Raw genomic sequence first — 57,671 nt, 5'->3', positions numbered from 1 at the left:
AATAAGAACCAATGATATTAAATATCGCCATTGGTATGGCATATTGATATAAAATATGGCCTGTAGAACTGAAGTAAATAATTGCTGCCAAGTTGGTGGCAATGTTTACAACCTTGGCGTGTGCACTGGCGTGGATAAAATCAAATCCAAGTACAGCAATAAAAACCAAGATAAGGAATGAGCCTGTTCCTGGACCTATTAATCCATCATAAAAACCAATGATTAAACCAAAGAAAGCAGCCAACAAAACTTGTTTTTTAACAGAATGCTCTTTGTGCTGATGAATACCAAATTGTTTATTGAAATAGGTATAAATCGCTACTAAAATAAGTACAATTAAAATAACTGGTTTAATTACCGCATTGTTAATCATACTTACCGAATAAGCACCTAAAAGTGAGGCACAGAAAGCGGCAATAACACAAGCAATCAAAACTTTATAATTGAATTTTACTTGTTTAGCATATTTAAAAGCAGCAACGCTTGTACCAAAAAGAGAAGGAATTTTAACTGTTCCGAAGATACTTGCCACAGGGTAATGTGGTAAAATAAGTAAGGTTGCAGGTGTTTGTAATAAACCTCCGCCGCCTACAATGGCATCAATAAAACCCGCTGCAAAAGCAGCTAAACAAAGAAGGATGAGTTCTTGAAGCATTTTTATTGCTTAATAATCAAGTTGTCAAGTTCCCACTCACCTTTTAAGCAATGTTGAAAACCTATCTCACTTCCACTCAGCACCTTTAAAGGCATTTTATAAACTAATTTTTGGTTAACCTTTACAAGTAATAAATCGTTCTCTTGTATAATTTCAAACTTGCTAAACTTGCCTCTTTCTAGTTGAAAAGGACTAAGTGAATCATCCATTAATTCATCAGACCATTTGAAATATAGCCAGTTTTTTGGTCTATCAAGTTGTGCTAATCTCACTTTATTCATTGAGAACTCCAATTGATATATAGAAGTTTTTCTTACGCCATCAAACTCCTGCAATTTACCCCATTGAACATCAAATGCTCGATTAAATTCAGAGCTAATACTATTTGCATCAAAGGAAATGATAAAGTTTTTATCGGTATAAAAATTATTTATTGTCTTTTTATACCATAAGCAACCATTCATTACTTTATTTAGATTAGCCTTACTAAAAGCTAATTTCCCCTCCTCTTGCTTTACTTTAAATTCTTTATTATTAACTAGCCTCCAATCATTATCATAACCTTCAAAATCTTCTTTAAAGACTGTTTTTTGCTGTGCTAAGGTTATTGAACAGGATATAAAAACAAATAAAAAAACTAAGCTTACATTTCTCATTAATAATAAATTATTTACCTCCAAAATAAGGCATCTGTAAAGGAATTTTACTTTCAAACTTTGCCCAATGAACTAATGAACAATTGAGACCAATGAACCAATTACATTCTCTCAGGTACATTGATACCCAAAATCTTTGTTCCACTTTTTAGAACATCAGCAGTAAGCTTACAAATATTTAAGCGATGTTGTTTTAAAGCTTCACTTTCTTCTTTTACAATTGGTGGTACTTCATGATAAAACTTATTGAACAACTTAGCTAGCTCATATAAATAGTTTGCTAAAAATGCTGGACTATACGCTTTTGCCGCTGTAGAAATTTCAGTAGGATATTTAGCCAAAAGCATAATCATTTCTAATTCAGTTTCTGAAAGTGCGCCAAAAGCCAAACTCTTAACGCCTACCTTATAATTTGCTTTTAATAGTAATGATTTAATCCTTGCGTGAGTGTACTGTATAAACGGGCCTGTATGTCCTTGGAAATCGATAGATTCTGAAGGGTCGAATAACAAACGTTTTTTAGGTTCAACTTTTAACAAGAAATATTTTAAAGCACCAAGTCCGATGTTATAGTACAATTCCTCTTTTTCATCATCAGAAAAATCGTTTATTTTACCTAGAGCTTCTGTTTTCTGACGAGCTGTGTCAATCATTTCTGCCACTAAATCATCTGCATCAACCACTGTTCCTTCCCTACTTTTCATTTTTCCGCTAGGTAAATCTACCATCCCGTAACTTAAGTGATGTAGACCTTTTGCCCAACTTTTACCGAGCTTCTCTAAGATTAAGAACAATACCTTAAAGTGATAATCTTGCTCATTACCAACCACATAAATAGATTGGTCCATCTCAAAATCATCATATTTCATTTGAGCAGTCCCTAAATCTTGTGTAATGTAAACTGAAGTTCCATCAGCACGCAAAACTAGTTTTTGGTCTAAACCATCCGCTGTTAAATCAATCCACACCGAGCCATCCTCCTTTTTAAAGAAAACGCCTTTCTCTAAACCTTCATCAACTGTATCTTTTCCTAATAAATAGGTATTACTTTCGTAGTAATATTTATCAAAATCTACACCTAAGTTTTTATAGCTAATATCAAAACCGGTATAAACCCAGCCATTCATCTTTTTCCAAAGATTAATTACTTCTTCGTCTCCTGCTTCCCAAGCCAACAGCATTTGTTGTGCTTCCTTAATTAAAGGAGCATTCTTTTTGGCTTCATCTTCAGTCTGCCCTTCAGCTTTTAAAGCTTCAATCTCTTTTTTATATTCTTTATCAAAAATAACATAATACTTCCCTACTAAATGATCGCCTTTTAAGCCCGAACTATCAGGAGTTTCACTATTGCCCCATTTCTCCCAAGCCAACATCGATTTGCAGATGTGAATTCCCCTATCGTTAACCAAATTAACTTTAAAAACTTCGTAGCCATCTGCTTTTAACAACTCTGCAACGGCATATCCCAATAAGTTGTTACGAACGTGACCTAAGTGTAAAGGCTTGTTAGTGTTTGGCGATGAATATTCTACCATCACTTTTTGGCCGTTTGCTTTTACTTTGCCAAAGTCATCGCTTAAAAGCTCATTATTCAATAAATTAATCCAATAACTTTCGGCTATGCTTAAGTTTAAAAAACCTTTAACCACATTAAATGCAGTAATATCTTCTACATTTTCTACTAAATATTCGCCTATGGCTTTTGCAGTTTCCTCTGGAGATTTTTTAGAGATTTTGGTAAAAGGAAAAACAACAATCGTTACCTGTCCTTCAAATTCCTTACGAGTTTCTTGTATATTGATTACACTCTCCGCAATTTCTTCATTGTAGATTTGTTTAATTGCATTAAGTGTGGCAGTGATAATAAAATTCATACTGCAAAAATATATAAAAAAGGTGGAAGGCGGAAGGTTTTAAGGTAGAAGGTCTTATCTTGCTACTTGATACTTGCTACTTGATACTATTCTAAAATTAAATAGCTTTGTGCAACAACATACCAAATATATGAGTAAACAACAACAGGATTTTAAAGTTAATGTAAATACAGAAATAGGGCGATTGAGGAAATTATTAATTCATAGTCCAGATAGTGGATTAGGAAAAGTAGTTCCTTCAAAGGCACAAGATTGGCTTTTTGAGGATATTGTTCATTTAGACACCATCCGTAAAGGCGAATACGATTACTATTTAAAATTGTTGATGTACTTTCTAGACCCTGAAAAAATTAAAGGCAAATTAGCTGCTATTGATTCGGAAGAGGCTAACCGTAATTTCTATAAACCTGGACACAAGGAATTTCACAATTCTAACTCAGTTTTAGAAATCCAGCAACTGTTGATTGAGATGTTGGAAAGTGAATCAATCAAGAAGAAATTAGTTTCTGCAGTTTGTGCTATTGAAGGATGTACTTATAAATTACAACTTCAATTGGCAGAAATGGATCCAAAAGAATTAGCAGAATTATGCATTTCGGGCACAATGGCTAATGATACAATGATTTTCGCCCCTATTCCGAATTTGATTTTCACGAGAGACGTTGGCACTACGATTAACAATTTCATTCTACTTAATAAGCCAGCTAAAAAAGCTCGTGCTCGTGAAACATTGTTGATGCGTTATTTATTTTTTAATCATCCAGTTTTTGAGGCTTACAGAAATAACATTTTAGAGATCCCAGATGTTACGATGCACTTTTTAAGACCTGGCGATGAACCATCATTTAGCACTACTTTAGAGGGTGGTGATGTCATGATGGTTAGTCCGAATCATGTTCTAATTGGTTGCAGTGAAAGAACATCGGAACATGGGGCAAATGAAGCCATTAAATTGTTATTTGAGCAAAATGTGGTGGAAAAAGTAACAGTTGTTAAAATTCCTGCCAAGCGAGACTATATGCACTTGGACACCGTTTTTACGCAAGTAAAAAGGAATACGTGGGTAATTTTAAATTCAATTGCACACTCGCCTAAGTTCAATGCAGATGAACCAATTAACTTTCTAAAGGAGCCAGAAAAACTTGAAGCAACAACTGCAATCCAATTTCACAAAGATAAACCTGGAGAACCTAAGTATTTTGAACATGTTGAGGCTTTGTTAGATGATATCAGCAGAAACGATTTACATAGCACCGAGCCAACAAAAATCATATACAGTGGAAACAATACCTTCCCTTATGACTCGAGAGAGCAATGGACTGATTCATGTAATTTATTAGCCTTAAAAGAAGGTGTTGTGGTTGGTTATGATAGAAACGATAAAACTGTGGATGCTTTTAAAGCTGAAGGTTTCAACGTTGTTGATGTAAAAGATTTAATTCAGGATTTAGAAAGTGGCAAAGTAGACGCAAACACAATGACTGATACTTTGATTTTAATGCCATCAGCAGAATTATCTAGAGCACGAGGTGGATTTCATTGTATGAGTTTACCGATATTGAGAGACAACCTTTAGGATGGAAAATGTAAGAGGTAGAATGGAAGATGTGCCATGTCTAAATACTAAATACTAACTACTTTATACTCACAAATGCAGACTACCAACCATATCTTAATGATTCGCCCTGTTGATTTCAAATTCAATGAACAAACAGCTGGCAATAATAAATTTCAAGTTGCTTCAGCAGATGCTGATGTACAGCAACAAGCTTTGGCAGAATTTGATGGTTTTGTGAATTTGTTGCGCGCAAACGGAGTTGATGTAACTGTAATTGATGATACATTAGAGCCATCGACCCCAGATTCGATTTTCCCTAATAATTGGGTTTCCTTTCACAATGATGGCGAAGTTGTTCTTTATCCAATGTTCTCAGAAAATAGACGGGCAGAGCGAAGAGAAGATATTATTCATACGGTAAGTGAATACTTTAAAGTTGAAAAAGTAACTGATTTAAGCACACACGAAGCGCAAGATATTTTTTTAGAAGGAACAGGAAGCTTAGTCTTAGATAGAGATAATAAAATTGCTTACGCTTGCATATCTATAAGAACAAATGAAATAGCATTGAGTAAATTTTGTGCCGCAACCGGTTATAGTGCTGTAGTTTTTAACGCTGTAGATTCAAGTGGTTTTCCAATTTACCATACCAATGTGATGATGTGTGTTGGTGATAAATTTGCTGTGGTTTGTTTCGAATCTATTACTGATGACAACGAACAAGAAACTGTTAAAAATAGTCTGACAAATCATCAAAAAGAGATTATCGAAATCAGCTATAACCAAATGAATTGTTTTGCAGGAAATATGCTGCAAGTTCAAAATACACATGGTGAAAATTTATTGGTAATGTCTGAACAAGCTTATTTGTCTTTAAATAAAGACCAAGTAATAAACTTAGAAAAATATTGTAAAATCATTTATGCTCCTTTATATACAATTGAGAAAAATGGTGGTGGTAGTGCAAGGTGTATGTTGGCAGAAGTACATTTGCCATTAAAGGGTTAAACACATAGAAACATAGATTCTTTGTGTTATCAGTCTATGCCTATCGAGGACCAGGTGTTATTTATTGGGTTTCATCACCAATCCTTCAACACTTCGTTAGACTCAGTGGAGGCTGAGCTCAGGATGACATTGAATACAAAACTCTCAATCCAAATTAATTCAGTATTTTCGCCGAAAACCTAATATCAATATGTCTTTACAACAAGAGCTTCTAAATCGTTCAGGTAATAAATGTGAGTTATGTACAGCTGATGCAAATTTATTGGTATACGAAGTTCCTCCTGCTAGCAATGCCAATGCAGATAATAGCATTATTGTTTGTAAAACTTGTTTAGATCAAATTGAAAAAAGCGAACAAATTAATGCTGAACACTGGAAAGGTTTAACTGAAACCATGTGGTCTGAGTTTGCTCCTGTGCAAGTTGTAGCTTGGAGAATGTTAAGCAGATTAAGAAATGAAGGTTGGGCTGCAGACAGTTTAGACATCTTATATCTTGATGAAGAAACTTTAGAATGGGCTAAAAAAACTGGCGACCATGAGCAAGATGGAACTGTAGAATTTCATCAAGATAACAATGGCGCTCGTTTGTTGGAAGGCGATACAGTGGTTTTAATTAAAACTTTAGATGTTAAAGGCTCTACAATAAGTGCTAAACTAGGCACTGTTGTAAAAAACATACGTTTAGTTCATGATAATACCGAACAAATTGAAGGCAAGGTAGAAGGACAAACTATTGTGATACTAACAAAATATCTTAGAAAAGGATAGTTTTCAACTTATTTCGTCATTTCGATAGTTTACTCCTGCTTCCTTCTCATTCTAAAATTAATCAAAATAAATCTAAAGGACAGAGCGCAGCGACGAGAAATCTTATTGTTATTAGAAGCAAGCTTATGTCGGACCAGTAATCAATAACTAACAGATTTCTCCTATCGTCGAAATGACGTCAATGCAATAAATTTCTACATCATCTTCTTAAAACCTTCCCATCTCACTTTCCATGTTCCATCTTTAGGGAAACCTGGATTGTTAACTGTATTTCCATCCCAGCCAGCACACATCATGGCAACAGCGGTTAGTAAACCACCATTTCCCGGCAAATAAATACGCAACCTATCATCTTGGTAATTATGTCCGTTGATTAAATAGGTATTTGTTTTAATATTCATCATTAAAGCATCAACAGCTTTTTCTGGCATTCCTAAACGAGCTGCAGACATTGCAGTCATCGGGAAATCCCAACCCCAAGTATCAGTCCAAGTCCAAGTGCTCCAAACTAGGTCAAAAGTTTTTCTCATCACTTTTTTGTCTAACAAATCAGTTTCTGGCAACATTCCGTAGGTTCCCAAAACAGACGGGTGGTCAGTTTTATACTCAGGATTGGTATAAGAATCTGGTGAACTCTCTGTGGCTAAATAAACTCCATCCTTAATAGGTAGTGGAGATAGTTTTTTAATTACATCATCCCAATGGGTATTTCTTTTTAAACCCGACCTTTCTCTCCAACGTTGTGCAGTTTTTAAAGCCCATTCCCAATAAGCCAATTCATAAGTTGGGTTATAAGTTGTATCAGCCTTAAAACGTTCTTGAGCAGGAATTAAACCAGGACCAAGCACATATCTTTTTTTAACAGGGTCGTAATTTGCAAAAGAAGCCATAAAATCTGCAGTTGCAAATACCAATGATTTATATTTTTCTAGTATGTTTTTATTCGGATTTGCACGATAAGCTAACTCACTAAAAGTGATGATATGAGGCTGTTGCCAAATTAACATGGCTCCAATTGAAGAGGGACTTTCATTACCATTATTATCCGTCATTTTTTGCCACCTGGCTCCTTTAAAACCTTGTAATTCTGCAATTTGAACTGCCTTACTTTTAACTTTAAAGTAGTAATTCATACTAGGAGTTAACAAACCTGGTCTGCCCCAAAGTGCAAAATGAGTAGCGTGCCACCAATGCATTTCTAAGTGAGGTTTCCCGAACCAACTGTTATAAGTTAGTCCTGTTTCTTGTGGAGGATAATCTCCCGCACATTGGATTTTTGTAAGATATTGAGACAGAATTATCCTTCTTTCCAATTCATTAGCACGAACATCGGTACTTCCTTGAAAATCTACGGCAGCACCACTTAACCAAAAAGCTTTCCATTTTGAAGTGCTATTCGTTTTTATAGACTCGAAAGTAGGAATTGCTTTTGCACTTTTATTAGGCGAAAAAAGACAGCTAAAAGAAAATGAGTTTAAACTCTTATCGGGTGATATAGTGAAATAATGTTTTGATTTTTTTTTCAGCTTTGCTAAACCACTCCAAGAAAATGAAGTAAAATAGGCTGCAGAATCTAATTGATGTGAGATTACTCCCATATTTTGCTGTGAACTGATGATAGAAGAACTATGCTTGTCTTCATTTTTTTGGTTTGTGCCAAAGTCTGACCATTCACCTGTTGGATAAGGAAAACGAATTCGAATTTTTAGCCTTCCAGCTTTTATTAAATCTGATTTTACTTGCGCACTTACAATATCTTGGTCCTGACCAGAAAAAGTCCTCACCTCAACGGAGACACCCTCAAAAGTAAAAAGACTTTTAATTTCACTTGTCCAGGGGTCAAGTGTTTGATTAATATTTTTGATATCTTCTTCTGATGCTAACGCTCCATTAGATTTTATTAATTCTAATCCGATATTGCCTAATTGTAACCTATGTACATTTTGACGAAAATAATTAGTTGCTTCTTTTGATCTTTGTGGTTCATTTAATTGAACAACATAAGGAATTTTACGACCATACTGATTATAGTATTTATAGGCTTCTTGAATTTTGTATCCTTCGGTATTTTTAAAACTATCCCATCCCCACTCAGATTGTGTTCCGAGTGAAACGCCTTTTTCATAACGCTCTGGAAAAGTTTGCAAACCTGTTGCATCAACAGTAAAAGCAAAGCGGCCGTTACCAACTGAAAGGGAAGAAAGTGAATCAATTTTATTGACGTGTATGATATGTCTTTTGACTACAGTCTTTCTATTTATCTGTGCAAAAGCGCCATTACTTAAAAAGATAAAAGCAATAATTACACCTAAATTCCTATATAAATGTGCTTTTATCATTTCGTTAAACTGTTTAAATATTGTTCGAGATTGGTATAACCATTGGTTAGTATTTTTTTAGAATCAGTTGCATTTTTAGCATCTAACTTATTTTTGTTCTCCCAATTATCAGGAATACCATCTTGGTCTGTATCCTTTAAAGATGAAAGCACTTGTTTAACTATTGGTTGACCACCAGCATCAGCTTCTGTTTTGAATATCTGCCCTTTTTTGCCTAAGCTTTTTAGATAACCAACAATGCGATTATCTACTTGATCACGTTTTAACGATGCTCCAGCTTCTGCTATTACAACTTTAACGGCTTCATCAGCTTTGCTAACTCTAACGTTACTTTTTGTTATTAGTGTTGGTTCTTTTAGTAACGTTGCTGTTTCTTTAATGATATCTTCATCGGTAATCAATCGTCCATTTAATTTCCCGTCTTTATTTATATCTACAAAATTACCTTGATGATAAACGTGATCTGTGGCAGAGAACATACTCAAAAACTCATCAGTAGAGCTTGGCCCAGAAATAAAATAATTACCAACTAAATCTTGATAATGGCTTGCACTTGAATGTCCACCAACAAAGCCGCTTTTACCCCAGTTATAAACTACATTATTAATAAATTCTATTTTAGCTTTTGCCTTTGGATTGCGGCTTTGATTGCCTGCAAATAAGGAATGATGAATGGTTACATATTCTGGAACTTCTAACAATGCACCAAAACGTTGTGGATCTATAGATTCTCCAATTAGACAATATTGTAAAGTTACGTTGATGCTCTTTTTAATATGCAGGTTATCCCACCTGCCCCATTCAATAGAAACATGGTCGAAAATTATATCTTTTAAATCATCTGCTACAACAGTGCATGAACCCTTGGACATATTGATACTTCCTCTAAAGCGAATATATCTGACTATGGTATTACTTTTAAATGAAACGCCATTACCGTAAACAGTAATTCCCTCTCCAGGCGCTGTCTGACCAGCTATGGTGATATCTGATGAAACTGAAATTTTTCCACCAATTTTAATTACACCTGCAACATCAAACACCACAGTTCTATGTGGTTTACTAACTGCATCACGAAAGGAACCTTTACCAGTATCGTTTAAATTGGTAACCCGATAAACCGAATCACCACGGCCGCCAGAAGCAAAACGGCCAAAACCTTCGGCACCTGGAAAAGCTAATTGTTGAGCATTACTTGTAAGAGTTAAAAGGAGAGCGCTTAAAAATAAAAGGGTACGCAGCATATATGTTGTTTTAAAATTTTATTGTGTTATTTTAATTTGAAAGGTAAATACCAATTGTTTTTATCGGCTAATCTAGCTCTTGCAGTTGCAGCAGCAGAAAAATCGCCAGCGGCCTCAAATTTGGCAGCAATTTTATTGGCTAAATAGTTAGGGTCTGTTGCTTGTCGGCGCAATGCTATCCTCAACAAATCTTGCCAACGGTATCCCTCAAATGCTGTTTCCAAAGCTTCTTCTTGTATAATTTTATCTTCGGTATCAATCATCGCATTTGCTGGATCAATTGAAACATTCTGATTTACAGCCCTGCCCCTAATACCCGAATTCCTATACCAGTTTCCTCTAAAAGCTGTTGTGGTTGTTCCGTCGAAATTAAAAGGGTAAGTATCGGCTACACCATTATAGGTAGATTTTGTTCCGAATGTCCCAAAAATTCCATTGTTTATTAAAGCTCCAGCAAGTGTACTACGATCTAAACGATTGGCAGCTTCAGCAAATCTCATATGCATAACCGCAGCTCTATATACCACCCACATTCCTGTTTTTTCAAAAGGCAAACTTGTACTATAATTTTTTGTAAACTTTAATACTTCGGGCTGATTAGCGTTGAGGCGATAAGACATATTTAGCCCTCTCCGATCAGTTAAACTCCCATCGGTTCTAACTTGATTATTCCAATTGTTTATAGACAGTGCTGATGGTTTTACAAGATAATTACCAGACACCGAGAACAATGACAACAAAGGATTTCCAGGAGAAAAACTTCCCGTAAGCGGAAGTGTCCACATTCTTTCCCAATTGGCAATACGATCTGCAAGTGGCGCTGCAAAAATATTTGTCCACGGGTTTATTACTGCGGTTGTTTTTAAAGAATGGTCAGTTGAGTTATCATCAGAAACTCGATAAGTATCAAAGATATCTACTTGCTGGTCAGCATTTGTAGTTTGATTAGTACCTATTTCCATTACGTCTTTATAATAACTTGCTGCCTTTAGGTATTCACCTTTCCATAAATTTAAATCGCCTAAAAACGAACGCCTGTGAATAAAGAATTTAAATACCCCATCTCTAATTAAGTAAGTATCCATTGGTAAAATAAGGGTTGGGCTAGATGCCGAAGTATTTTGGTTGAGGAATTCTTTCGGCGTAGCTTCGGTATCACGAATTAGTCTCCCTAATAAATCGTCAAAGGTTATTTTCTGAAATTTACTTTCATCCTTAATATCCTCAATATTTGTAAGTGCATCTGTTACATAAGGCACACTACCATAATGAATACCCAATTGAAGATATAACCAGCTTCTTAAGAATAAAACATCAGTATAACGCTGGTAGTATTGATTGTTATCCAATACTTTATTTTGGCGCATGATATTGAAATTCTTAAGTGCATCGTTACAATTTAATATCACCTCATAAAAAGGTTTAGGATCTGCGTAGGGATTATCTGAAGTTACTGTTTGAGTACCCAATTGTTTTAAATAGGCATTTGCATTTGGCGTTACATCTAACAAATCGCCACGAAGTTCGTTCAGTAAAACATATTTATCGGCAAGACTCACAAATTTTCCATAAATGCCTAATATAGCAGCGTCTGCATCATATACATTGCGATAGGTTTGTGATGCCTCTAATGCATCCTCAGGCTGTAAGTCAAATGCTTTTTTACAAGATAGTAAAGTGCAAAAGCATAGCCCAAACAAAATTAATTTTGAAAATGCAGTAGATATATTCTTATTCATATACATGTTATTTCTTTTTAATACTATAAACCAATCCTTACTCCCAGCTGCATTGAGCGAGTACTCGGCTCTAATCCAGTATCTACTCCCCTAGCAAATATGCTTGTACCTGCACTAAATTCTGGATCGTAGCCTAGGTATTTAGTCATTGTAAAAAGGTTATTTGCAGTTGCGTATATGGTTGCTGATCTTAGGAACTTAACCTTTAAAGGCACATCATAACTTATTGCCAACGATCTTAACTTAAAATAGCTACCATCTTCTATCCAACGGTCAGAAAACCTTGCATTACCAGAAGGATCACCCCAAGCAGCACGAGGAGTTTCAGTAATTTGTCCATCGGTTTTCCATCGGTTTATTGTTGCCAATGTTTGATTATTAAATCCAGCCATATTTTCTAACATTGATCTTGTACCATTGTAGATATCGTTTCCATAACTAAAAGTGAACAATGCATTTAATGTCCATCGTTTATAAGAAACTTTATTGCTGTAAGAACCTGTAAAATCTGGATTTGGGTTTCCAATTTCCACCCTATCCTTTTCATCAATGATATGATCACCATTTTGATCTACAAATTTCATATCTCCTCCCTGATAAGGATTAAATGCGCCATCTGTAGTTTTATTTAACAAACCGCTATTGGTGGCAGCTGTATTAGATGCATAAACGCCATTGGTTTGATAACCATAAAAAAGATTAGCTGCTTTACCAATTTGGGTAATGATAGTTGCACCACTGTAATTGGTAATTAAGTTGCTATTAGAACCCAGGCTAGTTATTTTATTTTTGTTCATGGCATAGGTTAATCCCATATCCCATTTCAAATTGCTTTTATTGATTAAACGACCACTCAATGCTAGTTCAAAACCTTTATTATTCATGTCACCAGCATTGCTTAAGGCATAATTAAAGCCAGTTGCAGTGTTTAATGGTTCGTAAATTAACAAGTCTGAAATTTTGTTTTGGTACACATCTAACGATACATTTAATCGCTCTTTCAGAAATGCTGCATCAATACCAAAATTCAATTTTGTATTGGTTTCCCACTTTAATGAGGTATTACCGATATTACCTCTAACCAAGCCTTGTCTGCCTAAAAAATTCTGAGAAACATAATAACTTTTAGCACTATAATTACCAATATCATCATTACCTGTCAAGCCATAACTAGCCCGTAATTTTAATAAATCCACAATGTGATTATCATTCATAAAATCTTCTGAAGATATTAACCAAGAACCTGCAATAGAAGGCATTAATGACATTTTAATTCCATTTATACTTGGCACGCCTTTAATGTCTTTACCAAAACGAGAAGAAGCATCTGAAGCTATGTTAAATGATAAGAAGTACTTATTGTTAGCTTCATAGTTAACGTTAAAATAAGCATTAAGCCAGTTCCATTTTCCTAAAGCACCACCTACAATTCTAAGCGTATTTTGCGTGCTTCCTAGGGTTACAAAATCATCACTAGCTGTATTATAACTGGTTCCATTATCTAATTCAGCACTGCTAGATTGATACCTGAAACCTAGGTTTGCATCAATTTTACTTACAGAATTTAGATTATGTGTATAAGAAAGCCAAGTGTCAGTATTGATGGCAAACAAACGTTCTACGCCTGCTGCAACTTTGTTATATCCAACAGCTGTTGGCAACTGAACATTTAAGATACCCTTTTCTGGCCTGAAATAATTTTCTCTAATTTTATCGTAAGTGATACCTATTGTAGCATTTGCCTTAAAAGCCTTACTAATTGCATATTTAAATCCTAGCGATCCTGCAAAACGATAAGCCCTATTTAAGGCCTGTATTTTTTCGATAGCCACAGCAGGGTTACTAACCCCAAATATATCCGTATCTGAAAAGTTTGGAGAAGCTATACCTTGATCAGAAACTTCATTTGGACCTAAAAATGGTGCCTTAACCAATGCTAGGTATAATGGATTTGTGGTATAGGCCTGACCTTGGTCTCTTAAATTTTGCTCGCTACGTGTAAAAGCTAAATTAGCCTGAGCAGTTAACTTTGAAGTAAGGTTAAAATTTGCATTAAACCTTGTTTGGTAACGTGTTAAATCTGTATTTTTTGTAATACCTTCATTATTAAGGTATCCTAGAGAAAGTGAATACGTCGCAATATCATCACCCCCGGTCACTTTCATATAATAATTTTGGCTAATGCTGTTACCCATAACCTGATCCTGCCAGTTTGTATTTTGGTGATAGTTGTAATAATCAGGATTTGGACTATCATTCATATAAGGCTCTGCCTGAATCATTACATCTGTTGTACCAGGTTTGGTTTTAAGCAATTCTGATAGAAATATTCTATAGTTATCAGCTTTCATTACAGGTAATTGAGATGCCTTTGTATTAATACCCCCGTAAGCAGCAAAATCCAATCTTGTAGCTTCGTCCTTAGCTCTACCAGTGGTGATTAACAACACTCCATTTGCACCTCTTGTACCATATGTAAAAGAACCATCCTTAATCAAAGTAATATTGTCTATATCCTTAATGTCGATATTAGCCAAGTGATTAGTTTGATGGCCAGAAATTACAGAGCTTCCGTAAGAATTATAATCGTAAATCACACCATCTACCACTACCAAAGGTTGATTAGCTGCATAAAGGGAATTGTAACCACGCAAATATAAATCTGCACCAATATCAGGAGTACCCGATCTCCTTTGGGCTTCTAAACCTGCCATCTGTCCTTGTAAATAAGAATCTGGCGTTTCATTAGTTCTGTTCCAGCTTCCATTGGTACTTAAACTTGATACAGCATATGGTGTACGATTTTTTAAGGTTGTGCCAAATGGTAAAACTGAAACATCATATTGTGAAGTGTAACTTTCTTCATAAAGCGCAACCTTGACTGTGTTTCTACCTTTTAAAGCCTCCTCTTTTGTTTGATAACCTTGTCCGGAAATAACCAATACACTATTATTACTTGGGATACTGATTTGGAAATTTCCCTTTTCATCAGTTAAAGTTGCAGAAAAGCCATTCACATTAACATTAATACCAGGTAGTGGTTTACCAGTAGAAGCTTCGGTAATTACACCATTAACTTGCTTTTTTATTATTTCTTGTGCTTTTGTAGTAAGGGCAATTGCCAGAAACAGCAAGCAGCATAAGCATTTATTAAATACCGTTTTTATATCTATATACATAAATTCTGTTGATGGCTTAATTGACTGGTTTTAGTTTAATATAATCTAGTGTAAGTGCAGTAGGTATTGTTGCAGATGCTCCTAATGCAGAAGCTAAAAACAAGTATAAATCACCATAATTATCTGCTGTATATGTACCCAAATAAACTTCCTTGTAGGCATCCTTATAAGCCTGACTTGTGTTACCTAAGCCAAGTATTGATGGAACATTGTAATACCCCACAGTTGCTAGTGGAATTAAACTTCCAAAACTTTTAGTGGTATTAAAATCTATTTTCATAGATACTGGAGTTGCTAGCACGTCATTTATGGCTCTCCAATACACTTCATATTTAACAGAACTAACATTGGTTTTGTACCTGTAATAATATAAAGGACTTGGACTTGATGTAATGCTTCCAGTTTGAAAATCAGTAAATCTAACACCATTGGGGTCTTGTTTAATTCTTGCGGTTACTGTAGACGGTAAACGAAGTGAATCTGGCATCTCTCCTTGTACAACAACCGTTGGAATTTTATTTTCCATCAATTTATAGCCAATGTGATTTACCACATAAGCAATACCATTACTTAATAAACGGGTCTCAACAATTGCACTTTTATCTAAATGGATTTTTACACCAGTAACAGTAGTCATAGAATCTGGCAACTCATTAATATTGTAAACTTTATTTACCACAAGGTCTTTTACAACACTCCATTTAGTTAATGTATCAGCTTTAAGCGGATCAACTTGCTTGTTATATTGAGCAAGCTTGATTTTTTCTGCATCAAAGGCAGCATTATTTAAAATGATGTAAGTAATTAAACTGTCTTCGCTACTAATGTTAGCTATACGTTGAAAATACTTATTTCTTGAAACTTTAAAAGTAGTACCTTCTTGATAAACACCTTTTTGCGTAACTGGATCTTTGTATAATAAAACCCCTTTACTGGTATCTAAATCCATGTAATCTAAACCTTTGATGAAATCTTTTTGTGAGGATGCTGCTGTAGCACTTTGTAGAAACTCCCAAGCATTAGGTTTAGGTGTAGCTGCTGCATCCACAATGTGCAAAACGCCATTTTTTACATAAACATCTGCATTTACTATTGCAGATTGCTCAAATGTAGTTTTAGTAAAAATAGTATTCTTTCCATTCATCATTCGTATCACCAATGATGGTTTTGGTGCATCGGTAAAATAACTCTGATTAGAAATGTGATTACCTACAAAACGTTTAAGTGCCTCATTATCATTTATCAAACTTGCGTCTATATTTTTTAATGCGTTGTTATTTGGTGCCCAAACAGTAAACGTTTTTGACGAGCCTAAAAGCTTATCATATCCTGTTTTTACTAAATAAGTTGAAAATGTACTTAATGTAGGCTCAGCACTAATTTGTTCAAAAAGTGTTTGATCTAGCCTAGGAATATCAATTTCGGTATGATCATCCCAGGCTTTTTTGCAACCTGCAAAAACCAATGTTGCTAGCAACAACATCAAAACTATATGGTTAACTTTAAACTTGGTCATTTTTCAGGTGGTCTATATTATTAAATTTCATTCTATGGTGTGTGGTTATGGTCTTAGTATTTTACTACCATCAGGATTGTATTTCCAGTATTGTTGGTCGTCATTAATGGGGATAAACTGAATCACATCAATATTATTAGTAGTCTGACTTCCATTAATTGCTTTTAATCTTAACCAATAGCGGCCAGTTTTAGACAAATCTGCAATTCCCAACATTTTAGCTACTTGCGAGCCAGATGTATTTGCCATATAAGTTTTAAAACCAATTGCTTCTTCAGCCTCTGCATCTATAACCGTAACACCATTAACTGTTTTATTAATACCTGGGCGTTTTACAGAGAACGATAAAGTACGAGCGTTAGATAATGGCACTCTATCTGTAGTTCCGTCTGCACCAATTGAAGCTGTTACTTCGGTTGTTCCATTAGATTGTACTTGGGTGTAATAGCCAATCCACACTTTGTATTTACCCTTAATTAGCAATGGCGATCTAAACTCTACCCACTCTGCCCTATTAGACGCTCCACCAGTTGCCAAAGGAACAACCAAAATATCACCATTAAGAGAAGTTTTTGAAGTTCCTGCACTTCCTTGTCTGTAAATGAACCCACTTTCTGGTCCAGAGAATTTAATCTCACTTAATGCTGCTGTTTCTTCAGGCTTAAACTCATAAGAGTTCTTTTTGTAATACTCCGTATTCTTCATGATTTCAGGAAAAGCTGCTGCATCCCAATCAACACGAAATGGTGCTCTAATTTTAATTGAAAAGTGAGCAGAAGGTTGATGTACTACACCATTTGTTGCCGTAACATCACTTTTATCACGTATTAATGAAAAACCTTGTTCATGTACTCCATTAAAAGTATCATCATTAATCAACACTGTTTCTCCAGCTAATTTAGCTGTAAGCACCTCAAGTGGTGCTAAGGTATTATGGGCTGTAGCAGTAATAATATCTGCCAAATACTTAGCATTGGAAAGGATGTGATAATCTAAAAATAAATGCAAACTATCTGTATCTAATTGCGGATTGCCTGTGTTTGAATATTTGGCTTTGAGATCATTGTAATTATTTATCCCCACGCTTTTAAATACGGCATCAGTTTCTGGAATTACTGTTAACCATTTCCGCTCTACATCTGGGTTATCAGCTGGCAATATATTAAGGCTTGCATATAAACCACTCGCTTTTAAGGCTTGCGTAAAAATGCTATATTCTGGGTTTGCCTCAATGGTTTGTGCCACACTCAATGATGCTGGAGTTAACACATGATCCACACTGTGAATTAATCCATTACCAACAGAAATATTGGCATTAATTACATTGGCTTGTCTGTTAATTCTTATTTTCGTAACCCCAGCAATATTCTCTGATGCTGTGGTTAGGTATTGGCCATACATAGTTAACTCATACAGTTTTCCATCATCAAATTTTGAAGTTGGAATTGAGTCTTCCAATAAATGGAAACGTACAAAATTTTTCCAATCACCAGCGCTGATATCATCAATAGTTGTTTTGCCTTTTTCGGTTAAATAAGCTTTTATTGCTGTATTTGTGGGCGCAAAAAAAGTATACGAACCATAGGCATTTAAAAATGATGCCGTCTCTGATCGTTCTAAAACCTTGCTTAGTTCCGAAAATTCATCAGGATGATTTTGCAGATACTGGGTCATGTTCACAACCTTAGAGGTACCTTCTACTAAGACATTTTTGCGACAAGCCATTAGGCATATCACTGCGCTGCAAATACCAAGCAGCATAAATTTCACATTCCTTTTCATAACTTTTTTTTGGTTAGTGATTATTGATAAAATGGGTTTTGAACCAATGCTTTATTGGTTTGTAATTCGTAAGAATAAACAGGAAAATAATGGCTCCTGTGGTCTTTATATTTATTAATTACTGTTTGTTGCTTGTTAGGTTGGGCACTTGCAGAAACAATGTTTAACAATATTTTTTCGTTTGCGTAATTGTTTCTTTTCGCAAAGCGAAGAATATCATACCAACGTTTGCCTTCAAAAGCGAATTCGCGAGCACGCTCGTCAAACACATATAAAGAGACATTTTCTGTATTCGCAGGATCTGGATTTTCTATAGTTTTATCTGCTACATAACTTAGCGCATTTCTTCCTACCCTTACTTTATTTACCAGTTCAATTGCAGCAGTACCATTAGCTGCATTGCCAGGCGTTAACCAAGTTAGTGCTTCTGCTTTCATCAACAGAACGTCAGCAAAGCGATAAACAAACCAGTGTGCATAAGAAGTAGTTGATGTTCTTTGATTGGTATATTTTGAAATTGATGCATTCGATTCTAGCATCGAAGTACCATTTCCGCGAATGTCTACATTTGAAGAGTTTAATGGATCAGTGCCGAAAAGATTACCTTCTGCAATCCAATCTGCAGCTCTAAATTCTCTTCCTGTTAAGCCAAACATTGGTGCAAAAGGATTTAATTTTTGATTATCAAATTGAAATTCGAAAATGCTCTCTACAGAATTACCATTTAAGTAAACATTGGTGTAAAAATTAGATTGTGGTGTTCCAGCTGGTAATAATTGATATTTACCAGATTCGATAACCTTGTTACAAGCATCTATACATTTTTGATATTCTTCCATCCACAAATAAGCATCCGCCAATGCGGTATAGGCCGTAAACTTAGTCATGCGACCACGATCCTCGGCCATATTGCCAAAAGTTACAGAACCGTTTTCAGCTGCATAAGTTAAATCGCTAATAATTTGTGCGTAAACCTCTTGTTGAGTGCTTTTTTTAATCGGACCTATTTGCGAATCGTTGTAAGTAGGTTCTAATTTTAATGGCACTTCGCCAAAACTTCTCAATAAATAGAAATACATTAAACCTCTTAATGCTTTTGCTTCAGCTAAATAAGCATTTAAGCCAGCGGCAGATAGAGTTTTATCATTATTAACTACCTCTGGGCCAAACTTAATTACCGTATTACAATAGTTGATGGTTTTATAAACTGCTTCCCAGTTTACTAATGTGTTGGTAGAAGCGATTTGAGTACGCATGATATCAAACTCATCTTTTAACAAACCGCTTAATTTTGCCTCATCATCATCAGATGATATTTCTAAGCCTGGTACAACCATATCGCCACGCAGCTCTCCCCAAATAAAAAGGTATTTAGATAGGGGGATTGAACCACCACCTAAAAGTGAGGCATAACAACCCATTACCGCAGCATCTAACTGCTCTTTTGTTTGCCAATATTCTTGACGAATTAATCCATCTTGAGGTTGTAGATCAAGCCATTTTTTGCATGATGTTCCAAACACACTTACGAATATGGTGAGTAGAATTATTGAATATTTTAATTTCTGTTTCATATAAAATGCGTTAAAATCCCATGGTTAAACCAACTGTAAATGTTTTAGATGGTGGCGTAAGTGAATCATCTTTAGCATAAGAAAAAGGATTACTGCTACCACTTGATGAGTGATCTGGATCTTGTCCGGTGTATTTTGTCCAAGTATATAAATTCTGTCCAGTAACATAAATACTTGCGCTTTTCATCGCAAATCGTCTTAAAATGATTGGTGTTAAATTGTAACGGACCGTAACAGAACTCAAGCGGATAAATGATGCATCTTCTACATACCTGTCAGAACCCAGCCAATTGTAACCTACACCATATAAAGCTCTTGGCATATCGGTAACATCACCAGGATTACGCCAGCGTCTTAAAACAGCAGTACTTTGGTTGTTAACACCATACATATTTGTACTGCTAATTTTGGCTGTGTTTACAATATCAAACCCGCTACGATAGCTAAAGAATGCTTGGATTTTTAAATTTCCGTTAAACACAACGCTAGGACCAAAACCACCAGTAAACTTAGGTACACTGTTACCTAAATATACCATGTCCTTCTCGTCAATGTTTCCATCAAAGTTCACATCTTCATAAATGGCATCACCTGGTTGGAAAACATAATCGACTGTAGGATAATTATACCTCATGTAAACAGTTTGACCATTTGGACCAATAATGGCTTTTCCTTTTTTATCAACCGCTATAGTAGAATTTTGATCTACATAAACCCCTTTATATCTAAATCCGTAATAAGAGCCAAAAGGATTTCCTTCAATTAAGAAAGATTTATAGCTTCCTTGAGCTGGCAAACCAATAGAACTTTCGCGAGGATAAAACTCTGATACAGATTTAATGCTGTTGATGTTACGAGCAATATTAAAGTCGAAACCTACAATCCATTTTTTTGTTTTAATTGGTGTAGTATTGATACCTATTTCCCATCCATCATTATTCATCGTACCTATGTTCATGTCAATTGCATTGTAACCAGTTGTACTTGCAATTCTTAAATCGTTATAGAACATATTTTTGGTTGTATTTTGATATACCTCCATATCTATTCTGATACGACTGTTAAACAACCAAAGGTTAAGACCAAGGTTCTTACCTACAACAGTTTCCCATTTTAGTTGTGATAGTTCGATGTTTGATGGATAAACTGCTTGTTTACCCGCATAAGACCAAGTAAATGGAGAATAATTGTTAAAATATCCATAATTACTTCCTGGTGCCTTACCGCTTGCACCATAACTCATGCGCAAACTTAAATCGTCTATAAACTTGAATTTTTTCATAAATGGTTCGCCAGAAATTCTCCATCTGGTTGAGATACCTGGGAAAAATCCAAAGCGATTATCAGGTGAAAATTTCGAATTCCCATCTACACGACCATTCATGTTAATGATATATCTATCTAAAAATTCGTACTGCGCTTGCAACAAAACCCCCACGCTGCGAGATTGCGATTGACCGGAACTTAAACCTAATCCAGAACCATTAGTTACAGATTGATTAGATGGGTCTTGCAATTCAGAAGAAGCCGTATTTGAAGTAGTTACGCTATATGATGCTGACCTTGTATCGTTAGTTTGAAAAGATAATAAAGATTGAAGGTTGTGTTTTGCGCTCAATCGTGGTCTGTAAATCAAATTGATCTTAGATTGCATGTTATAAGAATCCCCGTCATTATCTGAAGCACGATTTACTGTTGTTTCTGTACTTGGTTGCCCAGTAGCAATTTGAGGAAGGAAAGTTTTAGATTTAGTGTTATTGATATCAAACTGAACATCAACTGTAGAAAATAAAACAGATGAAATATCGTACTGTAAGTTAAATTTAGGGGTAATCCTCTCTCCTGTTAACTGGCTTGAGCCTTCCATAGCCATTGCTAAAGGATTGTAAGTTTTACTATACTGACCTTGAATATTTGAAAGTGGAGAGAAATATACCGATGTTTTATTGCCATATTCATCATACTCATATTCAGACATATTTGGCATTTTATTAAAAGCAATACCTCTTAAAGAGCCACTATAATTTAAGTTATTATCTACGTGAGTATAGGTTAAATCTGTTCTAAATCTCATCTTGCTCGATACAATATAATCGAGGTTAATTTTCGTAGTAATTCTATTCAAATCTGTACCTATTGTTGTTCCGGTTTGGTTTAAATAACCAACAGATGCATAATATCTTGCTTTTTCTCCTCCACCACTAATTGAAACATTATGATCTTGGGTATAGCCCGTTCTTGTAATTAAATCAACCCAATTTGTATTGTTGCTATAATTATGATAGTAATAAGCATCAGATGGATCATATTGGAAAGCTTTATTTTGCCCATTATTCCCTAAAAAATCAAGAGGTAATCCGGTTGCATTCATCACAGCTTCAGGTATTAACATCGAATACTGATCACCAGTTAAAAAAGGGATTGGATTAGGCTGTGTAGCCATAGATCCTTTAAAATTATAAGCGATAATTGGCTTGCCTTTATCACCACGTTTGGTATTAATTAACAAAACTCCATTTGCAGCTCTTGAACCCCAAACAGCAGTTGATGCAGCATCTTTAAGTACGGTAATATCCTTAATATCTGAAGGTGCAATATTTAACAGTTGTGCATAACCTTGTTCATCGGCTGTGCCAAAATTAAAATCGGCTGGTATTTCTGTTTCATATGGCATTCCATCTAAAACAATAAGTGGCTGTGCCGATCCATTTATAGATGAGGTACCACGAATACGGATAGACATTCCCGCTCCAGGATCGCCAGAAGTTGTACCAAAATCTACTCCAGATAAACGACCGGCCAAAGCCTGATCTATGGAGGTAACTGCTAATTCTTCTAAAGCTTTTGCACTAATTGTAGATGAAGCAATGGTTGAATTTCGCTCTGTTATATTTAAACCTGTACCGTTATTTACTGTTCTTCTGGCAGTTAAAACAACTTCATTTAATTCATTCGCACTGCTTTCTAAAGTAACATCTATCTGTGTTCTAGATCCTACAACACCAGCTTGGAACGTTTTATAACCTATGTATGAAACTACAATCTGATGCGCCGTATTTGAAACCCTAATGGCATAATTACCATTAATGTCTGTACTAACACCTGTTACTGTTCTTTTATTTTGATCTACCTCAATTACAGAGGCGCCAATTATTCCTGATTTATCTTTTTTATCGATTACCTTTCCACGAACGGTAACCACCTGTTGTGCGTAAAGTAATTCTGTATAACCCAAATTAAAAATAAGAAGGATTGAAACACAGAACGTGATACATATATTTCTTTTCATATATACTAAGCCTAGCTAATTTTATTATTTGTATTTGAGATAGTTACCAATGGAGTGGATAATTGTGCGATTAGACAATTGGTTGCTAAACGCTAATTTCACTACCGAAGCTCGTCCCATCCTGTCGGTTACCACTACATTATTAGGCTGATTAACAACGGTTAAAAGCGTATTATCTCCTGTTTCAGTTTGTAATAACGTTAAGTAATTATCTGATTTTTTGCCATCGGTGGCTACAGATTCGCCATTAATGATATGATATAAAATAAAGCGACGAACTAAATCTTTATCAGCTTCACTGGTTGGAGCAGCAGTTGGCAAAGCTCCAGTGGTTTTGTTACCTGGTAATAGCCCATCTTTAATTGCTTGACTTATAGCCGCATTATCTGGAATGAAAATCGTGTATTTATTATCTATACCTGCGTTTACACCCGAAATTGCTTTAGTGGTTTTGTTATAGATAGAGGAGTTTAATACATACCAATAAAATGAACCAAAATTAGTAGGAGATGAAATTGAAAGATTTTCTATATGCTGACCAACATTTTTATCAGTAAAAGATAAGATTGCATCTACATAATAAACTATACCGTTAACCGAGGTATTGTCTGTTTTTGTGACATTGATATCAACTCCAGAATCTACAGTGCCACTAGTTTGTATTTTGCCATTGTTGTATTTGATATAATCTCCGCTTTGCGATTCTATAATACCTGTTCCAGCAAAGCTTGTTATTTCGCCTGTTGACGTTATTAAAACACCCGATTTAAAGAGTCTAAAAATGTTATCCTTATAAATTGTATTGTGAGAATAACTGGCAGTTGGCGAAGTTCTATATCCCCAAGCCGTAGCAGTATTACTAGCACTTGATTCGTTATAACGATACCCTGCAGTGGTAAGTACAGCATCTGGCATTACCAAAAGTGTTTGTCTAACGTTTGGTTGGGTGGTATAAACTTTAATTCCCGTTCCCCCATCTGCATAACCTAATAATGTTAGGCTTGTAGTTGGATCTAAATAAGGAACACCATACACAGTTCTAAATACATTTGCATACTGAGCTTGATTAACGCCATAAAAAATTCCATTACTCAACAGTTTTTTATCTACAGCGTTAGAAATATTTAATGTGGTAGTTTCTAATTGATAATTCTGTCCTTCGGTAAACTTGCTAGGCCATAAAGTTGTTGGCCACATGTGCGAATTGATAAAATCTATAACTACACTTGATGGAGCGGTTTTAAAGAATGAATTACCATATTTTGCCAAGATCTTTTTTCTATAAGCTCTAAAGGCATCATTAGTCGGCACCAACATGGTCCAGCTTGATTTTTGCGATTCGTTGGTGATGTAGGCGTTTAATCCTGGTGTTTGGTAATTTTCGTTATTTGGTGAAAACGCTAACTGGCCATTATACCCCTTTACATAAACTGAATCTGCAATGCCAGTAGCTACAAAATTTCTATGGGTTTGATAAGCATTTGAGGTATAGTATTTTAATGAATCTAACAGATTTCTAAACTCACTATAATCTGCATTAGAGGCTATATATTGATCTAAGCTTTTTAATGGAAGTATTACTCTATCTACTTCATGGATCATTCCATTTTCTGCAGCAATATCTTTATTAACTACAGTTGCTGAGGCCACATTAAAACCAGTAAATGTAGAGTTTGGGTAAAACTGCTTATAATCAGTTGGATTAAATCCACTAGCCGTAAAAGTTTCTGTAAAATATGGAATGTATTTATTGTTGTTATCTCCATCTACATAAGCAGAAACATTAACGTTAATACTTCCGCTTCTTCTGCTTTGCACGTTTCTATTCGTTGCAATAACCTTGCTGTGTTCACTATCTCCTTTTTGTTGAACCCAATCGTAATAAGCTGTTTTTCTTTTAAAGGCTAAATTATTACCAGCGTCTGTATTTCCACTAGTTTGGTAAGTGCTTAGCTGATCTTTGCGATAAGCATTATATACTAAAGCATATTTAACAATAGAGGTTGCAAGAGAATCACTTATATCGGCAGTGCCAGAAATATTTTGTTCCTTAAAAAATAATTCAAAGGCCGCATCATTTGGAGCAAAGAAAGTCCACCAGCCAGTTTTAGATAAAATATCTTTATAACCTGCTTTAGTAATAACTGCAGTTAAGTGTTTGAAATTTCCACGAGCTTCTAATTGTTGGTAGATTGGAGCACCCAATCCTTCGGGGCGTTCATAAAAGGAATCAAATTCTTTCTTTTGGCATCCAGTTAGTATTCCTAAAAATAACAGAATACAACAAGAACCAGTAAACAGTCTGTTCATACTTTGGTTAGTATTTATTGAATAGGCGAGAAAAAGAAATTCTCTTACGCTTACTCAATTGGTTTATAGTTTGGTTTTTATTTATACAAATCTATATCTAAAGCTGATAAACCACTTTCAAAAATTGGTGAAATGCTTTCGTTAATTGAGAAAAAAAGATGTTTTAGAGATAACTAAAGGGATATTTAGCTTTTTTATTCAGAAGCTTTAATTTCTTTGAGATATGCCGATGGCGATACTTTATATTTCTCCTTAAAACAAGTGCTAAAATAGGGCAAGCTATTAAATCCAGATTGGTAACCAGCTTCTGAAACGGTGTAAGATCCACTATCTAATAATTGACGACTACGCTTTAATCGCATGTCTCTTACAAACTCTACAGGGCTAAGAGCAGAAAGGCTTTTTAATTTTTTGTAGAAGGTTGACCTACCCATTCCAATTGCGGCAGCAACATCATCAATGTTATACTCTGGGTCTTTCATCCCTTCTTCTACAATCTGAATAACTTGCTTTAAAAATGCTTCATCTTTAGAAGTGATGATTATCTCACTAGGTTCTAAATTAAGTATTCGTTTTTCCTGTCCTTCAACCAATCGCTCAACAATCTTTTTTCTTGATGTGATGAGGTTATTAATTGATGCCAATAAAAAGTCTGTATGAAATGGTTTGGTTAGGTAAATATCTGCTCCATATTTTAATCCTTCTAATTGGCTTTCAATTGAAGATTTTGCAGTAAGCATAATTACTGGAATATGACTCGTAGCTTCATCATTCCTCAAGTTATCAAGCATTTCGATGCCATTCATTCGAGGCATCATCACATCACTAATGATTAAATCTGGTAATAAAGATTTAGCTAATGCCAAGCCCTCTACCCCGTCATTAGCGCTCACAACCCTGTAAAGTCCATTTAATTTTATTTCTAAGAAACCTCTTAAATCTGGATTATCCTCAACAATAAGTAACTGTGGACCGTTATTGATACTAATTTTTTCTTTAACATTTTCTTCACTATGAATAAATTGAGGGATTAATGCTTGATCAATAAGCTGCTCTCTTGGAGGATTGTTTACGAACGTTGGGTCGAAATGAGATGTGCCAGCTTTTAGAAACAAAGTGAATGTCATTCCCTCTGCTGTATTATTTTGCGCCCAAAGTTTGCCATTGTGATTTAGCGCCAAACCTCTTGCTAAAGGTAAACCAATACCTGTTCCCTTCAAGTGACCTTCACCTAATGGCGTTCCTTCATAATAAATTTCAAAAATCTCGTCCAATTTATCTATTGGTACACCTGGACCTTGGTCAATTATCTTAACTTCTACATCTTCTGAAGCATCAACATAGTTAACTGTTAAGGTAATTTCTTTATTTGATGGCGTAAATTTGAAGGCATTTGACAATAAATTATAAATAATGATATCTATCTTCTCCTCATCTACCCAAGCAAAAACATTTTCATTATTCGACAAAATACTAAAAGTGATATTTTTTTCGCTTGCCATTGCAGTAAAATAAGTTCCGATGGATTTAGCTAGAGCAAAAATATCAACTCGTGTTACTGACATTTGTACTTTTCCACTTTGAATTTTTCTGAAATCGAGCAATTGATTTATAAATCGTATCATCCGATTTGTATTTCTATTAACGATTTTAAGGTATTCCATACCCTTTGTCGATAACTCTTCGTTTTTCGATATTTCTTCGAGTGGACTTACAATTAGCGTTAAAGGAGTTCTTAGTTCGTGCGATATATTAGTAAAAAAAGAAAGTTTCACTTCCGTTAGTTTTTGTTCTACCAACACTTTATTTCTTAGCCTAATCATGGTAATAATTATTCGCCGTGCCATTATTACAATTAAAACTGCAAGTACAAAATAAACAATATAAGCTATCGCAGTACGATAAAATGGTGGATTAACAACTATTTTGAGGTTTTTTTCGGGTACTTTACTAAAAAGGTCATGGTTAACTGCTCTTACCCTAAAAATATATTCTCCTGGAGGAATATTAGTATAAGTGGCTTTCCGTTGGTCATTCACGATATGCCAGCTTTTATCAAATCCTTCTAATTTGTAAGCATAGTTTATTTTATTTGCCGAGCGATAATCAAATACCGCATAATCTAAACTGATTACATTTTGATCATGATCTAATACCAAAGCCGATGTTTCATTAATAGATTCTTTGAGAGGAGATCCTTCAACCCCTGGTAAAATATCTTTGTAATATAATTGAATACGGGTTAACGCCATCTTAGCCAACCCTTTCTTTTCACTAATATTAAGCGGATTAAAAGATATATAGCCATCAATACAGCCAAAATAAACTAATCCATCTTTCGCTGTAAAAGCAGCAGATTCTGAAAACCCACCTTTTGAAAGGCCATCAAAAGCATCGAAATTTTTGAAGCTTTTTTGAGCAGGATTAAATCTAGAAAGTCCACCTTCTGTTGCTACCCATAAATTATTTTGTTTATCTCCAGTTATGCTTAATACTACATCATTTGAAAGTCCCTTTTCAATAGTATAGGTTTCAAAAGCAACTTCGTTTATATTTTCTTTATTAACTATCGCTTTATTTAATCCACCACCAAAAGTGGCTAACCACATTGTTCCATAATTATCCTTATATATATGCTGAACACTGTTATTGCCCAGGCTAGACTTATCATTTTGAACTTTTCGATAAGCGTAAAACTGATAATTATCATTCTTATTTGGATCAAAAATTAAAAGTCCATTACTTGTTGCAATCCATATACGTCCGCTATTATCCTCAGCTAAATGGCGGACAACTTTTGCCCAAGAAAAAGGATAGTTTTTAAATGTATTTCCATAATTTTTAAATTCTTCGCCCTTGGCAGATACTGTAAAGAGATTTATTCCTCCACCAAATGTTCCAATCCAAATACGACCTTTCTTATCTTCATTTATAGCATAAACCATGTCGTTGCTTAAACTGGCAACATCATTTACATTATTTTTAAAATGTTTTAAGGAATAGAACTTCTTGGCAGCATCATCTGGCGTAGCTTTAAATAGCCCATTTCCTTTTGTACCAAGCCAAATATTTCCTTTGCTGTCTTCTAAAATACTATAAACAAGACCAATTTGATTTATTGGAGACCTAAAGAGCGAAATCTCTTTTCCATTTTCAAATACATGTATTTTACCATCCTTTGTACAGATCCATAATCGATCTTTTGAGTCTTTCATTGTAGCCCTCACTTCATTTTCTCCACGGGCTTGTGGATTATTGGTGAGTTTTCGATAATTAAATTTATCCTTTAGTAATACGATTTTATTTATTCCTCCATCTCTGGCACATAACCAAAGAACGCCAGTATTGTCACTTAGAAAACTATTAATAATATTAGAAAACTTTTGATCTACAGAACCAGGTTTATCATAAAAATAATTAATCTCATCGGCAATCGGATTGTAATAGCCAAAGCCACCACCTTTCATCCTTGCCCATAAAACACCATTTACATCGGTTAAAACCTCATAGCCTCTAGATGAACTGGCTAAATCTACCTTTTGAACAAATTGCTTAAACAAACCTGTTTTTGGATTATACTTAATGATACCAGTTTCAGTGGGCTCAATCCAAATTTGACCCATTTTATCTTCATAGAGAGATAGATAATGAGCATTAGTGTTTTGCGAGGATTCAGTTAAATTAAAAGTACGAGGATTATAGATTAATAATCCCTTATTAGAAGTGGAAATATACAGCAAACCAGAACTGGCATAACAAATGGCATTTAACCTTGTGTTTGCAGCTATTTGTTTAACGATAAATGTTTTTTTAATAACATCAAAAATTAACAATTGCCCTTTTGCTGTGCCAAAATAAAGTTTTTTATCTTTATTACTAGCTGCAGTAAACGGTAGAGAGGTGAGCAGTTTAGCATCGCTTTGATTAAATTTTACTACTTCATAAGCACCTATTTTATTACGATGTAAATAATTTAACCCACCTTCAGTACCAATCCAAATGTTACCTAAATCATCTTTCTGAAAAAACTCTATAACGTTACCAGCAAGACTTATAGTTTTATTTTTTCCCTTTGAGTAGTGAACAACGGTAGGTTGTTTGGCATCGTCTTCACTGGCATAAAAAAGACCATGATTTTCACTCATCAGCCAAACACCTTTTTTCTCATCAACAACAATTTTATTGATAACTAATTGATCGTTAAAAAGGTTTTTGTATTTGCCTTCGGAAATTGGCGTAAATTGTTCAGTCTTTTTATCAAAACGATAAATTTTACTATCGTAGGTTTCTACCCATAAATAACCTTGTTTATCCTCAACAATGTTTCTAATCTTATTACTTTTTAAGTTAGAGTTGTCTCCTGGTTTACTTTTGTACGTTACAAAATTGTGCCCGTCAAATCTGTTAATACCATCGAAAGTACCAAACCACATGAAACCATCCCGATCTTTTAACATGCACAAAACGCCTGCATGTGAAAGTCCATCAGCAGTAGAATAATGCGTTATACTTGCATTTAATTGAGCTTTTGAAGAAAAAAAAGAGCTAACAAGAAAAAGAAGCAGAAATAACTTCCAAACCCAAAAATTATAACTCTTATATTCTATTGCTAACATCTTATCGTTGCAAACTAATTCCCATAAGCCCAATAAGCACATCATTACATAATGTTGTCAAAGTTAATTTAGCTAATGTTTTATTCGGGTTGAGGGTTAATCCTAACGCAGTAGCCGCACCACCATCTATTTCCTTACCGTTCCATTGTTGGGCATTTTGACCTGTAATAATTTTCCCCGTTTTGAGATGAATTCTAATTGGCCTTGGTGCTTTGGTATCAAAAGCCGCTCCATCAACAAACAAATCTTTTTCTATGGGCCACCAGTTTTCTGGATTTCGCAATGCTAATTTTTCTGAAGTTCCATCTGTATAATAAACAGTTATCATTCCATTATCCATTCTACTTTGCATCGGGTTTGTAGATCCAGCCAACAGAAAAAATATAGTCTTAGCTTTTCCTGTTAAAGCAATTTCTGCCGAATCAGGGTAGTTATCCCATTTTGAAGTATACAAAATATTTTTTAATCCTTTTTCGCTAGGTGTAGTAAAAACAATTCCAGATGGTAATTTAATCTCATTTTTAGCTCCAGCTAAATTCCTTAATCCACTGTCATTTATTTCTGGTTTAACATTGGGATGTGGCCAATCTCCAATTCCTTGTACAGGAAGTTGTAAAGTTGTAGTTATTGGCCTTGGCGATAAATATTTATTATTAAAAATCTGACCAACTTGATCATTAAAATAAGAACTCAAATCTTGCTTTTCAAATTGCGATCCTTCCCATTTATTATCATTCAAATCAAGAGCAGGAATAGCTTGCTGCTTACTTTTTACTTCAAAACACAAAGGAAACCAATAACTAAACATTCCATCTTTTAATTGTACAAAAACAGTTCTGTTTCCTATTTCTCCAATTAAATTAGCTTTAATTTCACCGCCTTTAATTTCGGTTTTGGCAAATACATTTTGCGGATCAAAAACCTTAGTAATCAAACAACTTGGAAAACTCACTTCAAGAGTTTCGTTTTGTTGATAGGAAGCATTAACCTTTGGTTTTGAGAATTCCTTTCCCTCCCAAATTATTTCGATTTTATAATTTATAGTTGCCGAACTCTCAATTTCAATTTCTGGATAGCCTATTGCTGAAACAACATTTTTCCAGCTTACCAATTTACCATTAACCTTTACAGATTTCACGCCGTTTTTTCTGGCTCTTATCTTCATTGTTAATGCCAATGGCACTTCAAATTTAATTTGCAGGTTATAAACATCTAAATCGCCTATCCTTTTGAAATTATAATCAAGATCAGGTGTTTTTAACGATGCGTGACCCCAAGCCAATGGCAAACCTGGCCTAATCGTTAATTTTCTATTTAGTGCATCTGGCACGATACCAAATAAACCTTCAACCAATGCCCTGGAATTAATACCAACTGGGTCACCAAAATCTCGATAGGCTTCTGCCCTATTTGCATCGTAATGAGAAATTTGTACATAATTCCCCGGACTACCACCTAGATACATACTTGCCAGCATTTCACTTTTCCAAAGTTTAAAAGCTTCCTCAGTCCTTCCGCCTTGCCAATTTGCCAATGCGGTATGCGTAGATTCTGCCAATACTACATTGTTCAGCGACCATTCATAAGGCATCCAATTAGTGGTTGCTACAGTATAATAACCATTATCTAACAATCCTTTTGCACGTACAGCAATATGCGGCAATTCTGTATCAATGTAACGCAACGATTGCCAAGCTTGAAATGCATCTGGCACCTCTGAATCAATTGCATGATAAATTGTCCAAAGTCCGGCCGAAGGATGTAACTGTTTAAGCCCCAAGGCATCCTTATATTCAGCAAACCAGCCTTTTTCTGGCATCCACAGTTGTGTATTTATAGCCTTTAAAATTTTGTCTGCTTCCTGTTGGTAAGGAGCTCGGTCCTCACTTAACAATTTGGCAATTTTAGCCGCAGTGGCATTTGAACGGTAATTATAGGCCGACGAATGGGTTACAGCACCACCACTATATTGTAAGGCATCGCTTGCCCAAATTGCTGCGTAAGCATCGTAAAGCCCATCATTATCTGGGTCAAAAACTCTCTTTTCCCAAGCAAGGTGACGAGTGATTAACGGCCACATTTCTTTGGCATAAGTCAAATCGCCTGTCCAGTTTAAATGCCATAACAGCTGATCAATAAACACCAAGTTCATGTCATAATGATGCGGTCTAATAGATTTCCCATTAGGATCTCGACTAATATATCCCGAACTAAACATTGCAGTTCCCATTGCTTCTTTTGATCTTGCTAAATTTAAGGCTGTATCAGCAACAACAGGGGCATTGAGTGGTGTTAGAACTTGCGATTTTGCATAAGCATTAAAGTGTGTTCTAGCCCTATCATGCCAACCTAAGGGATCAGCCGTGTAAGCACCTCTCCAACCATTTAATCGCATTCGCCAACCTACGGCGCCATGCATATATGATGGTTCTTCCCAGATCGCATCTGAAGCAATAGCCAATGCGCCACCAATTGTATTGATATATGGATCAGGCGTGTCAACAACTATTCTATTAGCAATTGTTTTTCGAGCAATTTCTGCTTGATTAAACTGTTCTGCCATAGTCCAATTTGCTGGTGCTTGTACACTTTGTGGGTTTTGAATAAGAAAATAATAATCCTTTTCGTTAACAACATTTAACTTTCCAGTTATTGTTGGAAATTCAGTACCCGCAGATTGATCTAATTCATTGGGTGAACCTTGTTTTTTAGCATCACTCAGTTTAAGCAGAGCTGATGGAAAAACACCTGTCAACATTTTATCCTTACCATAAGTTAATGAAAAAGTGTTGTCTTTAAACGTAAACATATTTCCTTTACAGTTGTCTGCTTGTAAATAAAATACAGATTCAGGATCAGGTCCCATATCGCCACTGCGACTAAAATTCTTGCCGCTTGCACCACCGAAAGCCCAAAAAAGTTTTACATTATTATTTACGTTTTTAAAACGAGCTTTTAACACCAACCCTTCACTTTTACTTAAGGCAAGAATATTCATTTCCAAATATCCATTACCAAGCATTGGGTCGGTAATATGGTATAACATTGAACCTGCTCTGTATCTAGCAGTTATATTGGTCGAATTGATTAACCATTTGCTACCTTTTTCATCTATTAACCCAAATTTTAGGTTTCCTCCCATTCCTGGCATATACATTGCAAATTCTGGCAAATCACCTGCTTCCACCCTAAAAGCGGTATTTGTACCATACAGCGCCCTCGTAAAACGACGATTCCCATTTTTGATTACAAAGTCTTGCCCGTCTGGATGATATCGTAATTCTCTTTGCTCGCCATGCCAATTCTCTTTTGGTAATACTGGCGGATATAGCTCTTGCGCACAAATCAAATTTGCAGACGTACTTAGTGTTAGAATAATCCCAAACAACTTTATTAATCTCATTTAAAACAGATTAAAGTTTAACATTAATAGAATTGCTTATTGTTAACGATGATTTATCTTCTGCTTTTATGACCACTTTATCAAAGCTCCAATCGAAACCAAAATCTATATTTCCAGCAGTTAATGCTTCTACATTAAAATTGCTTAGTTTAAAACCTTTTAATATTGTTTGAGCAGTACCCATAGCATTAATGCCTTTTTTAACACCAGTTGCCTTAATGTTATAAATAGTAATATTTTGAAATGTAGGAATTCCTTTAGCTTCAGGCTCAACCCTGTTTAATAATTTTGTCCAATGTGCAGGGATTTTAGCTGGATCATAACCTGCCGGGAGTGTAGAATAGCTGTAGGTTGGGTTCCAATTGGGATTTATCTGAATTACATTTCCACCTCCGTTCATGGTTATATTTCCAAAGTAAACATCTTCAACGGTTCCTCCTCTGGTGCGAGCAGATTTAATATTAATCGCATTTCCAGTTCCATACCCCACTAAATCCGTTGCCCAAACATGACGAATACTTCCTGAAGTTTCACTTCCAAGGGTTAGCATACCTGCGCCTTTTCTAGCTACACTATTTCTAATGACCACATATTCTGTTGGGCGATTAACTCTCAACCCATCCCAATCTCGTCCTGCTTTTAAACAGAAGTTATCGTCATTACAATCAATATCACAATTCTGAACCAAAATCCATGATGACGAATCAACATCAATTCCATCTGTACTTGGTCCACTTCCATCTACATTATTACGGATGGTAATTTTATCTACAGTTATGTAACTAGAATAAAGTACTTGCACCGTCCAAAATCCAGCTTGCTGAATATTTAGTTCTTTTAAAATCACATCTTCTGAAGATTCTATTAAAATGGTGCGTGGTCTCTTGGCGTCATAATCCACAATCCAGCGTAAACCTTTCGGATCATAATCTTCCTTTCTCATTTTCCAATACATATCCCAAAATGGCTTGCCTTGCGCATTGATCAAACCTGTTCCAGAAATACTGGCTTTTTGTTGCTTAAGTACGTTAATTAAAGCTGCTGGCCATTTCATTTCTATGCCCGCCACTCTTGTATCAATTTCTGGATAATCGTTAATATTTTGACTTCCAAGTATCTCTACACCCTTGTCAATTTTAAGGTTTACTCCAGTTTTAACAAATAAAGAACCAGTAAGGTATTTTCCTGGTGCAAAAACAACAACACCTCCGCCTTTCGCGGCGCACTCATCAATAGCGTTTTGAATGGTTTTTGTATTGAGTGTTTTTCCATCGCCTATGGCACCAAAATCATTAACCTTAACTATTTTATTTTTAAATACAAGCGCTTTGGAGCCAACTTTACCTACCCAATTTGGAGCTGTAGGTTGTGCAATAACAGTAATGCTAAAAAAGATTAATGCGATAAGCATTAAAGGAAAGATGCGTTTCATAAACAAGAAATATATTTGATTTACTAAACAATAAACAACATTTGAACCGTTATTGATAGATGCTGTTAAATTAGAAAGAATTACACGGTCAACCGTCCTGTATCGTCCTGCTTGTTTAAACTGTTCGGTTACCGTAAAATTATTGGTAATACTACATCGATTCTCAATTTAAAATCACATTTTTGCAAAAATTATTATTAAAATAAATGCAGAGTTACTCCGAATTTCTTGATCTAAGTGTTGGTTTCCCTCAAGAGGGTTTCGATGTTATAGATGATGAATTGTATTTTCAGGATTTAAACCTGATGGAAATGATAGAAACCTATGGTACGCCATTGCGTTTCACTTATTTACCCTTGGTAAGCAAAAAAATTCAACAAGCTAAATTGTTGTTTCAAACAGCTATTATCAAAAATAATTATCGTGGCGATTATAAATATTGCTACTGTACAAAGAGTTCGCACTTTCGTCATATTGTAGAAGAAGCTTTAAAAAATGGCATTCACTTAGAAACTTCGTCGGCTTTTGATATGCCAATGATTGAAGCTTTGGAGAAAAAAGGCTCATTAACTAAGGATATCACAGTAATCTGTAACGGTTTTAAAACCTACCAATACAAAACATATATTATAGATATGTTGCATGATGGTTATAAAAACATCATCCCAGTATTGGATAACAAGGAAGAATTTAACCTTTACGATGATGAGATTGAAATGGATACACCTTGTAATTTAGGTATCCGTATCGCCGCAGAAGAGCAACCAGATTCGCAATTCTATACTTCTCGTTTAGGAGTACGTATGGAAGATGTAATTGAATTTTACAACAATAAAATTGCGGGCAATCCTAATTTCAGGGTTAAATTATTGCACTTTTTCATCAATTCCGGCATTACCGATTCTCCATATTACTGGAATGAGTTAGAGAAATATGTAACGCTTTATTGTAAGTTCAAAAAAATTAATCCAGAGTTAGATACTTTAGACATTGGTGGCGGTATGCCATTTAAAGATAGCTTGGTATTTGATTTCGATTATGAATACATGGTAAACGAAATCGTAAAACGTATCAAAGAAATTTGTGCAGAACACGATGTAATTGAACCAGATATCATTACCGAATTTGGGAAATATACAGTTGCTGAGGCTTCTGGAATTTTATATAAAGTATTAGGCCGTAAACAACAAAATGACCGCGAAAAATGGTTAATGTTAGATGGTTCTTTCATTACTAACTTACCAGATGTTTGGGCATTAAACCAGAAATATATTTTATTGCCTATTAATAATTACGATGCCGAATATGAGCGTGTAAACTTAGGTGGTATAACTTGCGATGGGCAAGATTATTACAACCAGGAAGCGCATATGAATAGTGTATTTATGCCTAAAACCCGTAAAGTACAGTATTTAGGCTTCTTTAATACTGGCGCTTATCAAGAAGTTTTAAGTGGTTACGGTGGCATTCACCATTGTTTGTTGCCAAGTCCGAAACATGTAATTATTCGCAGAAACAGAGATGAAACTTTTAACTTCGAGGTTTTTGGCGAAGAGCAAAACAGCAAGCAAGTTTTAAAAATTCTGGGTTATACTTCTTAAGAGATAAAAGAGCAAAGAACAAAGATTATAATCCTTCCCATTAAATTGGGAGGGATTTTTTGATTCTAACAAGTCCCCTTTAGGGGATTTAGGGGTAATTCAAATAATTTCTATATCTTCAATTTCCCTATTTAAATTTACGCTAACCATTTTACCTATGCTTAAAGAAGTTAACTTAAATAAGGTTTTTGTTATCGATATTGAGACTGTTCCGCTTTATCAGTTTTTTGAAGAGATGCCACAACAGATGCAGTCTCTCTGGGATACCAAAACTCAATTACTTAGAAAAGACCACAAAACCCCATCAGATTTTTATGAAAGAGCGGGCATTTGGGCAGAGTTTGGCAAAATAATTTGCATTAGTGTTGGTCTTTTTCATCATCAAAAAGGTGAACTTCATTTTAGGGTTAACTCTTATTTTGGGCACGATGAGGCAGACGTTTTAAGACAATTTAATGAGTTAATGGCTAAACAACCAAAAGACCAGATTCTTTGTGCACACAATGGAAAAGAATTCGATTTCCCCTATTTATGCAGACGAATGTTAGTCAATGGAATTGATATTCCAATCCAATTACAAATTGCTGGCAAAAAACCTTGGGAAATCCTTCACATTGACACTATGGAACTCTGGAAGTTCGGCGATTATAAAAACTATACCTCCTTAAATTTACTAGCCGCTATTTTTAACATCCCCACTCCAAAAGATGATATTGATGGCAGTATGGTTAAAGATATTTATTATCAAGAAAAAGATTTACCCAGAATTATAACTTATTGCCAAAAAGATGTAATTACAACGGCACAAATTTTATTACGTTTTAAAGGTCTGCCTTCAATTCCAACAGAAAATATTACCTTAGTGAAGTAATGTTAAACGTAAAAGAATTAGCCATTTCCTTTTTTAACCGAGAAGAAAAAACTTGGAGCGAAGCTGTACATCAAGTAAGTTTCAATTTAGAAAAAGGTAAGGTTTTAGGTATTGTAGGCGAATCTGGTTCTGGAAAATCGGTCACCTCTTTTTCTATCATGCGTTTACACGATTCTAAGAACACACAGATCACTGGCGAAATAGATTTTGATAACATCAGCTTACTAAAGCTATCAGACCATGAAATAAGAAGTTATCGTGGCAATAAAATGGCCATGATCTTTCAAGAACCAATGACTTCCTTAAACCCTGTATTTACTTGTGGTTACCAAGTTCAAGAAGCCATTATATTACACCAAAAAGTAGATAAAGAGAAAGCAAAAGCACAAACCATCGCCTTATTTAAAGAAGTTCAATTACCAAGACCAGAAAATATTTTTGATAGTTATCCACATCAACTGTCTGGTGGACAAAAACAAAGGGTAATGATTGCCATGGCGTTAAGTTGCAACCCCGAATTACTCATTGCAGACGAGCCAACTACAGCACTAGACGTAACTGTTCAGAAAACAATTTTAGAGCTCTTATTGCGTCTAAAAGATGAGCGCAACATGGGATTGATTTTCATCTCTCACGATTTAGCGGTAATTAGCGAAATTGCCGATGAATTGTTAGTGATGTACAAAGGCAATATTGTAGAGCAAGGACCAGCGAAACAAATATTCGAAAATCCACAACATCCTTATACAAAAGGGCTTTTAGCTTGTAGACCAGCACCACAGCGCAGGTTAAAAAAACTACCTATTGTTGCAGATTTTTTAAATGAAGATAAAGCTGTTAACGTTCAACATCTGTTGGAGATTAATAGCTACACCAACCAAGAAATTGAGCAAAGACGACACGAATTATACACACAAAAACCATTACTGCAAGTCCAAAATCTATGCACTTGGTACCCAATTAAAAAAGGTTTATTTGGTAAAACATCTGCATACGTAAAAGCGGTTGATGATATTTCCTTTGACGTTTTCCCAGGCGAAACTTTAGGTTTGGTTGGCGAATCTGGTTGCGGTAAAACCACTTTAGGAAGAAGCATTTTACGTTTAGTTGAACCAACCTCAGGAAAAGTAATATTTGATGGTACAGATTTAACTACTTTAGGTAAAGGAGATTTAAGGAAAATGCGCAGGGATGTGCAAATCATTTTTCAAGACCCTTATTCTTCCTTAAATCCAAAAATAACTGTTGGTAATGCCATAATGGAACCATTGCAAGTTCATCAGGTATTTAATACAGATAAGGAACGAAAAGCCCATGTTTTAAATCTGTTAGAAAAGGTAAACCTAAATCCAGAACATTTTGATCGTTATCCTCACGAGTTTTCTGGTGGTCAGCGACAAAGAATTGTAATTGCAAGAGCATTAGCCTTGCAACCCAAATTTATCATTTGCGATGAATCTGTATCAGCATTGGATGTTTCTGTCCAAGCGCAAGTATTGAATTTGTTAAGAGAGCTACAACAAGAATTTGGCTTAACCTACATTTTCATATCCCATGATTTAGCGGTAGTTAAACACATCTCAGACCGAATGATTGTAATGAACAAAGGCAAAGTTGAAGAAGAAGGTTTCCCTGAAATAATATACAATTCTCCACAAGCAGAATACACTAAAAAATTGATTGAAGCTATTCCGGGTAAAGAGAGTATTGCGGTTTAATTGTCTTGACTAGGATTTTTTGGATTGAATGATTTTAGGATTAATGCTCTCTGACCTTATACCTAGAAAAAGTACTCGAAATCCCAAATCTCATAAAAGCATATTTATCTTTAAAATAGATATTATAAGGGTCTTCTCCGTAATAACCAAAGCTGGCCATTACAAAAACATTTTGCATAAAAGGTAAACTATAATTGGCAGAACCTTCTACGTTTAATCTTCTTTTGGGTGTAAAAAAATCTTGATTGGCATATTTATTAACTGCATAAGAGAATTGTCCATTAAAACGCCAAGTTTCTTTTTCCAATGTATTTTTACCAGTAGCATTTGTTTGGCTTATCTTTTTCCAACCACCTCTTTGCCCGTGGTAAATTTGGTAAATTCTATAAGAGAAATCATAATTAAGTCTGGTAAAACCATAATCTCCAATTAATGCAGGTTCAAAATTAAACCATTTATGCCATTCTAAACCAACTTTGTGGTTGTAAGAATAGTAAATTCCAGTCGCCGATTTGGCAGATGTAAAATACCCAAACCTATATGCGGCAGTTAAATAGTTTGTGTTGAAATTACCTGTTTTTGTATTTATGGAACCATCGGTAAGAATCGCATCTCCATCTTGTCCATTGGAATGATGCGTAAAACTAAGCTGTGCATATTTGTATCTTTTAATATCATCGTTTAACCTCACGTAAAATGTTCCAGTCAACCTAAAGCTTGGTGTCCTTACACCAGCAGATTTATCAGTCCTAACTCTAGCTGTAAAATCTGGATTAAAGGAAAATGCAATTGGTAAACTTCTGGGTGCAAATAACATATAAGATGTGGTTAGCTTTCCGTTAATCACATAACCTGAAGGAGCTCCAATTTCGCCACCAGGCGAAGTATAAGACATTTCACTATTTTCTTTATATAATGAAATATAGCCTAAATTGAGTTGCTGTTTTTTTTCGATTAGTGAGTCTATATTTCCTTTCTGGGCAAGACCAGTAAAAGAAAGTAAGGAGAAAATAGATATGAGTAATACTTTCTTCATTCAGTATTTTGCTTTTTTTCTAGTTGATGAATATATACGTGTTACAATGTTTATCGGATGGCTATTTCGCAGTTCTTAGCACAGAATTTATTTTTAAACCCGATTGAAGTGGAAATACTTTTTGGCTTCAGAGCCAAAAAGATTGAAACAAAAAGCGGGACTGACCTTCCTATAAAAACAGGCTTTGCTTTTCAAACAATTAAATCGCTTCAATTGTGTTATAGAAACGTTATTTATTGGAAAAAATACTACAAGCTTAATATACATTTCCTATCTTCGATATTATACGTAAATAGCTATGGCAAAAAATAAAAATTCTCAATTTAAACTCGTTTTAACACAGATGATTAGTGATATATTCGAGAAAAACAAAAATGTGGCACTTAACCACAAACAAGTTGCTGCCAAGCTAAATTTAAGTGATAAAGCTGCTATTGATACGATTTTAGAAGTATTAGTAGAACAAACGGAGAATGGTTTATTCATTCGCCCAGAACGTGGAAAGTTTAGATTAAAAGAACAAAAAGTATTTATAACTGGTAAAGTTGACATGACCGCTGATGGATCAGCTTTTATTGTTCCCGATGATGAGTTTGAAAAAGATATTTTCGTGGCACCACGTAAATTGCGCAATGCCTTACACGGAGATATTGTTAAGGTTCACGTATTTGGAAAAAAAACCAGCGGACGTAGAAATGAAGGTGAGATTGTAGAAATTATAACTAGAGCCAAAACAGACTTCATTGGGGTTGCCAAAGTTTCTGAACGTTTTGCTTTTATCATACCTGATGACCGTAAAATGTTGCATGATATTTTTGTGCCTTTGAGCGATTTAAATGGCGCCAAAAATGGTCAGAAAGTACAAGTTAGCATAACCGATTGGCCCGAAGGCGCTAAAAATCCTATTGGAAAAATAATTAATGTTTTAGGCACACAGGGCGAAAACGATACCGAAATGAATGCCATATTAGCTCAATATGGTTTTCCTTTGAGTTTTCCTGCTGAAGTAGAAAAAGAAGCCAATGCCATTCCAGAAACAGTTAGCGAAGCAGAAATAAAAGAAAAAGACAGAAAAGATTTTAGAGACACCGTTACTTTCACCATTGACCCTGCGGATGCAAAAGATTTTGATGATGCCATTTCATTTAAAAAACTACCTAACGGAAACTTTGAAGTTGGTGTTCACATCGCTGATGTTTCTCATTATGTAAAACCTAACAGTGCCTTAGATAAAGAAGCTTACGAGCGTGCTACATCAGTCTATTTAGTAGATAGAGTTATACCAATGTTACCAGAAAGACTGAGCAATGGTGTATGTTCATTGCGTCCAAATGAAGATAAATTATGTTTTGCTGCTGTTTTTGAATTAGATAGCGAAGCAAACATTAAAAGTGAATGGTTTGGCAGAACAACTATCCATTCTGATAGACGTTTCAGTTACGAAGAAGCCCAAGAAGTTATTGAAGCAAAAGCAGGTGATTACGCTGAGGAAATTTTAAAACTGAATGAACTAGCTTATATTTTACGTGATAGGAAGTTTAAAAATGGAGCCATCAGTTTCGAAAGCACAGAGGTTAAATTTAAACTTGATGAACGTGGAAAACCGATTGGCGTTTATGTAAAGGAACGTAAGGATGCACATAAGTTAATTGAAGATTTTATGTTGTTGGCAAACAAAAAAGTGGCCGAATTTATTGCCAAAAAAGGCAACGGAAAGAACAAATATACATTTGTTTATCGTTCACACGATTCTCCAAACTTAGAAAACTTAAATAACTTTGCTGCCTTTGCTTCTCGTTTTGGTTATAAAATTAATACCAAAACAGATAAAGATATCGCTAAGTCATTAAACTTTTTAATGGAAGATGTTGAAGGTAAAAAAGAACAGAATATGTTAACACAGTTGGCTATTCGTTCCATGGCCAAGGCAATTTATACCACAAAAAAAACAAGTCATTATGGCTTAGCTTTTGACCATTATACGCATTTCACCTCTCCTATTCGCCGTTATCCCGATGTCATGGTGCATCGCCTTTTGGCTTTATACTTAGATGGTGGCCGTTCGGCAAATGCCGAAGAATATGAAACTGCAAGTTCTCACTCATCTGCTATGGAAAAACGTGCTTCCGATGCAGAAAGAGCTTCCATTAAGTATAAACAAGCAGAATTTTTAGAAGGGAATATCGGAAGTATTTACACTGGAATTATATCGGGTGTTACCGAATGGGGAATGTATGTAGAAATTTCTGAGAATAAATGTGAAGGAATGATTCGCTTGAGAGATATTACTGATGATTTTTATGTTTGGGATGAGAAAAATTACTGCATTGTTGGTCAACGAAAACATAAAAAATACCAATTAGGAGATGAAGTACAGGTAAAGGTTAAAAAAGTAGACCTTTCAAAACGCCAAATAGACTTTTCACTGATACAAGACTAAGCAATGAAAAGACTGTTTTTATTCATTTTTTTTATCTCATTTATAAACTTTGTTAAAGCTCAAGTTTTACAAGGTAAAATAATAGATGAACTTACTGGAGCAGGTATCCCCTTTGTATCTGTTGGTATTTTAGGAACTAATAGCGCCACTGTAAGTAATGAAAGTGGCGATTTCGTATTAAGGGTAACCAATTACCCTGCAAAATTAAGATGTAGTCACGTTAGCTATCTTTTAGCAGATTTAATATTAAATGAAAGTCAGGCTAGCTTGGTTGTAAAACTAAAACCTGCTAGCATTACGCTTAATGAAGTTACCATAGATCCTTACAAAGGGCAAAGACTAGTTAGGGCAGCACTCGAAAAAGCGAAAGGTTTTGCTAGCATAAATTTCTATGCCAACGCTTTCTATAGGCAATTAACAACTGTTAACAATAAGCCAAGCCAGATTTATGAATTATTCTACGACCTGCAATGGACCACAAGAAGAGTACAAGGTTGGGTAGCCAAACAAAGTAGATTTGCAGAATCAAATGAAGAAGTAGCTTTTTCAATGAGCAATCAGTCTTATTTAACATTTTTATATTCTGGTTATCTCTTACCAGAAAAAGGTGGTAAATTTGTAAGTTTAGTAACCCTTGCCGATTATGAAATATCAATTGATAAATACATCGAACAAGAAAATCAAAAGATTGCAGTAGTAACGTGTAAATACAAAAAAGGGAATAGAAATACTTATTACGTTAATTCAATCTATTATATCGGAATGGATGATTATGGTATTTATAGATTAGAAAACAGCTTATTTAATTTACCAATGAAGTTTTCAGAAGCTACTCCAAAATATCCACCACTAGCAACTACAATTGCTACATTTAATGGTTTTGGGCGTCTTTTCCCTGTTCTAGAAAGTGTTTCTACCAAATTAAATTTAAGTCTTAAAACTGGCCGTCAGAATTTGAACACCTCTGTAAGCTCGCTATTAACCATTTTTAATATTGATGACAATCTAAAGAATCAACAGTTCGAAACGTTAAACAGAAAAACTCAAGATAAAAGTGTGATAGAATCTATAAGATACGATGCTGCATTTTGGAGAAACAATCCAATTGTTAAGCAAACCACATTAGAGGGTTCTTTTATTAAAATGATGGAAAGCAAATCTGCTTTTGGCACCATGACTAATCCATAGAAAAATCAATGAAGAAGTGTTTTTTCCTTTTCTCGAGTTTAATTTTATTTGTCTTTCAACTCTCTGCCCAAAACATACAAGGAGTTGTTGTTGATGCAACCACAGGAAAAGGAATTGCTTTTGTATCCCTAGGTATAACAGGAACAAATTTAGCTACAGTAACCAATGAAAATGGAGAATTTGTAATTAAGGTTGAAAGCTATCCCGCAAAAGTAAGATTTAGCCATGTTAGCTATCTATTGGGAGAAACCAACTTCATACAGCCTAACCCATCTAAGCTAATAATTAAGCTAAAACCTGCTGTAACAAACTTAAACGAAGTAGTAATAGATGCTAACAAAGCAGAAAACTTAATAAAAGCAGCATTAAAAAAAGCAAAAGACAATGCTGGCAAGCAAATCTACGCTAATGCTTTTTACAGGCAATTAACTAGCATTAACAATAAGCCTAGCAAGGTTTATGAGATGTTTTACGATTTGAAATGGAACACTAAAGCTGCAAAAGGCTGGATAGTTAAACAAACACGATTTGCAGAAGACACCGAACAAGGCGAATTTGCCATTGCCAATCAATCTTTTCTAACCTTAATTTTTAGTGGTGTATTATTGCCAGAGCAGGAAGGGAAATTCATAAATTTGTACACATTAAAAGAATATGAAATTTCCATCGAAAAATACATCGAACAACCAAACCAAGATATTGCAGTGATAACTTGTAAATTCAAAAGTCCGAGGAGAAAGTTATTTTATGTAAACTCTACCTATTACGTGGGTACAAGAGATTTTAAAATATATAGATTAGAGAATGATATTTTTAGTATTCCTATGGATTTCCCAACAACCATAGTAAAAATCCCTCCTTTTTTAAACACCGTTGCAACTTTTAATGGAGATGATAAAGAATATCCAGTCCTTGAAAGTATCTCTACAAAACTCACTCTTTCAATTAACTATGGAAAGTCGCTAGCTAATATCAATGTAAACTCTTTATTAACTATTTTTAAGGTTGATGAAAGTTTAAAAAAACAAAATTATCGATCTCTGGATTCTAAAACTCAAGATCAAAAAACCATTCTCTCCATTAAATATGATGCAGAATTTTGGAAGAACAATCCAATTGTAAAACAAACCGCCTTAGAAGATTCATTCATCAAAATGATGGAAAGCAAATCTGCTTTTGGCACCATGACTAACCCATAAACAATGCACAGTCCAATACAACTACAACAAATTATAGAAGAAGCTATACCGAATATAGAGTACCCTAATCATCCTAAAGATTTATACGAACCTATACGTTATATCATGAGTTTAGGAGGTAAAAGAATTAGGCCAGTGATGGTTTTAATGGCTACAGAATTATTTACGACAGAAATTCATAAGGCACTTGATGTGGCATTGGCTATAGAAACCTTCCATAATTTCACCTTGGTACATGATGATATCATGGATAATGCTCCCCTACGCAGGGGAAAAATAACCGTTCACGAAAAATGGGGCGTTAATAATGCGATATTAAGTGGGGATGTAATGATGGTCGAATCTAACAAGCACCTTTCAAAGGTTGATTTATTAGTGCTAAAACCAGTATTAGATACTTTTAATGCTACAGCTCAAGGCGTCTGTGAAGGTCAGCAATTAGACATGGAGTTTGAACAGCGTACCGACGTAAGCATTGGTGAATATTTAGAGATGATCCGTCTTAAAACTGCTGTTTTATTAGGCGGTGCAATGAAATTAGGTGCAATAGTTGGTGGCGCAAATTCTGTAGATGCCGATTTATTATACGAATTCGGAGAAAATTTAGGTGTTGCCTTTCAATTACAAGATGACATTTTAGATGTTTATGGTAATCCAGAAAAGTTCGGCAAACAAGTTGGAGGAGATATCATTGCCAATAAAAAAACCTTTTTACATTTAAAAACATTAACCTTGGCACAAGGTGATGAATCTGATAGCCTAACTAGCATTACTGTAGACCAAGATATCAAAGTTAACGAAGTAACCAGTCTTTATAACAAATACGATATTAAGGAATTGGCAACTGCCGAAATGGACAAATACCTAACAAAAGCTAATCAGGCATTAGATAGTTTAGCGGTTGCTGATGAAAAGAAATATCAGTTTAGAGAATTGGTGCAGCAGATTCTGGAGAGAGAGAGGTAATTTAGTTCACTGGTGTCATTTGTTCATTAGGCGCTGTCATCCTGAGCTTGTCGAAGGATAGTTAGTCTAATATATTGTCGTCTGCTTTAGCTGATGGAACCAAGAGAATGAATGTCAGTCTGAGCGTACCTGTCCCGATTTTTTCGGGAGTCGAAGACCTTATAAAAAAATGGCAAACAAAAAAAGCCTCGATAAATTATCGAGGCTTTTTTATGCTGTAAATTAAATTACAATATTATTCTGCTGTTTCAGCATCATCAGCTTTAGCTGCTTTTTTTGCAGGTGCTTTTGCTGCTTTAGGCGCTACTTCTTTTTTAGCTGCAGGCGCTTTTGCTTCTTTTTCTTCAGTTGCTACTGGTGCAGCTTCTGCTTTTGGAGCAGCTTTAGCTACAACCTTTTTAGGTGCTGCTACTGGAGCTGCATCTTCAACTGTTACAGGTAATACAGAAACGTAAGATTTGTTGTCTTGTTTCTTTTTGAAAGTTACAATACCAGGTACCAAAGCGAACAAAGTATGGTCTTTACCAATACCAACACCTTTATCTGGGTGATGTTTTGTACCGCGTTGACGAACGATAATGTTACCAGCGATAGCTTCTTGACCACCAAAGATCTTAATACCTAGACGCTTGCTATGCGATTCACGTCCGTTCCTAGAACTACCGGCTCCTTTTTTATGTGCCATTTTATTTTATATTTTTTAAGCTGGGAAACCCAAACTTACAATTAAACAAAAGAATTAACTACAGAGTGATACTCTCAATCTGGATTTTGGTGAAATACTGGCGGTGACCATTTTTCTTTTTGTAACCTTTTCTACGTTTCTTTTTGAAAACGATTACTTTATCACCTTTTAAATGAGACACGATTTTAGCTGTTACCGATGCGCCTTTTACTGCAGGAACCCCTACTGTAATTTTACCACCATTATCAACCAACAATACATTGTCAAATTCAATACTAGCGCCTTCATCTCCTTGTAAACGGTGTACAAAAAGGTGCTGGTCTTTTGCAACTTTGAATTGCTGTCCTGCTATATTTACTATTGCGTACATTGTTAAATAATTATTTATTAAATTGTTTATTTTTTTTATCGAGGTGCAAATATAGAATAAATACTATTCAAACACAAACAGATAACGAAAATAATTTACAAGAAAGGTTGATGGACAAGAGTTGATGGTTGATAGACACAGCCATTTATCAAATCTCTCCTATCGTTTTGATAGAAAAATAAGTTTTAGAAGAGCAAATTTGTGTTTTTTCGGAAAGTCCTGTCCTGCTTTACGTTTTACTTCGCTGCACTATGTACTCACTACTCCCGATAGCTATCGGGACGGGTCTAGTTTACAGAGATTAGTACTACTATTTGGGGTTGCATAACGCAAAAAAAATATTAATTATCAAATCATATCTGTGTATAATCGTTTATAAACGATTATACTCGAATACCAACCATTTAGAAAACGTAACTCAAAAATGCATTTTGCTATATTTAAATGCATTTTTTATAATGATTAGTTTCGTATATATTTGAGTTGTGCGTCATCTTAAAACGACATCCTACACCAAATGAGTTTACAGGGACAGACCGTTAGAATTATAGTAAGCGAACCTTGGGATTGGGAAGGGAACTTATTTGGAACAATTCTTTCTGACAGAGGAGGACAAAAATTATTAGTAGAACTGACCAAACCAATAACAGGTAAGAAACTTACAAGTAAGTTAATCGAACTTACACCAAGATATGAAAAGACAACTTTCAGACCCTTAACCCAAAATTACTCTGTAACAGTTGGAGGTGCATTGGTAACAAAAGACACAGACGAATTTGACTATATTATTATTGGTAGTGTAACAATTGACTGAGTATGAACAGGAATAATCAAAAAGAACCACTTTTTAGAAAAGTTAATACCAAAGCACGAAATGTACACCACAATTTCGGAGGAGATTTTAAATATTCAAGAAATAAAAAACAAGAAACATTAGAGCAGGCAAAAGGGACTATGTATGGTAAAAAAGAAAGAGGTTTAGATTATACGCCACTTTTTAAATTTTTACTATCAAAAGTTGGTTCAGAATGGAATGAAATATTTAGCGAAGCAAAATCAAGATTAGATAAAACAGAACCAATTTTTTGGTTAGTCGCATTAAATCAAAATGAAAAAGAGGACTTTGTTAGAATTAGTGAATCGACTTACTTTTCAGGAATGTATATTGACGATGAAGGGATTTTACAGTTGACAAACCTCACATTAAAACCAGCAGACTTGAAACATTACTGCGACTGCTGTACACATACTTTTAATGGAACAGTATATTAACTAGAAGAAAAAAACGAACGCACAACACTGCATTGGCATTATGGCGACTGACGAATATACGCTCAACATTGCACTACTAGTTAGCTTTTGTGCTATATATGGCTGAAGAAATACTATTTCCGCCACAACGCCAATGCTTCAACGTTAGCTGCTACCCTAGCCGACACTACCACCATGGTGTAAACTGCAAATCCTTAAACATATAGTACTTAAAATCCTTATGGAATAATTACTTTATCTACATCATATCTATAAAAAAAGCATCAATTAGATAATAACTACAAGATTGTGAAGAAACTGCAAACAACCTTACTTCTATTTTTATTATCGTTTCAAATTGCATTTTCTCAAATAAAAAAAATAGAAGGTGATACCGCTTATTGGTTTAAGAGTAACAAAGAGTTTCAAAAAACTTTAAATTTAAAGGACCTTGAAAAATCTCCAGATGAATTTAATTTTAGATTTCGGAATCATGGACAAATAATTGAAATCACAAAAGATAGTTCTAGTATTAATGGTAATATAACGAACTACATATATCACAAAAAAAAAGCAAATAGAGATAAAACAGATACATTATTCAGTAAAATAACTTTATCTCCCGAACAAGCAAAAAGTGTTTACAACATTATCCTCAATTCTAGGATTTTAAATTTACCATCTGATAATAAGATAGAAGATTGGAAGAAAGGTGCTGATGGAATCACCTATACAATTGAACATTCTGACAAAAAAACTTATTGGCTAAAAAGCTATTGGACACCAACCTCACAAGGCTCTATCCCAGAAGCATTAATAATCTTAAATTTCATAAAAAATCTTTCTGACAAATTAAATCTACAAGAAACGTACACGACATTTAAAAACGACTTGCCAAAAAATGGCTGTTATAATTCGGGAGGGATAGGTATAGCTTGTTATATTTCAAATTCTTTAGAATTAGGGTATAGTGGAGCAAACAGATTGCCATTTGGGTTTTACACTTCGTATAATGCGTCATTTATAGGAAAAATGCAAGTAAATTCTGGCATCGGTTTACAATACAACTTTGACAAAAATGGATTTCAACACTTGAATCTCCAAACCTCGAAATGGAATATATTCTATAAAAAATCTAATTTTTCTGACTTTATTGCATACAACTATCAAAACAGGAAACTCGACATAGATAAAGTAAACAATAGATTTCAAAATCATCAAATTAAATACGGGTTAAATCTGAAAAATAATTTTGGACTTGGAGCTGGACTAGATTACTTAATTAACGGGCAAGAAAAAATCGGACCGCATTTATATGCATTCAAATGGTTTTCCAAACTAAAGATTAGTACTATACTAACTTCCTCAATATTTGACAATCAAATAAATTACAAAGCAGAAATACTTAAATCTATTAACCTAAATTATAAATCTCCTATACATCGAATTACTACAGGATTGGTTTATGAAGATTTCATGGATTATAAAGATTTGTACTTTAGGGTTCAAGTGTCATTCTAAAAACCCTCGCTGGCGCACGCGTGTCACGTGTGCCATACACTAAATCTCATCCAAACACTAACCCTCCCTCTCTAACCGCATAAAAAATCTCCATGCGTTAAAAAGTGTTAAATCATTTTTAGTATTACGAAATAATCGTAGATTTACGAATAATTAATTACAACTAATCAAATTAATATGAAAACTTTACTGACTACAATATTAGCCCTGTCTATAAGCACAGTTTCATTTGCCCAAAATCCTGACAAGGCATTAACCAGAGTGAGTTACAATTTCACTCACATACAAGACACTACTCAAAAAGACAGACCTTATAAAGAGAACATGCTTTTGCTAGTTGGTAAAAATGCTTCCGTTTATACGAGTTACGATAAAATCAACCAAAGCTTAGCGAGAAAAAAGCAGATAGAAGAACAAATGAAAAATCAAGCTGGTAATGCTAATGTAAGTATTACTGTTAAAAGCACAGGTTACACCCCTACTTCTTCAACAGACTATTTCTACTTCGCTAAAGAGAACAAGTTTTACACTAAAGAACGAGTTTACAATTACTATTTGGTAGAAGAGCCAACCACAAAAGTCAATTGGAAAATTACAAAAGACACCACCAGTTTTTCTGGGGTTCATTGCCAAAAAGCTACTGCAACTTTTAAAGGTAGAAAATGGACGGCCTGGTACGCTACAGAATTACCTTTCCAGAGTGGACCTTGGAAGTTAAATGGTTTACCTGGTTTAATTATCGAAGCTTACGATGATACAAAGACTGTTTCCTTTCAATTCGCAGGAATGGAAAATGTGAGTGAGGCTCAAAACGAGCCTACAAAAACAAGTGTAAGCAGTGGAACCCAAGTAACCGTTTCAGATGGGGGTGTTGCAGTATTCAGTGGTGGAGCTGGTGGCGTAAATAGTGTTAGTCCATATTTGGGAAATGAAATTAAACTTCCCGCAGATGCGATAAAAGCAAGCAGACAAGAGCTAGACAAACTAAAAGAAGCCAGAGATAAAGACCCGCAGGGATTTATGAAAACTCAAATGGCTGGTAGTAACGAAGGTATCATCACTGTAACAGGTGTTGCCATGTCCAGACCTGCTGGCCCAACTTTACCAAAAATTGTATTGAATAACCCTATTGAGTTACCTGAGAAGAAATAAGAAATGACTTGGCTTTAGTTAGCGTCATTGCCAGCTCGTCCCGATAGCTATCGGGATGCACGGGAAAGAGGCGCCAATAAATAAAATATTAAAAAACCAAACAAACATAACATGAAAACCTTTTTAACCACTTTTTTAGCATTGGCAACTACAGTAGCTGCCTTTGCACAAAATCCAGACAAAGCTTTAGCAAGAGTAAGATATAGCTTTACGCACCTACAAGACACCACACAAAAAGATAAACCCTATACGGAGAATATGCTCTTGGTTATTGGCAAAAACGCTTCTGTTTACACCAGTTACGATAAAATAAATCGTGATTTAGAAACCCAAAAAGCCATTGCAGAACAGATGAAAAACCAAGCTGGTTCTAATAATTTCAGCATCAATATCAATAGAACAGGTTCAAACCGAGTATCAGACCTTGATTATTTCTATTTTGTAAATGAAAATAAGTTTTATACAAAAGAGCGTTTGGTTACCAATTACTTGGTTGAAGAAGATGTACCTAAAATAGGCTGGAAGATAGCTAAAGACACCACAAGTCTGTCAGGTGTCCATTGTCAAAAAGCTACGGCTCATTTTAAAGGCAGAAACTGGACGGCTTGGTTTGCTCCTGACCTACCTTTTCAAAGCGGACCTTGGAAATTAAATGGCCTACCTGGATTAATTGTTGAAGCTTATGACGAAACCAGAACAGTTCAATTCAAATTTGCTGGTTTTGAAAATGTAAAAGAAGAAGATGTAAAAGCGGCTGCTAAAAATGATCCAAAAATAAATGTTCCAGGCGGTGGTCCTGGTACTGTAAAAATTGTAGGCTTAGATGTGGGCACAACTTATTTAGGCGCAGAAGTTAAACTTCCAGCAGATGCTGTAAAAACCACTAGAAAAGAATTAGATAAGCTTAAAGAAGCCAGAGATAAAGATCCACAAGGATTCATGAATGCACAAATGGCTGCTCAAGGAGTTACAATGGCTGCCGGAACAGGCATAAGAAGAACTGTTGGAGGTACAGGTGGTGGTGCTCCCATTAAAATTGTAGTTAATAATCCTATTGAATTACCTGAAACAAAATGAGAGCCTTAATCATCACCCTATCATTTTTCTTATTTGGATTTGCATCCGCCTTTGCGCAGAAACAAATTAAGGGAAAGGTTAAAGATACAAAAGGAGCCCCTGTCGTATCTGCCAATGTAAATTTAAAAGACAAGGAAGGCAACATCTTAAGTTTTACAAGAACGGATGATAAAGGAAACTTCACTTTATCATTTACCGAAGAAAACAAGGATTTAACTATAGAAGCAACAACTATTGGCTATGAGAAAAAAATCATGGTGGTTACCGACTTAGCTAAAGTTTACGATTTAGTAATGAAAGATAGCGAGATTAACCTCAAAACAGTAGTTGTAAAAAATCGCCCTGCCCTGAGTGTAAATGGTGATACCCTGAGCTATAAAACTTCTGATTTTGCCGACAAACAAGATAGATCAATTGGCGATGTACTTAAAAAAATGCCAGGCATTGAGGTGAGTGAAGATGGCAAAGTTAGTTACAACGGCAAGGGAATTTCTGCACTTTACATTGATGGAGACAATGTTTTGGATGATAAATACAGTATTGGTACCAAAAGCATCCCTCAGGGTGCTGTAGATAAAGTGCAAGTGATAGAAAAAGACCAACCTATAAAAATGCTCCGTAAAAACAACATGAGTGACGACGTGGCTCTAAATTTAGTAATGAAAGATGAAGCTAAATTAAAAGTGATGGGCGACATAAGAGCTGGTTTAGGTACTCCAGATCGGTTTGATGGTAATGCCAACGCCATGATGTTTAAAAAGAAAACAAAATTCATCAATAACCTTAAGGGAAATAATGTTGGCATAGATCCAGGTATAGATTTAACATCTTTTAATCCATTTAATTCAGGTAATGATAAACCTAGTGGTTTTCTTTCTGCAGGTGCGGCGGGTGTACCTACCCTACCACAAAAAAGAACATTATTTAATAAGGCCGGATTGGCAAACTTAAATAACCTGTATAAGTTTAGCGAGGAGTTGCAAGTAAAAGCAAATGTTGCCTATCTGTACGACCAAAGAGACCAACAATACAGTAAATTCTCTGAGACATATCTTTCTGGTCAAACAATTACTTATAACGAACTGCAACAAAACGCAATTAATCCCCAAAAGTTTCAAGCTAAATTAAATGTTTTGGCTAATGCTGATGACCATTATTTCAGCAATAACCTAGTTACCAATTACAGTTTAAATAACACCGCTTCTAGTATAGTTACTAATGGGATTGGCGCAAACCAAGCTTTAAGCCAGAAAAACTTTGAGATCTCTAATGAGTTGAGTTATCGTAAAAAATTAAAATCAGAAAACACCTTTAATTTTTTCTCTTTCATCAGTAGAACAACCCAACCTGAGGTATTAAACATTAATCCAGGGCTAAATGAAGCCATATTAAACAATAACCAACCGTTTGCAGGTCTAAATCAGTATGTGAAATTACCTACTTGGTATACCAACAATTACACAGCATTTGCTTTTGTAAAAAACAAATTTACGCAGACTTATAGAGTTGGCTTTAATGTACAACATCAAGAGTTAGGCTCAGAATTGTATCGTGTACAAAATAGCGGAAGTACTGAATTGGTATCATCTCAAATGACCAATAATCTAGCGTGGTTAAAAAGTAAATTCTATACCGATGCCACTTACGAATACAACTCTGGCAACTTTAAAGCAAGCCTTGGTTTACCTATAAGTTACAATTACATCAGCTATGCCGATGAAACCAAAGGCTTAGATAAAAATTTGAACAGGATATTTGTAAATCCATCATTAAGCCTTAAATACCAAACAGGTATAGAAAATTACGTAACTGCTAGTTATAGCTTTAACAACAGCTTAGGTGGTATTGATGATGTTTATCTTGGAACCATTTTAAAGAACTACCGATCATTATTTGCAAATGATGCCCCAATAACAGAAAGTAAATCTCAATCTGTTGGAGGAGCTTTTAATTTCCGCAAGGCGATGCAAATGTTTTTCTTTAACCTAAGCGCAAATTATACCACTTCTACCGTAAATACCATATCATCTTATAATCTATCTAACAACATTCAACAACGGGTAGTTATATCATTGCCAAACGACATGAAAAGCTTAGCTTTTGCTGCAAATGCAAGTAAATATCTTTTCAACTTAAGAAGTACAGTAAACGTTGGTGCAAGTTTTAACCAAGCCACATTTGAGCAATTGCAAAACAACGAATTATTACCTTTCACTTCTCAATCTCTAGCATATAAAGCAGGGATCGATTCTAAGATAAATAACTTCATCAATTGGTCTTACAATGCCACTTATGCCATTAGCACCAATAAAACCACCAGTGCAAGTGCAATAAAAAACAACAATCAACAACTTAGACAGCAATCATCGATAACTGCAACAGCGTTTAAAAGCGTATTCATGACTTTGTCTGCGGAGCATATATTTACACATCAAACTACACAACCAGATCTAAAATATCTATTCGCTGATTTCAATGTGAGGTACAGAGTTCAAAAATTAAAAACAGATTTAGAATTTGGTGTAACAAACTTGGCAAACATCAAAAAATTTGAAGCCAATTACCTTTCGGCCAACTCTTTTTCATCAGGCACTTATTATATTCCAGGAAGAGTAGCAATGATGAAAGCAACATTTAATTTTTAGGTTATTAGCCTGGATGGGCGAAATAATAGTTAATAGTTAATAAACCACACAAACAATGGAGAAGCCCTGAAACTGTAAAGTTGAAGGGCTTTTTTTCCTACACATCCGTCACCCTGAATTTATTTCTCGGCTCCCATCTGCGATTAAACAGTTTACGCAGAAAAGACACAGAACAAGTACTACTTGCTAAACCGCTGATAAGAACTGAGCAACAATTCTCAATCTTAATAAAACGTATTAAAATACAACCTGCGCAATCAGTGTCATCTGCGGGAACCTTTGGAAAAGCAAGTAAAGTATTCCATTTCAACGTCAGTCCTGCCCTTTGCTACAAATCCTCGCCTCTCCCGATAAATCGGGACCGTCTGTGGGTTTTGCGCTTCGGTCAGGTTTATGATACACAGGATAGGAAAACTATTCATGGTTTCCTTGCATAGTTAAAAAACAGATGTATTAATCAGTGTTTATCTGTGTGCATCTGTGGTAAAAAATCGCTGCAAAAAACTTTAAACTTTACTACATTTAACGCAATTAAATAACGATGATAAAAGACGTAAAAATTTTAAAAACAGAGCTGCTTTCAGACAATTGGTATATCCTTAAAAAACTAACTTATGAGTACTTAAAAAAGGATGGAACTCATCAACAACAAACACGTGAAGTTTACGACAGAGGCAATGGTGCAGCAATTTTACTCTATAACACCACTCAGCAAACCGTAATTTTAACCAAACAATTTAGATTGCCAACATTTGTAAATGGTAATGAAGATGGAATGTTGATAGAAGCTTGTGCTGGTTTATTAGATAAAGACAATCCAGAAGATTGCATTAAACGCGAAACCGAAGAAGAAACTGGTTATAAAATTAAGGACGTTCGTAAAATTTATGAAGTCTACATGTCACCCGGTTCAGTTACCGAAAAGCTTTATTTTTTCATCGCCGAGTATTCAAATGAAATGAAAATTAATGATGGTGGTGGTGCAGAAGGGGAAGAAGAAAACATAGAAGTTTTAGAACTACCGATTGATGAGGCAATGCAGCTATTAGATAATGGCGAAATAAAGGACGCCAAGACAATTATGCTTTTACAATACATCAAGCTAAAAAACATATTATAATCCGTGAATAATATTTTGAAAAGTCGTCATTCCCAACTTGATTGGGAATACTTACTAATAATACAGGTTAATTTTATGGATTAGTTTTTTTGCCATATCCTACAACACTAACCTCATCTAAAGATTTACTTCTTTGAATGGTTACATTCTTTATTTCAGATGGATTTACTTTATTGAAATCTTCTTGACTAATTTTTTGTCCATTTAAAAAAATAGTAGCGTTTGTTCTCTTCATTGCACTATCTGGTAATTTTGTGCCTGTTTTAAAACCCCTAACAATAACCGTTTCAGCATGAGGTTTTCCGGCAAGCGTTTTAGGTAATTCTGTACCATGCAACCTAATAGATATATTTTCAATTTTTGGTTCTCCATTATCACTTAAAGAATCTGTTTTGAGCATAAACATTCCAGAAACTCTCCCTTTTATATTAGCCGGCAACTCTCCCTTTCTTGCAATAATAAAGGCTTTTTCTGGGGTTAGATCTGGTAAAGATGAATAGGCAGAATCTGTTATGATATTAATGGTATTTACTATAAAATCAAACTTTAAGGAGGCGGTATCCTTAATAATATCAATTGTTTTAACAGCAGATTTCTTTTTAACAATTTGCTTTTTCTCAACTATCGGAGTTTCGTCTTTTTCTATAATTCTTGCATAAATTAATGCTTGTTTTATTGGAGCAAGGTGTTTTTTAACATCTTTTTTAGAAACCGTAAAGGCCAATGTGGTTAACAATAAAACAGGCAAAACGAACATGTAACGACTTAAAGTTAATTTAGATGAACGTTTAGCATTCATCATTTTTATGCGTTTCTTTAAATCAGAAAGGTTAAAGTTATTTACAATTTCTACGGCTGGAACTAAATTCCCAACATCTAACAGACTGTATTGATAGGCTTTTTTATCTACACCTTTTTTTAAGATTTTCTCATCCGTTATAAACTCTAAGTTTTCTTTAACAGCCTTTTTCATTAGCCAAACCCCTGGATTAAACCAATAAAAAACCACGCTTAATTCTGCCAAAATAATATCCAACGAGTGCCATTCCTTAACGTGAATCTGCTCATGCTCTAAAATGGTTTGTAATTCTCTTTCTTGATGTAAAGATGGGTTGATGTAAACAGTTTGCCAGAATGAGAACGGACTAACTGGTTCATTTAAAATCCTTACTTCAAAGTTTGCCACAGAACCTGGAGCAGACTTTTTATGCATGCTGTAAAGGGAAACAAATTGAACAATTAACCTAAAAGCCATTACAAATACACCAACATAAAACAATGCAGCAATCCATTGCCAATATTGGTCAATAAAACTAGTTGGCACCAACTGTTTCACTTCTGGTACAAGGGCTGCTACTTGTGGACTTTGTTTATGAAAAAAATCAGTTAAATCTATAAAAGGATAAATGGTGCCGAAAAGAATACCAAATGCCAAAAAAATGCGATTAATCACATAAAATGTTAAGCGGCGAAGAATAAGATAATAAGCTGCTGCAAATAAAATGAGCACCAGATTTATCTTAAGCAGAATGATAAAAAAATGTGGCATGACCTTATTTTTTTGGGTTCTCGATTAGATTGATTATTTCTTTCAATTCATCTGCACTGATCTTGTTATCCTTTGCAAAAAAGGCAACTAATTCTTTATAAGAACTTTGGAAATAATTATTTACAAAGCCATTCATGAAACGTTTTTTATACTCCGCTTCCTTAACTTTTGCACTGTAACGATTAGCATTTGCATAACGCTCGCTCTTAAGGAAACCTTTACGTTCTAGATTTTTTACGGTTGATGCTAAAGTTGTATAGGGCGGTTTTGGCTCTGGCATTGCATCCATAAAGTCTTTAATAAACCCTGCACCAACTTGCCAAATGGCCAACATCGCTT

37 protein-coding genes (2 of these 37 only partly in view) are annotated in these 57,671 nt (G+C 34.9%); 17 read left to right on the top strand and 20 right to left on the bottom strand.

The window, feature by feature from the left end:
* The 3 genes from EZ428_RS22020 to argS all read right to left on the bottom strand — a co-directional run.
* Nucleotides 1-655 carry the 5' portion of a sulfite exporter TauE/SafE family protein gene (locus EZ428_RS22020; protein WP_131555501.1) on the bottom strand. 116 nt of this gene lie to the left of the window's left edge, so only the first 655 of its 771 coding nucleotides appear in the window; its start codon is at nucleotides 653-655; the stop codon falls past the left edge of the window.
* A gap of 2 nt (nucleotides 656-657) precedes the next feature.
* Entirely contained in the window at nucleotides 658-1,311 is a 654-nt protein-coding gene (locus EZ428_RS22015; protein WP_131555500.1) for a hypothetical protein, read from the bottom strand.
* Between the two features lie 101 nt (nucleotides 1,312-1,412).
* Nucleotides 1,413-3,185 carry an arginine--tRNA ligase gene (gene argS, locus EZ428_RS22010; RefSeq protein ID WP_131555499.1) on the bottom strand — a complete coding sequence of 591 codons (1,773 nt, stop codon included), beginning with the start codon at nucleotides 3,183-3,185 and terminating at the stop codon, nucleotides 1,413-1,415.
* Nucleotides 3,186-3,315: 130 nt separating this feature from the next.
* Here argS and EZ428_RS22005 point away from each other — a divergent pair, with 130 nt between their 5' ends.
* From EZ428_RS22005 to EZ428_RS21995, 3 genes are all read left to right on the top strand, one after another.
* Nucleotides 3,316-4,761, top strand: a complete 1,446-nt coding sequence (locus EZ428_RS22005) for an arginine deiminase family protein (RefSeq protein WP_131555498.1) — start codon at nucleotides 3,316-3,318, stop codon at nucleotides 4,759-4,761.
* Nucleotides 4,762-4,836: 75 nt separating this feature from the next.
* Nucleotides 4,837-5,751: a citrulline utilization hydrolase CtlX gene (gene ctlX, locus EZ428_RS22000; RefSeq protein WP_131555497.1), complete on the top strand. Its 915-nt coding sequence runs from the start codon at nucleotides 4,837-4,839 to the stop codon at nucleotides 5,749-5,751.
* Nucleotides 5,752-5,941: 190 nt separating this feature from the next.
* Nucleotides 5,942-6,520 carry a PhnA domain-containing protein gene (locus tag EZ428_RS21995; RefSeq protein ID WP_131555496.1) on the top strand — a complete coding sequence of 193 codons (579 nt, stop codon included), beginning with the start codon at nucleotides 5,942-5,944 and terminating at the stop codon, nucleotides 6,518-6,520.
* Between the two features lie 194 nt (nucleotides 6,521-6,714).
* Here the strand turns inward: EZ428_RS21995 and EZ428_RS21990 are convergent, their stop codons facing one another.
* From EZ428_RS21990 to EZ428_RS21935, 12 genes are all read right to left on the bottom strand, one after another.
* Nucleotides 6,715-8,859: a hypothetical protein gene (locus EZ428_RS21990; protein WP_131555495.1), complete on the bottom strand. Its 2,145-nt coding sequence runs from the start codon at nucleotides 8,857-8,859 to the stop codon at nucleotides 6,715-6,717.
* Entirely contained in the window at nucleotides 8,856-10,103 is a 1,248-nt protein-coding gene (locus EZ428_RS21985; protein WP_131555494.1) for a pectate lyase family protein, read from the bottom strand. The genes EZ428_RS21990 and EZ428_RS21985 overlap by 4 nt, the downstream gene beginning before the upstream one ends.
* 26 nt (nucleotides 10,104-10,129) lie before the next feature.
* Nucleotides 10,130-11,842, bottom strand: a complete 1,713-nt coding sequence (locus EZ428_RS21980) for a RagB/SusD family nutrient uptake outer membrane protein (RefSeq protein WP_165501851.1) — start codon at nucleotides 11,840-11,842, stop codon at nucleotides 10,130-10,132.
* A 23-nt stretch (nucleotides 11,843-11,865) separates the two neighbouring features.
* Nucleotides 11,866-15,021 carry a SusC/RagA family TonB-linked outer membrane protein gene (locus EZ428_RS21975; RefSeq protein WP_131555492.1) on the bottom strand — a complete coding sequence of 1,052 codons (3,156 nt, stop codon included), beginning with the start codon at nucleotides 15,019-15,021 and terminating at the stop codon, nucleotides 11,866-11,868.
* 16 nt (nucleotides 15,022-15,037) lie between these two features.
* Nucleotides 15,038-16,537, bottom strand: a complete 1,500-nt coding sequence (locus EZ428_RS21970) for a fasciclin domain-containing protein (RefSeq protein WP_131555491.1) — start codon at nucleotides 16,535-16,537, stop codon at nucleotides 15,038-15,040.
* A gap of 45 nt (nucleotides 16,538-16,582) precedes the next feature.
* Complete coding sequence (locus EZ428_RS21965; RefSeq protein WP_131555490.1) at nucleotides 16,583-18,319, bottom strand: fasciclin domain-containing protein; 1,737 nt, start codon at nucleotides 18,317-18,319, stop codon at nucleotides 16,583-16,585.
* 20 nt (nucleotides 18,320-18,339) lie between these two features.
* Nucleotides 18,340-19,893 (bottom strand): RagB/SusD family nutrient uptake outer membrane protein, encoded by a 1,554-nt coding sequence (locus tag EZ428_RS21960; protein ID WP_131555489.1) that lies wholly within the window; start codon nucleotides 19,891-19,893, stop codon nucleotides 18,340-18,342.
* Between the two features lie 10 nt (nucleotides 19,894-19,903).
* Nucleotides 19,904-23,182, bottom strand: coding sequence for a SusC/RagA family TonB-linked outer membrane protein (locus tag EZ428_RS21955; RefSeq protein WP_131555488.1), 3,279 nt, complete (start codon nucleotides 23,180-23,182; stop codon nucleotides 19,904-19,906).
* 24 nt (nucleotides 23,183-23,206) lie between these two features.
* Nucleotides 23,207-25,492 (bottom strand): fasciclin domain-containing protein, encoded by a 2,286-nt coding sequence (locus EZ428_RS21950; protein WP_131555487.1) that lies wholly within the window; start codon nucleotides 25,490-25,492, stop codon nucleotides 23,207-23,209.
* Between the two features lie 194 nt (nucleotides 25,493-25,686).
* Nucleotides 25,687-30,108 (bottom strand): hybrid sensor histidine kinase/response regulator transcription factor, encoded by a 4,422-nt coding sequence (locus tag EZ428_RS21945; RefSeq protein WP_165501850.1) that lies wholly within the window; start codon nucleotides 30,106-30,108, stop codon nucleotides 25,687-25,689.
* 1 nt (nucleotide 30,109) lies between these two features.
* The gene (locus EZ428_RS21940) at nucleotides 30,110-33,511 is read right to left on the bottom strand and encodes a DUF4450 domain-containing protein (RefSeq protein WP_131555485.1); all 3,402 of its coding nucleotides are present in this window, start codon (nucleotides 33,509-33,511) and stop codon (nucleotides 30,110-30,112) included.
* Nucleotides 33,512-33,521: 10 nt separating this feature from the next.
* Nucleotides 33,522-34,943: a glycoside hydrolase family 28 protein gene (locus EZ428_RS21935; RefSeq protein WP_131555484.1), complete on the bottom strand. Its 1,422-nt coding sequence runs from the start codon at nucleotides 34,941-34,943 to the stop codon at nucleotides 33,522-33,524.
* 206 nt (nucleotides 34,944-35,149) lie between these two features.
* On the opposite strand from EZ428_RS21935, the gene EZ428_RS21930 reads away from it, so the two are divergent.
* The 3 genes from EZ428_RS21930 to EZ428_RS21920 all read left to right on the top strand — a co-directional run bounded on the left by EZ428_RS21930 (nucleotide 35,150) and on the right by EZ428_RS21920 (nucleotide 39,133).
* Complete coding sequence (locus EZ428_RS21930; RefSeq protein WP_131555483.1) at nucleotides 35,150-36,544, top strand: arginine decarboxylase; 1,395 nt, start codon at nucleotides 35,150-35,152, stop codon at nucleotides 36,542-36,544.
* A 157-nt stretch (nucleotides 36,545-36,701) separates the two neighbouring features.
* Entirely contained in the window at nucleotides 36,702-37,415 is a 714-nt protein-coding gene (locus EZ428_RS21925; protein WP_131555482.1) for a 3'-5' exonuclease, read from the top strand.
* Nucleotides 37,415-39,133, top strand: a complete 1,719-nt coding sequence (locus EZ428_RS21920) for an ABC transporter ATP-binding protein (RefSeq protein WP_131555481.1) — start codon at nucleotides 37,415-37,417, stop codon at nucleotides 39,131-39,133. Before EZ428_RS21925 ends, EZ428_RS21920 begins: the two co-directional genes overlap by 1 nt.
* Before the next feature lie 40 nt (nucleotides 39,134-39,173).
* Here EZ428_RS21920 and EZ428_RS21915 read toward each other — a convergent pair whose 3' ends face one another.
* A complete protein-coding gene (locus tag EZ428_RS21915; RefSeq protein WP_131555480.1) occupies nucleotides 39,174-40,169 on the bottom strand; it encodes a hypothetical protein in 996 nt (331 codons plus the stop codon).
* Between the two features lie 298 nt (nucleotides 40,170-40,467).
* Between EZ428_RS21915 and rnr the strand changes: the two genes are divergently transcribed.
* From rnr to EZ428_RS21895, 4 genes are read left to right on the top strand one after another with little or no spacing between them, the layout of a single operon-like run.
* Complete coding sequence (gene rnr, locus EZ428_RS21910; RefSeq protein ID WP_131555479.1) at nucleotides 40,468-42,609, top strand: ribonuclease R; 2,142 nt, start codon at nucleotides 40,468-40,470, stop codon at nucleotides 42,607-42,609.
* A gap of 3 nt (nucleotides 42,610-42,612) precedes the next feature.
* Nucleotides 42,613-43,797, top strand: coding sequence for a carboxypeptidase-like regulatory domain-containing protein (locus EZ428_RS21905; RefSeq protein ID WP_131555478.1), 1,185 nt, complete (start codon nucleotides 42,613-42,615; stop codon nucleotides 43,795-43,797).
* Nucleotides 43,798-43,805: 8 nt separating this feature from the next.
* On the top strand, nucleotides 43,806-44,996 hold the full coding sequence (locus EZ428_RS21900; protein ID WP_131555477.1) for a carboxypeptidase-like regulatory domain-containing protein: 1,191 nt from the start codon (nucleotides 43,806-43,808) through the stop codon (nucleotides 44,994-44,996).
* Between the two features lie 3 nt (nucleotides 44,997-44,999).
* Nucleotides 45,000-45,962, top strand: coding sequence for a polyprenyl synthetase family protein (locus tag EZ428_RS21895; RefSeq protein WP_131555476.1), 963 nt, complete (start codon nucleotides 45,000-45,002; stop codon nucleotides 45,960-45,962).
* Between the two features lie 235 nt (nucleotides 45,963-46,197).
* On the opposite strand, the gene rpmA is transcribed toward EZ428_RS21895, so the two are convergent.
* Both rpmA and rplU read right to left on the bottom strand, forming a co-directional pair.
* Nucleotides 46,198-46,647, bottom strand: coding sequence for a 50S ribosomal protein L27 (rpmA, locus tag EZ428_RS21890; protein WP_131555475.1), 450 nt, complete (start codon nucleotides 46,645-46,647; stop codon nucleotides 46,198-46,200).
* 58 nt (nucleotides 46,648-46,705) lie between these two features.
* Nucleotides 46,706-47,017 (bottom strand): 50S ribosomal protein L21, encoded by a 312-nt coding sequence (gene rplU, locus EZ428_RS21885; protein WP_055133669.1) that lies wholly within the window; start codon nucleotides 47,015-47,017, stop codon nucleotides 46,706-46,708.
* Between the two features lie 517 nt (nucleotides 47,018-47,534).
* On the opposite strand from rplU, the gene EZ428_RS21880 reads away from it, so the two are divergent.
* The 7 genes from EZ428_RS21880 to nudK all read left to right on the top strand — a co-directional run bounded on the left by EZ428_RS21880 (nucleotide 47,535) and on the right by nudK (nucleotide 55,783).
* Nucleotides 47,535-47,831, top strand: a complete 297-nt coding sequence (locus EZ428_RS21880) for a hypothetical protein (protein WP_131555474.1) — start codon at nucleotides 47,535-47,537, stop codon at nucleotides 47,829-47,831.
* Nucleotides 47,832-47,833: 2 nt separating this feature from the next.
* The gene (locus tag EZ428_RS21875) at nucleotides 47,834-48,289 is read left to right on the top strand and encodes a hypothetical protein (protein ID WP_131555473.1); all 456 of its coding nucleotides are present in this window, start codon (nucleotides 47,834-47,836) and stop codon (nucleotides 48,287-48,289) included.
* A gap of 288 nt (nucleotides 48,290-48,577) precedes the next feature.
* Nucleotides 48,578-49,789 carry a hypothetical protein gene (locus EZ428_RS21870; RefSeq protein ID WP_131555472.1) on the top strand — a complete coding sequence of 404 codons (1,212 nt, stop codon included), beginning with the start codon at nucleotides 48,578-48,580 and terminating at the stop codon, nucleotides 49,787-49,789.
* Nucleotides 49,790-49,966: 177 nt separating this feature from the next.
* A complete protein-coding gene (locus EZ428_RS21865) occupies nucleotides 49,967-50,941 on the top strand; it encodes a GLPGLI family protein (protein ID WP_131555471.1) in 975 nt (324 codons plus the stop codon).
* Nucleotides 50,942-51,052: 111 nt separating this feature from the next.
* Entirely contained in the window at nucleotides 51,053-52,018 is a 966-nt protein-coding gene (locus EZ428_RS21860) for a GLPGLI family protein (RefSeq protein WP_131555470.1), read from the top strand.
* Nucleotides 52,015-54,663, top strand: a complete 2,649-nt coding sequence (locus EZ428_RS21855) for a carboxypeptidase regulatory-like domain-containing protein (RefSeq protein WP_131555469.1) — start codon at nucleotides 52,015-52,017, stop codon at nucleotides 54,661-54,663. Before EZ428_RS21860 ends, EZ428_RS21855 begins: the two co-directional genes overlap by 4 nt.
* 541 nt (nucleotides 54,664-55,204) lie before the next feature.
* Nucleotides 55,205-55,783 carry a GDP-mannose pyrophosphatase NudK gene (gene nudK / locus EZ428_RS21850; RefSeq protein WP_131555468.1) on the top strand — a complete coding sequence of 193 codons (579 nt, stop codon included), beginning with the start codon at nucleotides 55,205-55,207 and terminating at the stop codon, nucleotides 55,781-55,783.
* A gap of 73 nt (nucleotides 55,784-55,856) precedes the next feature.
* Here the strand turns inward: nudK and EZ428_RS21845 are convergent, their stop codons facing one another.
* On the bottom strand, nucleotides 55,857-57,332 hold the full coding sequence (locus tag EZ428_RS21845) for a M56 family metallopeptidase (protein ID WP_131555467.1): 1,476 nt from the start codon (nucleotides 57,330-57,332) through the stop codon (nucleotides 55,857-55,859).
* 4 nt (nucleotides 57,333-57,336) lie between these two features.
* Nucleotides 57,337-57,671 carry the 3' portion of a BlaI/MecI/CopY family transcriptional regulator gene (locus tag EZ428_RS21840; RefSeq protein ID WP_131555466.1) on the bottom strand. Its footprint extends 28 nt past the window's final position, so only the last 335 of its 363 coding nucleotides appear in the window; its start codon lies beyond the right edge, outside the window; the stop codon is at nucleotides 57,337-57,339.

Origin of the sequence: Pedobacter frigiditerrae, from assembly GCF_004331645.1 — a bacterium.
GTDB lineage: Bacteria > Bacteroidota > Bacteroidia > Sphingobacteriales > Sphingobacteriaceae > Pedobacter > Pedobacter frigiditerrae.
This window is presented reverse-complemented; position numbering and strand designations above follow the sequence as displayed.

Bases quoted from the DNA above. Each gene is read 5' to 3' on its own strand.
- EZ428_RS21935 (WP_131555484.1), bottom strand. From the start codon at position 34,943: ATGAAACGCATCTTTCCTTTAATGCTTATCGCATTAATCTTTTTTAGC.
- EZ428_RS21855 (WP_131555469.1), top strand. From the start codon at position 52,015: ATGAGAGCCTTAATCATCACCCTATCATTTTTCTTATTTGGATTTGCA.
- argS (WP_131555499.1), bottom strand. From the start codon at position 3,185: ATGAATTTTATTATCACTGCCACACTTAATGCAATTAAACAAATCTAC.
- EZ428_RS21940 (WP_131555485.1), bottom strand. From the start codon at position 33,511: ATGAGATTAATAAAGTTGTTTGGGATTATTCTAACACTAAGTACGTCT.
- EZ428_RS21880 (WP_131555474.1), top strand. From the start codon at position 47,535: ATGAGTTTACAGGGACAGACCGTTAGAATTATAGTAAGCGAACCTTGG.
- EZ428_RS21980 (WP_165501851.1), bottom strand. From the start codon at position 11,842: ATGAATAAGAATATATCTACTGCATTTTCAAAATTAATTTTGTTTGGG.
- EZ428_RS21950 (WP_131555487.1), bottom strand. From the start codon at position 25,492: ATGAACAGACTGTTTACTGGTTCTTGTTGTATTCTGTTATTTTTAGGA.
- EZ428_RS21930 (WP_131555483.1), top strand. From the start codon at position 35,150: ATGCAGAGTTACTCCGAATTTCTTGATCTAAGTGTTGGTTTCCCTCAA.
- EZ428_RS21875 (WP_131555473.1), top strand. From the start codon at position 47,834: ATGAACAGGAATAATCAAAAAGAACCACTTTTTAGAAAAGTTAATACC.
- EZ428_RS21965 (WP_131555490.1), bottom strand. From the start codon at position 18,319: ATGAAAAGGAATGTGAAATTTATGCTGCTTGGTATTTGCAGCGCAGTG.
- EZ428_RS21955 (WP_131555488.1), bottom strand. From the start codon at position 23,182: ATGAAAAGAAATATATGTATCACGTTCTGTGTTTCAATCCTTCTTATT.
- EZ428_RS22015 (WP_131555500.1), bottom strand. From the start codon at position 1,311: ATGAGAAATGTAAGCTTAGTTTTTTTATTTGTTTTTATATCCTGTTCA.
- EZ428_RS21860 (WP_131555470.1), top strand. From the start codon at position 51,053: ATGAAAACCTTTTTAACCACTTTTTTAGCATTGGCAACTACAGTAGCT.
- EZ428_RS21920 (WP_131555481.1), top strand. From the start codon at position 37,415: ATGTTAAACGTAAAAGAATTAGCCATTTCCTTTTTTAACCGAGAAGAA.
- nudK (WP_131555468.1), top strand. From the start codon at position 55,205: ATGATAAAAGACGTAAAAATTTTAAAAACAGAGCTGCTTTCAGACAAT.
- rpmA (WP_131555475.1), bottom strand. From the start codon at position 46,647: ATGGCACATAAAAAAGGAGCCGGTAGTTCTAGGAACGGACGTGAATCG.
- ctlX (WP_131555497.1), top strand. From the start codon at position 4,837: ATGCAGACTACCAACCATATCTTAATGATTCGCCCTGTTGATTTCAAA.
- EZ428_RS21975 (WP_131555492.1), bottom strand. From the start codon at position 15,021: ATGTATATAGATATAAAAACGGTATTTAATAAATGCTTATGCTGCTTG.
- EZ428_RS21915 (WP_131555480.1), bottom strand. From the start codon at position 40,169: ATGAAGAAAGTATTACTCATATCTATTTTCTCCTTACTTTCTTTTACT.
- EZ428_RS21900 (WP_131555477.1), top strand. From the start codon at position 43,806: ATGAAGAAGTGTTTTTTCCTTTTCTCGAGTTTAATTTTATTTGTCTTT.
- EZ428_RS21895 (WP_131555476.1), top strand. From the start codon at position 45,000: ATGCACAGTCCAATACAACTACAACAAATTATAGAAGAAGCTATACCG.
- EZ428_RS21970 (WP_131555491.1), bottom strand. From the start codon at position 16,537: ATGACCAAGTTTAAAGTTAACCATATAGTTTTGATGTTGTTGCTAGCA.
- EZ428_RS21985 (WP_131555494.1), bottom strand. From the start codon at position 10,103: ATGCTGCGTACCCTTTTATTTTTAAGCGCTCTCCTTTTAACTCTTACA.
- EZ428_RS21945 (WP_165501850.1), bottom strand. From the start codon at position 30,108: ATGTTAGCAATAGAATATAAGAGTTATAATTTTTGGGTTTGGAAGTTA.
- EZ428_RS21990 (WP_131555495.1), bottom strand. From the start codon at position 8,859: ATGATAAAAGCACATTTATATAGGAATTTAGGTGTAATTATTGCTTTT.
- EZ428_RS21865 (WP_131555471.1), top strand. From the start codon at position 49,967: ATGAAAACTTTACTGACTACAATATTAGCCCTGTCTATAAGCACAGTT.
- rplU (WP_055133669.1), bottom strand. From the start codon at position 47,017: ATGTACGCAATAGTAAATATAGCAGGACAGCAATTCAAAGTTGCAAAA.
- rnr (WP_131555479.1), top strand. From the start codon at position 40,468: ATGGCAAAAAATAAAAATTCTCAATTTAAACTCGTTTTAACACAGATG.
- EZ428_RS21960 (WP_131555489.1), bottom strand. From the start codon at position 19,893: ATGAAACAGAAATTAAAATATTCAATAATTCTACTCACCATATTCGTA.
- EZ428_RS21925 (WP_131555482.1), top strand. From the start codon at position 36,702: ATGCTTAAAGAAGTTAACTTAAATAAGGTTTTTGTTATCGATATTGAG.
- EZ428_RS21905 (WP_131555478.1), top strand. From the start codon at position 42,613: ATGAAAAGACTGTTTTTATTCATTTTTTTTATCTCATTTATAAACTTT.
- EZ428_RS21995 (WP_131555496.1), top strand. From the start codon at position 5,942: ATGTCTTTACAACAAGAGCTTCTAAATCGTTCAGGTAATAAATGTGAG.
- EZ428_RS21845 (WP_131555467.1), bottom strand. From the start codon at position 57,332: ATGCCACATTTTTTTATCATTCTGCTTAAGATAAATCTGGTGCTCATT.
- EZ428_RS22005 (WP_131555498.1), top strand. From the start codon at position 3,316: ATGAGTAAACAACAACAGGATTTTAAAGTTAATGTAAATACAGAAATA.